Consider the following 56,200-nt stretch of genomic DNA (forward strand, 5'->3'; position numbering starts at 1 on the left):
GCGCGGATGTCGTCGTAGTCGACCTCGAACGTCTCGGGGTCGACGCCGTACGCCACGGCGTTGTAGATGCGGCCGGAGAAGTTGAGCTTCATGCCGTGGGTCAGGTGACCACCGTGCGCGAGCTCGAGGCCGAGGATGGTGTCGCCGGCCGAGGCGATGGCGTGCAGAACGGCCGCGTTCGCGGTCGCGCCGGAGTGCGGCTGGACGTTGGCGTACTCGGCACCGAAGAGCGCCTTGGCACGGTCGATGGCGAGCTGCTCGGCGACGTCGACGTACTCGCAGCCGCCGTAGTAGCGCTTGCCCGGGTAGCCCTCGGCGTACTTGTTGGTGAGCACGGAGCCCTGCGACTCGAGCACGGCACGCGGCACGAAGTTCTCGGACGCGATCATCTCGAGGGTGTCGCGCTGGCGGCCGAGCTCCTGCCGCAGGACGGCGGCGATCTCGGGGTCGACCTCGGTGAGCGGGGCGTTGAAGGCGGCGCGTGCGGCGGCCTGCTCGGCCACCTCGGCCGAGTCGGAGACGAACGGGGGCAGATCGGCAATGGACACGGGACTCCTACGGTGTGCGGACGACCAGCTGGTCGCACTCGGACGGTCGGTCGGTGCAGCCCAGGCGTACGGCCGCGCACCGTGTCTTTGTCACTCCCCGATGGTGACCCATCCAACGCCAGTCGCGACCTGACGATCGTACCGAGCCACCGCACCCTGTGTCACCCTGGATGCATGACGCTGCTCTCGCCCGACGTGGACGAACGGACCACCACGGACGAACGGACCAGTGCGCGGGCGGACACCCCGTGGGTGACGGTGGTGTGGGACGACCCGGTGAACCTGATGTCGTACGTCACCTACGTCTTCCAGCGGCACTTCGGGTTCTCACGCGAGCAGGCCGAGCGGCTCATGCACCAGGTCAACGACGACGGCCGGGCGATCGTGGCGACGGGCCCGCGTGAGTCGATGGAGGCCCACGTGCAGTCCATGCACGGCTACGGGCTGCAGGCGACCGTCGACAAGGCTCCCGAAGCGTGATCCCGTTCGTCCGCCGCGCCGACGGCGTCCACCTCGGCCTGTCCTCCGGCGAGCGCGACCTGCTCGCCTCGCTCACCGAGCAGCTGCAGCAGGTGCTCGGCGGTGACCTGTCCACCGACCCGATCAGCGAACGGATGTTCCCGGACGCCTACCCCGGCGACGACGCGGCGAGCGCGGAGTTCCGGAAGTACACGCAGTCCGACCTGCTCACGCAGAAGACGACGAACGCCTCGATCGTGCACGACTGGCTGACGGGCACCCGCGACGGTTCGCTCGACGCCGAGGACGAGCAGGCGTGGCTCCGCACCCTCACCGACCTGCGGCTGACGATCGCCGACCGGCTGGGCATCGAGGACGCCGACGACGAGGAGCGGTCCGTCGAGGCCGACGCGGGCGTCGGCCTGCGCGACGTCTACGACTGGCTCGGCTACGTGCAGGAACACCTGGTCGTCACGCTCACGTCGCGCTGACGGCCCACGGCCTGGAGGCTCGGATCACCTCCGGTGCGGCGGGTCACCCCAGCAGGTCGTCGCGGTGGGCTCGCGCCCAGTCGGTCAGGCTCCGGGGCGCGGTGCCGGTGATGCGCAGGACGTCGTCGCTCATCACGTCGACGCCGTCGAGGCCGCGGCGGACGACCCGGCCGAACTGCTGCCGGAGCCCCTCGGCCTGCCACGCGGGCACGCCGCTCAGGCGCAGCACACCGGCGTAGACCCGGCTCGGCAGGTGCAGGGCGCGCACGGGTCGGCCGAGCCCGGTGGCGAGCGCGGCGGCGACACCCCGCGCGTCGAGCAGATCCGGCCCGGTGAGCACCGGTTCGGTGCCGTCGTGGCCGTCCTCCGTCAGCACCCGGGCGGCGGTCCGGGCGATGTCCTCGGTGTCGATCCAGCCGATCACCCCGCGGCCGGTGGTGTGCGGGAACCACCCCCGTCGGATCGCCGGCGCCGAGGGCTGCACGTTCGTCATGAACGACGAGGGGTGCAGGATCGTCCACGCCAGCCCGCTCTCGCGCACCAGACGGTCGATGTGCCAGGCGGCGCTCGCCCACGACATCGGGGAGTGCTCGGCGGCGTCCCCGCCCGACAGCTGCACGATCCGGCCGATCCCTGCACGCTGCGCCGCACGGACCCCGGTGGTGCCCTGCTCGCGCTGCCGCTGGCTGACCGGCGTCACGAGGAAGAACCGGTCGACCCCCTCGAGCGCCGCGGTGAGCGCGTCCTCGTCGTCCAGGTCGGCCAGACGTCCGTCGATGCCCCGCGCCCGGAGCGCGTCGACCTGTTCGGGCCGTCGGACCACGGCACGCACCGTCACCCCGGCCGCCCGCAGCAGCTCCGCAGTCTTGCCCCCGACGTCCCCGGTCACGCCGGTGACCGCCACGATCTCGCCCATGTCTGCTCCTCGTCCCGCTGACCCGTTCTGGTATCAGTTTCCTGATACCAGAACGTACGCCGGTACGATCGCCCCGTGCCCCAGGAACTCCCAGCCCCGCGCGACGACGTCGACGGCATCGTGGCGTGGACGGTGATCCGGGCCGCGCGGACGCTCTCCCGCCGGCTCGCGGCCGAGCTGGCGCCGCTCGGGTTGACACCCGTGGAGTTCGGGGCGCTCATCCAACTCGCAGCGGCCGGCGAGCTCAGCCAGGCCGACCTGGCGCGGGCGGTCGGCGTCCGACCGCAGAGCATGACGACGCTCGTCGGGGGGCTCTCGACGCGGGGACTCGTGGAGCGGGGTGCCGCACCGGGCCGGGGACGGGCCTCCCGGATGCGACTGACCGACCAGGGCGAGGCGCTGCTGGCAGGCGCCCACCCGATCGTCCGGGCGAGCAACGCGTGGTTCGGCGACGGTGCGGAAGCGATCTCGGCGACCCTGCTCCCGCTGCTCGAGCCGGACGCGGGCGACGACGGGTCCGCCGTTCCCTGAGCGATATCAGAAGGCAAACTTGCAAGGTTGGCTGGTGACGGACTAGCCTCCGGGGCGTGACCGACGCACCGGAGACCGACCCGACCGACCTGGCCGACGCCGTGCTGACGATGCACGGACGACTGCGGCGGTCGTTGCTGGCCTCGAAGTCGGACGACGTCACGGCGTCGCAGACCGCCGCCCTCGGACGCCTGCTGCGGCACGGGCCGGCCACCATCGCCGACCTGGCGCGAGCCGAGGGTGTCCGACCGCAGTCGATGGGCGCGACCGTCCAGGCCCTGGTCGACCTCGGCCTGGCCGAGCGGCAGGCCGACCCGACGGACGGCCGGCGGGCGATCGTCAGCGCGACGGCGGCCGGTCGGGACGCGCGCCAGACCGCCTGGGCCGCGCGGAACCACGAGCTCGCCGAGCGGCTCGCGACCCTGCCCGAGGCGGACCGCCGCGTCGTCGCGCGGGCGATGGACCTGCTCGGCCCGATCGTCGATCCCTGACCCGCACCCCTCGCCCAGTCCTGCAACCGGAAGAAGCGCTCTCACGTCCACCACCACGACCCCCGACACGACCACGGGCAGCGGCTTCGGCCCGAAGCTCCTCATCCCGGTGCTCGTCGGGCCCCTGCTCAACCCGATCAACACCACGATGGTGTCGGTCGCCCTCACCCCGATCTCCCGCGACCTGGGCATCGGTGCGGCGCAGGCGATCTGGCTCGTCGCGGCCCTGTACCTGGCGAGTGCGATCGCGCAGCCCACCATGGGCAAGCTCGCCGACCGGTTCGGCCCGAAGAAGGTGTTCCTGACCGGGCTCGTCATCGTCGGGATCGCCGGGGTGGTGCCCGAGGTGCTGACCGGGTTCGGCGGGGCCGTGTTCGCCCGGGTGCTCATCGGCATCGGGACGTCGTCGGCGTACCCGGCGGCACTCACCATCCTCCGGCAGCACTCCGTCCGGATCGGGAAGCCCACGCCGCCGCTCGTGCTCGGGGCGCTGTCGATCACGTCGCTCGTGTCCGCCGCCGCCGGCCCACCGCTCGGCGGGGCGCTCATCGCCGCGTTCGGCTGGCACGCGATCTTCCTGGTGAACGTGCCGCTCGCGGTGTTCGGCATCGTCGTGGCGACGCTCTGGCTGCCGTCCGACCGGCTGCGTCCACGAGACGACGCCGAGCTGCCGGTGCTGCAGGCGCTCGACCCGCTCGGCATGGTGCTGATGACCGGGACCGTCTCGGCGCTGCTCGTCTTCCTGCTCGACCTGTCCGCCGGGTTGTGGTGGCTGCTCGCGGTGGCCGTCGTGCTGCTCGTTGCCCTGGTGGTGTGGGAGCTGCGGGCCGTGCGACCGTTCGTCGACGTGCGGCTGCTCGCCCGGAACGGCGCGTTGTCGCGCACGTACGGCCGCCTGTTCCTGACGTACCTGCTCGCCTACACGATGACCTACGGGTTCTCGCAGTGGGTGCAGGACGTCGCGGGCTACCCGAGCGACGTCGCCGGGTACATCCAGCTGCCGGCCGCGATCGTCGCCGGGGTGGCCTCGTTCGTGGTCGCACGCAAGACCGCGATCCGCGGGCCGCTCGTCGTCGCCGCACTGGTACCGATCGTCGGCGGTGTGCTCCTGCTCTTCCTGCACACCGGGTCGCCCGTCGTCCTGCTCGCCCTGACCCCGGCGCTGTTCGGGGTGCCGCAGGCCCTGGCGTCGGTGTCGAACCAGGCGGCGCTGTACCGGCTCGTCCCCGCGGAGTACATCGGCACCGCGGCCGGGCTGTCGCGCACCGCGGTGTACATCGGGGCGATCGCGGCATCCTCGCTCATCGGTGGCGTGTTCGGCCAGGCCCCGACGACGCCGGACCTGCACGTGCTGGGGTGGGTGATCCTCGGCGTCGCGGTGCTCCTGACCGTGCTGACCCTGGCCGACCGGCGCCTGCGGGACGCCGACGCCCGCGCCGACGCCTGACGCTTCGTGAGCACAAATGGTCGAGTCGCCGCGGTGCACTCGACCATCCCTGCTCACGAAGCACCTCCCCCGCGGCCGGTACCCTGATCCGGTGACCGACCCGACCCCCACGCACTGGACCCTGACGCTCGTCTGCGACGACCAGCCCGGGATCGTGCACGCCGTCTCCGGAGCGATCGTCGCCGCCCAGGGCAACATCACCGAGTCGCAGCAGTTCTCCAGCGCCGACACGAACACCTTCTTCATGCGCCTGCAGGTGATGGCGCCGGTGGACCGCGCCGCCTTCGAGGCCGCGCTCGCCCCCGTCGCCGCCCGCTACGACGCCCGCGTCCAGCTCGACGTGGTCGGTCGTCCACTGCGCACCCTCGTGCTCGTGTCGAAGGCGGGCCACTGCCTGAACGACCTGCTCTACCGGCAGCGTGGCGGACAGCTGCCGATCGAGGTCCCCCTCGTGCTGTCCAACCACGCAGACCTCTCCGAGCTCGCCGCGTTCTACTCCGTGCCGTTCGAGCACCGCCCGGTCACCGACGCCGAGTCGAAGGAGCAGATGGAGCGGCGTGTGCTGCAGGCGGTGGAGGAGCACGACATCGAGCTCGTCGTCCTCGCCCGCTACATGCAGATCCTGTCGCCCGAACTCTGCGCGGCACTCGAGGGCCGTGCCGTGAACATCCACCACTCGTTCCTGCCCGGCTTCAAGGGCGCGAACCCGTACCGGCAGGCGCATGCCCGCGGGGTGAAGCTCATCGGTGCGACCGCGCACTTCGTGACGAGCGACCTCGACGAGGGCCCGATCATCGAGCAGAACGTCGTCCGCGTCGACCACACCAAGGAACCGGCAGAGCTGGTGTCCATCGGGCAGGACGAGGAGTCCCGCACGCTCACCCAGGCGGTGCGCTGGATCGCGGAGGACCGCGTCCTGCTCGACGGCGCCCGCACCATCATCTTCAAGTAGGCAGCACCATGACCAACGCCCCGCAGTCCCCCGTCGACTGGGAATCGGTCCCCGACCCGGCAGCCGTCCGGCAGCCGCGTCGGCGGTTCGAGGCCTGGATGATCCTGCGGATCGCCGTGATGGTGTTCGGCCTGCTGTCCCTGGCCTTCTGGGGCTACTGGTCGTGGCAGCTCCCGCTCCCCGGCTACCTGTTCATGGTCGGGGCTCCCCTGTTCGCCGCGGTCGTCTGGTACTTCTTCCGATCGCCGCGCTCCCCGATCGAGACGGACATCGTCGGCAAGACCATCGTCGAGGTCGCCCTGGTCGTCGCCGCAGGCGCGACCTGGATCTCAATCGGCCACCCGGTCGTCGGGATCGTCTTCATCGTGATCGCCGCCCTGAGCGGCGTGATCGCATTCCGCAAGGAGACCGCATGAGCACCACGGGCCTCCGGACCGGCCAGGAGGCCCAGCGCACGCTGGTCCGCGCAGCCCGCGTCGTCGACGCGGCCGGCACCACGGCCGACGGCTGGGTCCTGGTCGTCGGCGACACGATCCACGCGACCGGCTCCGGCCCCGAGGCCCCCGTGGCCGACCGGGTCGTCGACCTGGGCGACGCGGTCCTGACGCCCGGCTTCGTGGACCTGCACGGGCACGGTGGGGCGACCGAGGCGTACGAGGACGACACGTTCGACCGTTCGCTCGCGATGCACCGTTCACACGGCACGACCCGCTCCGTCCTGTCGCTCGTCGCAAACCCGGTCCCCGCGCTCGCGGCGTCGCTGGCCCACGTCCGCGCCGTGATGGCGACCGACCCGCTCGTGCTCGGTGTGCACCTGGAGGGGCCGTTCCTGTCCCCGCACAACAAGGGCGCCCACAACGAGTCGTTCCTGATCGAGCCGACCCCCGCCGCGGTCGACGCCCTGCTCGAAGCGGGCGAGGGTGTCATCCGCCAGGTCACGATCGCGCCCGAGCTGCCCGGAGCGCTCGACGCCGTCCGCCGCTTCGTCGACGCCGGCGTCACGGTCGCCGTCGGCCACACGGTCGGCACGTACGACCAGGCGCGGGCCGCGTTCGACGCCGGCGCGACGATCCTGACCCACGCCTGCAACGCGATGCCCGGGCTGCACCACCGCGCTCCGGGGCCGATCGGCGCCGCCGTGTCGGACGACCGCGTGACGCTCGAGCTCATCCTGGACGCCGTGCACGTGCACCCGGTCGTGGCGGACACGCTCTTCCGGGCGACGCCGGGTCGGGTGGCGCTGATCACCGATGCGATGGGTGCCGCCGGCGCTGCGGACGGGTCGTACCGGCTCGGGTCGCTCGACGTCACGGTGACCGACGGCGTCGCACACGTGGCGGGGACGGAGACCATCGCGGGGTCGACGCTGACGCAGGACGTGGCGCTCCGCAACGCGGTCTCGCTCGCCGGGCGGACCCTGCCCGAGGCCGTGGCGGCGCTGACGAGCGTGCCGGCCGGCGCGCTGGGGCTCGGCGACCGTCTGGGTCGGCTGGCGCCGGGGTTCGCCGCCGATCTGGTGGCACTGTCGCCGTCGCTCGAGGTCGAGCGCGTCTGGGGCGGCGGGCGCGAGCTGCGCTGAAGCGCGCACGGCGCAGACGGCTCGCTCGGACACGTCACGGCAGGTCGGTCGGGCGGGGGTTGAGCGGCTCACCGAACCGTGGGGCCCGGCCGGGGACGCAGTGGCCGTCGATGGACACGTCCGCGTACGAATCGAACGCCTGGAAGAAGATGGCGAACCCGTCTGCCGCTGTCCCACCGAGGTACCCCTTCGGGTAGCTGATGACCGTCCGCTCCGGCGTGAGTTCCGTGTCGTGCTGAACACGCGCACCCTCGTACCCGATCGCCGCGAGGGCCCGTGTGACCCCCTCGGCAACCTGATCCGCTGGACCAGGAAGCGGGAGCCGCCGAGTGCTCGCGTAGGTGTACTGCGCAGCGTCCTCGCCATCACTTCCGCAGAGGTTCCACCCGGGGTCCTCGTCACCCCAACCGTCCTGCCCGACGACCGAGCGCACGGCGGCGAAGATGTCCAGGACGTCCTGGTGCGACTGTTCGACGTTCATCGACGTGTCCTTCTGGATCGGGGAGTCCGGGGAGGCGCCGGTGCACCCGGTCAGGAGTGCGGTGACCACCAGGGCTCCGGCGAGTGAGGCGCCCCACGGTTCAGAGCGTCGGGTCACCGGTGCCCCCGGTCTGCCAGCCGTACATGAGCCAGTCGTCCCTGGTCTGCTGCCGCATCCGGTCGAAGGGTCCGCCCCGCTCGGGGATCTCGTCCCCGTGTCCCATCGCCGCTCGTGCAGCGTTGTGCTGGGCGGTGGTCCCGTCGTCGAAGTACGAGTACCGGCCGTCGTCGTCATCGCCGTCGTACGGCCCGTGGCGGGTGACGCCGTGCAGGGTGTCCGACCCACGGCCCTCGGTCTCGGAGCTGAACGCGTGCGCGTCCCACGTGGACTCGGTCGGGTCACGCCGACCGGACAGGTTCTGCCCGGTGACGGCCCAGCCGTCCTTCGCGCCCTGGCTGGCGAAGACCTGCCCCTCGGGCACGTGCAGCGCGGACGCGTTCGGTACGGCGTCCGTCACGCCGGCCGAGCCCAGCAGCACCACGTGGTCGGCGTGGGTCTTCGTCAGGGCGATGGTCGCCACGGTCGTGCCGTAGGAGTGCCCCATGACGGTCAGGTCGGCGTCCCGCCCGGCAGCCGCTCGTGCCGCGTGGAACCCGTCGAGGTCGGCGACGAGTCGCTCGGCGCCCGCTCGCGCGCGGTCGTCCGCCAGGACGGTCCGGAAGGACGGGTCGTCGGCCATCGGCGGGTGGTAGCCGATCCAGGACACAACGGCGATGTCACTGCGGCGGATACCAGCCACACGAGCTTCCTCACGACGCATCCCGCGGGCGATCGCGCTGTAGTCCTGCACCGTGCCGTCCTGGTACGTCGCGGTGTTCATGCCCGGCACGATGACGCTGACGTGCGTGGCACGGTCGAGGTCACCCGCGACGATCTGTGCGAGCGGGGGACGGTCGTCGACGAGTGCCACCAGCGAGACCGGTGTCGTGGCGAGGGTGTCCTGGATGTTCCGGTAGGCGTCGCGCTGCCGTTCCCAGACGAGCAGCTGCTCCCGTGCCGTCGCCGCTTCGGCCGGGTTCCGGGCGGCGTCGTGCCGCCCACGCCAGTGGCGGACCTGCTTCCGCGCGTGTGCGAGCCGGTCAGCCAACACCGTCGTGTTCGCCCGTGCCCGCGCCCAGGAGGCGACACCGTTCAGGTTGCCGATGACCGCCGGCATCGCCGCGACGAACGCCCGCTGGACCGCGGACGGCACACCGTCGACGCCCGACATCGCCTGCCACCACCCGGCCACCTGCGCAGGGTCGAGTCCGGCGAGCCGCTCGGCGACCCGTGCGTCGTCACCGAGCGCGACGACGGTCTCCGGGTCGAGGGTGCCGAGCCAGGTGAGGAACTGCCCGTCGCTCATCGCGGACACGACCGTGGCGAAGACCAGCTTGCCGAGCACCGACCGGTCCTCGAGCGCGGAGGCCGCCGCTCGGTCGGCTGCGGCTCGGCGGGCGACGAGCTCGTCCCACTGCGCCGTCAGCCGAGCGTCCAGCGCTGCCAACCACTCGCCGCTGCGCTCCAGCTGCTGCAGGAGCGCACGGTCCGACTCGACCGCATCCGGTCCGGACGCCACCACGGTGGCATCGCGGATCGCCCGCTGGTTGGCCGCGATGTCGTCCGCGGTGTTCCGCCGGGTCGTCTGCAGGCTCGCGGCGTCGTCCTGGATCTCCCGCACCTGGCGTGCGTAGGTGGCGAGTGCGGCCGACGCCGCGTCCAGCCGCGCCGCGACGCGCTGGGCACTCGCCGGCATCGCCGCCGCCGTCACGAGGAACCGCTGTTGCGCCCGCCCCGCCCAGCCGGACGCCGCGTGCTCCGCGGCGACGAGCACGTGCCGGGCGCCGTCACGGACCGCGTCCGAGTGGTCGTCGTGCCGACGGGCGATCCGCTGGATGCCGTCCGGGTCGCCCGCGACCGGGTCCGCGCTCACCGGACCCGCCGGGCGAGGTCGGCATCCGCACGCAGGACCGCTCCGGCGGCGGCGGTCACGTACTCGCGCAGCGTGTCCGCGTCGTCACCGAGGGAGCGGATCATCGCGTCGTGCGCCCTGGCCGACGCGACGAACGCGGACTCGACAGCCCCCGAGCCGAACGCGCCGCCGTCCGAACCGGACAACGGGCGCTCAGAGCGGAGGTCGGTGACCGCCTGCCCCGCCGCTCGTGCGACCGCCTGCATGGTCGGCAGGTCGACCGTCAGATCCCCCATGGTGCCCCCTCGTGTTCCCCGAGGAGGTCAACATATCACCGCTGAAGTACGGTGTGTCAATCAGTGTTCAGCGGTCGATCGGGCGCCCCCGCTCCCCGCTCGCCCAGCCCGTGTCCGCCGTGTCCCCGACCCGCAGGGACAACGTGCCGCCCCGCGTCACGAAGGACGCCGGCACCCAGGACCGCTCGTGCGTCCACCCGTTCAACCGGGCGCCGTGCACGTACGGCTCGGTCCCCGAGGACCGGATGACGATCCGCTCGCCGCTCGACCGCCGGATGTCGACCGTGCTGAACGTCGGGCTGCCGATGAGCATCTCCGCTCGCCCGGGCGTCTGCGGGAACAAGCCGATCGAGGCGAAGACGTACCAGGCGCTCATGGTGCCGAGGTCATCGTTGCCCGGCAGGCCGCCTGGGCCGGTCGAGTAGGCGTCGTCCACGACCTGCCGCACGGTCTCCTGCGTCTTCCAGGGCTTGCCGAGCGCGTTGTACATCCACGGCGTGTGGATGTCGGGCTCGTTCGTCGGGTCGAACTTCGTGGCGTCGCCACCGGTCACCGCGAACGCACCAGTGCTGTCGTGGAAGAACTCGTCGAGCCGAGCGGTTGCGGCGTCGTCACCGCCGAGCGCGCTCGACAGCCCCTGCACGTCCTGCGGCACGAGCCAGGTGTACTGCGCGCTGGTGCCCTGTGCGAACCCGGTGCCGGTCGAGGGCGACCAGTCGGGCGTCCACGATCCGTCGGCCTGACGAGCAGCCTGGTAGCCGACGGCGGCGTTGAAGGTGTTCTTCCAGTAGGTCCCACGCTCCGCGAACATCCGGGCGTCCGACCGCAGCCCGAGGGAACCCGCCCAGTACCCGAGCGCGCTGTCGGAGATCGAGTCCTCGAGAGTCTCGGCCGCACCGCCCCAGCAGGAGCAGTCGTCGTTCGCCGCGTACTGCCGCTCCAGGTACTCGTCGAGTGCGGGCCGCTGCGCCAGGCACTGCCCCGGGCACCCGATGTCGCTCTCGGCGTCCGCGTTCTCGACCGTCGCCTGGTGCTTGAGCGAGGCGTAGGCGGCCCGGACGTCGAAGTTCCGGACGCCCATGGCGTACCAGGTGGCGAGCGTCGCGGCCGAGGGGTCTCCGGTCATCACGTGCGTCGGCGCTCCGAGGTGCAGCCACCGGTCCCACACGCCGCCGTTCTGCTCGGCGAACCGCAGCATCGACTGCGCCATGTCCCCGGCGACGTCCGGCCGCAGCAGCGCGAGCAGCTGGATCTGCGCCCGGTACTGGTCCCACCCGGAGTACGTGCCGTACACGGCCCGGTGTCCGCGGTCCATCCGGTGCACCCGCAGGTCGGGCCCGAGGTAGCGACCGTCGCGGTCGTTCAGCGTGTTCGGCTGCATGAGTGCGTGGTAGACCGACGTGTACAGCTGGGTGGTCCGGTCCGCCGTGCCGCCACCGACGCGCAGGCGCGACAGTTCACGGTTCCAGGAGGCCCGTGTGTCGGCCGCCACGCTGGCGACGGTCGAGCGCTTGGTCACCTCGCCGTCACGGTTGGCGACCGCCCCTGCCGCGCTCACGTACGAGATGCCGATCTTCGCCTGCACCGTCGCTCCGCGACGCGCATCGAACCCGACCCACGCGCCGGAGCCGCGTCCGGCGCGGTCGGCGCCGGTCAGGTAGCCCTCCCCACCGGAGGAGGACGTGCCTCCAGGCTGGACCGTGCCGTCCTTCCAGGTGCCGGTGCTCGCGAACGCCGTGTCGAAGGTCGCGGTGAAGTAGAGGCGGTAGTAGCTGCGGCGGTCCGGGTTGGTGGCGCCGCCGCCGTTCGCGCGGCGGCTGCAGAAGCCGCCCGTCAGGACGCTGCCGCTGACCGTGCGGGTGCGGGGGTCGACGCGGGTGATCGCAGCCTCGCTGCCGTTGATCGAGTTCGACGTGCGGAAGAGCAGGTTCGCGTCCTTGCCGGCCGGGAACGTGAACGCGCCGACGCCGGCACGGGTGGTCACGGCCAGGTCGGTGCGGACGCCGTTGTCGAGCGTGACGCCGTAGCGGCCGGGGCTGGCGGACTCCTGGTCGTGGGAGTACCCGGCGGCGTAGACGGCGTCCTTCGAGTCGGCCGACGGCGAGGTCGTGACCGGGGTCGTGACCGGCATGATCGGCACGTCACCGGCAGCCCCGGGAGCACACCCGGCACCGTTCAGGTGCGTCAGGCTGAAGCCGCGCAGCCGGTTCACGTCGTACGAGTAGCCGTTCGCGACCGGGGTCGACGTCTGGTCACCCGCGGTGCCCGTGGGACTCCACTGCATCATCCCGAACGGCGCCGTGGCACCCGGCCAGGTGTTGCCGTTGTTGCTCGTGCCGATGAAGGGGTCGACGTACCGCGCGGGATCGCTGACGGTGCGCCCGGCCTGCGTCGACGGCGAGGCCACGGCCGGCGCGGCGACGATCGCCGTGCCCAGCAGTGCGGCGATCGTGGCCACCGCGGCGAGCGGGAGCGGACGGACGAGCGGGCGACGGTGCACGCGAGATCGGTTCACATCGGCGACGCTAGCCCCCTCGGACGGGGGACGCCGCCTGCGTCACCGAGCGCTCTCCCGCTGTTCACGTCGGGTTCGGCGTCGGGCCCGGCCTCGGTCAGACGACGGTGCGGGCGGCGACCTCGTCGACGAAGGTGCGGACCCGCTGCCGGAACACCGGATCCGCGGCGGCCCCGCGGACGGGCACGACGTGCAGTCGCCGGTCACCCCGACGCAGCGCCGGCCCGACGAACACCCCCTCGGCGACGTCCGGCGCGGTGGCCGACCAGAGCGTCGAGCGAGCGCCGTCCTCCGCGGTCCGGGCCATGCTGCGGGCGATCATGCCGCCGAGGCGCTGCGCGAGGGTCTCGGCCTGGTCGTTCATCCCCGTCGCCGCGATGCCGGGGTGTGCGATGACCGAGCGGACGTCCGAGCCGGCCGCGCGGAGCCGCTCACCGAGGTCGACCGCGAGCGCCGTCGCCGCCGTCTTCGAGTCGGTGTACACGGCGAGCTGCGAGTAGTCGCTCGGATCGTCGGCCCCGCCCGGTGCGGGCACGCGGCGGGTGCGCTGCGACAGGTTCGACCCGACGAGGACGACCCGGGGCGACGGTCCGCCGAGCACCGGGAGCATCGCGTCGGCGAGCACGGCCGGCCCGACGACGTTGGTGGCCCAGGTGCGTTCGATGCCCTCGTCGGTCAACCCGAACGCGCCCAGCGTCGCGCCGGCGTTGTTGACGAGGGCGTCCACGACGATGCCGTCCGCCACGAGCTGCCGGGCGAACGCCGTGACCGACGCGACCGACGCGGTGTCGACGACCCGCGCCTCCAGGCCGACGGGCAGGACGCGAGCCGCCTTGTCGGGGTTGCGGACCGCCGCGATGACGCGTGCTCCGGCGGCTGCGAGTCGGGTCGCGACCACCAGCCCGAGTCCGCCGGTCGCGCCGGTGACCACCACGGTCCGGCCGCGCTGGTCGGGCATCGCGGACGGTTCCCACTCGAAGGTGTCCATGGTCGTCTCCTGCTCACTCGTCGTCTGGAATCGGATGATCCATCCGGAACGGTAGCACAAGCGGATAGAGTGTCCGTATGACGATCGCGATGGCCCGACCCGAAGCGCTGCGCTCCGATGCGCAACGCAACCGGACCGCGCTGCTGGACGTCGCCCGGTCGTTCCTCGAGCGGGGCGAGCAGCCGCTCCTCAACGCCGTCGCGCACGAGGCCGGCATGGGTGTCGGGACCGCCTACCGGCACTTCCCGTCGCAGCAGCACCTGCTCGAGGCGCTCGCGATCGACGCGCTCGAGGACATGCTCGACCTCGTCCGTGTCGCCGTCGCGCTGCCCGACGCGGTGGACGCGCTCCGGGGGGTCGTGACGGCTGCGTTCCGGAGCATGGTCGACGACGCGGCCCTCGGCGACCTCCTGACGAACGGCGGGTTCTCGTGCGCCGACACCGCGGCGCTCGCGGGCGACCTGGTCGAGTCCGTCGACGCGCTGCTCGCACGGGCACGGGCCGAGGGGCTCGTGCGTGCCGATGTCGACGCGGACGACCTGCGACGGCTGCTGTGCGGGATGCGGGTGGCCGCCGTGGCGGGTGGCTCCCGGGTGCACGACCCCGAGCGCTACGTCGAGGTGCTGCTGGCGGGCCTCCGCCCGGCCTGACCAACCACCCTCGCGCCCCGCGTGCCTCGCTGTCAGGATGGGCGCATGAGCGTCATGGTGTCCGTCTTCGATGCGTACCGGTCCCGCACGAGCGAGAAGTACACGGCCTACCCGCCGGACGTGCTCCCCATGTTCGTCGCCGAGATGGACAGCATGCTCGCCGAACCGATCCGCGACGCCCTGGTCACGGCGGTGACGAACGGCGACACCGGGTACGTCGGGCACGGACGGGCCCTGCCCGAGGCGTTCGCCGACTTCGCCGAGAGCCGGTGGGCATGGCGGGTCGACCCCGACCTGGTCCGCACCACCACGGACGTGTCGGTCGCGGCGGTCGAGGTGCTGCGCCGGGTCATCGAGCCGGGCGACCAGGTGGTCATCATGCCGCCCGTGTACCCGCCGTTCTGGGAGTACGTGTCCGAGGCCGGCGGCACCGTCACCGAGGTCCCGCTGCTCGCCCCCACGAGCCCGGCTGAACCCTTCGACACCACGGCCGGCTGGCGGATGGACCTGGACGGCATCGCACAGGCGTTCGCCGACGGAGCCCGCACGGTGCTGCTCTGCAACCCGCACAACCCCCTCGGCCTGGTGCACGACCGCGCGTCGCTCGTCGCACTCGCGAAGCTGGCCGCCGAGTGGGACGCCGTCGTGGTGTCCGACGAGATCCACGCGCCGCTCGTGCACGCCGACGCGGTGTTCACGCCGTTCCTGGAGTCGTGCCCCGAGGCCGCATCGCTCGGCGTCGCCCTGACGAGTGCGAGCAAGGCCTGGAACCTCGCCGGCACGAAGTGCGCGATGATGCTCGGCGCCTCGGAGCGGGCACGCGCCTGGTTCGACGGCCTGCCCACCGAGGTCGTCGAGCGCACCGGCATCCTCGGCTACACCGCGAGCGTCGCGGCCTTCAGCGAGGGCGAGCCGTGGCTGGCATCACTGCTCACCGAGCTCGCGGCGAACCGGCGCACCCTGGCCGAGCGGATCGGCGACGTGCTGCCCGGCGCCGAGTACCGGCAGCCGCAGGCGTCGTACCTGGCGTGGCTCGACCTGCGCGCGCTGCCGTGGGGCGACGACCCCGCGGCGGAGCTCGTCGACCGGGCGAAGGTGGCACTCGGCTCCGGCCCGGCGTTCGGACGGCAGGGCCGGGGCTTCGCGCGGCTGAACTTCGGCTGCTCGGCGGAGACCCTCGACGAGGGACTCAGCCGCCTCGCCGCAGCCGCCAGGGCCTGACCCCGAGCCAGACGCCTACTCGAACCGCTGCCAGCCCGGCTTGTTCGCGTACGTGTAGCGGTAGTAGTCGGCGAGCTGCAGCCCGGCGGCGGCTTCCTCGTCGACGACGACGGTCGCGTGCTCGTGCAGCTGCAGGGCCGAACCGGGCACGAAGGAGCTGAGCGGCCCCTCGATCGCCGCGGCGACGGCGGCCGCCTTCGACGAACCCTGGGCGACGAGGACGAGCTCGCGGGCCTCGAGGATGGTGCCGAGCCCCTGCGTCATGCAGTGCGTCGGGACCTGCTCGGGCGAGTCGAAGAAGCGCGCGTTGGCGTCACGGGTGGACGGCGCGAGGGTCTTGATGCGGGTGCGCGAGGCGAACGACGACGTCGGCTCGTTGAACCCGATGTGGCCGTTGGCCCCGATGCCGAGGATCTGCACGTCGATCCCGCCCGCGGCACGGATCGCGGCGTCGTACTCCTTGGCCGCGAACTCCAGGTCGGCGGCACGGCCGTCCGGCACTCGCACGCGCGAGGCGTCGAAGCCGAGCGGTGCCACGACGTCGCGGGCGATCACGGCCGCGTACGACTCGGGGTGCTCGAGCGGGATGCCGACGTACTCGTCGAGGGCGAACCCACGGGCCTCGGCGAACGAGATCTCGCCCGCCTGCACCCGGCGCTGCAGGTCGGTGTAGATGCCCTGCGGGCTGGATCCGGTGGCGAGACCGATGACGGCGGACGGCTTCTTGGCGACGACGGACGCGATCTTGGCCGCGGCGACGCGACCGACCTCGTCCGGCGTGGGCAGGATGATGATCTCCACACGGCAAGCCTACTGGTCATGACCAGTCTGCGACAGGGGTCGTGTGGGTAGCGTGGAGGCATGCCGACCCCCGACTTCGTCCTGTCCCTGCGCGAGAAGATCGGCACGGCGCCGCTCTGGCTGTCGGGCGTGAGCGCCATCGTGACCCGCGGCTCCGGCGCCGATCGCGAACTGCTCGTGGTGCGGCGTGCCGACACGGGCGCGTACACGCCGGTCACCGGGATCGTCGACCCGGGCGAGGAACCCGCCGTCGCCGCCGAACGCGAGGTCCTGGAGGAAGCCGACGTCGTCGCCGTTGCCGAACGCCTGGCCTGGGTGCAGGTGCTGCCCGAGATGACCTACCCGAACGGCGACCGGTCGCAGTACCTCGACCTGGTCTTCGCCTGCCGGTACGTCTCCGGGACGCCGAACCCCGCCGACGGCGAGAACACCGAGGCGTTCTGGGCTCGGCTCGACGCCCTGCCCGACATGTCGGAGAACATGCGGGCACGCGTCGAGGCCGGGCTGGCCGACGAGCGCGAGGCGCGCTTCCAGCGCTGACCCCACCGGTCTGGAGGCGCGGTGCCAGGCCGCCACGGGCCTCCCGTCCGCCGTCGGTCGCGCCCACCCCGCCAAAGCGACAGAAGTCCGCGAAGCATCCGCGCCCATCTGTCGCTTTCGCGACGGTGAGCGCGATCGCGAGCGCGATCTGTCGCTTTCGCGGGGGGGGGAGCTACGCGAGCGGCGCGACCGCCACGGGTGCGCCGAGCAGGCGCACGGCGACGGGGTCGCCGGTGGCCCGGCGGTCGCCGACCTCGTGCTGGACGGTCACGACGGTGTCGTCGTCCAGGCGGACGGTGGTGCGGCGGATCGATCCGAGGAAGCTCGAGGTGACGACGGTGCCGGTGATGCCCTCGGGGGCGAAGGCGATGTCCTCCGGCCGGACGTAGGCGAGCACCGGCCCGTCCGGAGCCGAGGAGTCGAGGGCCGGCACCCGGAAGCCGTACACGAAGACGTCGCCCCCGCGCAGGTCGCCCTGCAGCCGGTTCGACTGGCCGACGAAGTCCGCCGTGAACGCCGACGACGGGGTGCGGTAGAGCTCCTCGGGCGTGCCGACCTGCTCGACGTCGCCCGCCTGCATCACGGCGATCCGGTCGGAGACGGCGAGCGCCTCCTCCTGGTCGTGGGTGACGAACACGGTGGTGATGCCGAGGTCGCTCTGGATGCGGCGGATCTCGTCGCGCAGCGACACCCGGACCTTCGCGTCCAGGGCCGACAGCGGCTCGTCGAGCAGGAGCACCCGGGGGCGGGTGACCAGGGCACGGGCCAGGGCGACGCGCTGCTGCTGCCCGCCGGAGAGCTGGTGCGGGTACCGCTCGGCGAACTCGCCGAGGCGGACCATGTCGAGGGCCTCGACCACGCGGCTCTTGCGCTCGGCGGCGGGGACCCGGCGCATCTCGAGGCCGAAGGCGACGTTCTGCCGCACCGTCATGTGCGGGAACAGCGAGTACTGCTGGAACACCATGCCGATGTCGCGCTTGTTGACCGAGGTGTCGGCGACGTCCCGGCCGTCGATGCGGATGGAGCCGGCGTCGATGACCTCGAGGCCCGCCAGCGCGCGGAGCGCCGTCGTCTTGCCGCAACCGGACGGGCCGAGGAGCGAGACGAACTCCCCCGGCTCGACGCGGAGGGACAGTCCGGCGAGTGCACGGTGTGCGCCGTAGTGCTTCTCGACGGCGTGGAGTTCGACGACGGCACCGGTGGTGGCGAGGGACGCCGGGGCTGCCGGAGCGGTGACGGTCATGCGGACTCCTCGAGGCGGGGACGACGGGTGGTGCGGGTGCGGCGGACTCGGCTCGTGCGACGGGTCCCGATGCGGCCGATGAGGACGAGCAGCACGAAGCCGAACGCGAGCGCGGCGACCGAGAAGATCGCGGCCACGTACGGGTCGGTCCCCTGCACGAGCACGAGCCCGGTCTGGAACGTGCTGCGGGAGAGGAACGCGGCGAGGGTGTACTCGCCGAGGACCACGGTGATCGTGAGGAAGCACGCGGCGGTGATGCCCCGGCGCAGGTTCGGCAGGAGCACGCGCCAGGTGACGGTCCACCACGAGGCACCGAGTGAGCGGGCCGCCTCGGACAGGACGATCAGGTCCGTCGCGGTGATGGCAGCGGCGATCGGGCGGAACGCGAACGGCAGCGTGATGATGCCGATCGCGAACGCCAGCGTCCAGGAGCCGGACCCGAAGACCTGCGAGACGACCTGGTACACGGGGATGAACCCGACGACGAGCACCACGACCGGCACGGTGATCGGCACGATGCAGACGAACTCCAGGACGCTCCGGAGCCTGGGGTAGCGGAGCGCGGTGATGATCTGGGCGGGCAGCAGCACGAGCAGCACGATCCCGACGGTGATCACGGCGATGAGCAGCGACGCCCCGAGCCCGTCGAACACCGGCTGGTAGGTGAACGCGTTGGCCGGGTCACCGATCGCCGCCCAGTGCGCGAAGGTGAGCCCGCCGTCGGTGCCCTGCCGGAAGGTGAACTGCAGCAGGGCGACCAGCGGCACGGCGAACAGGAGCCCGATCACGGTGAGCACGATCGCTGCCGCACCACGGGACGGGGCCGTGCCGAAGCGGCGGACGCGGGACGGGCCTCCGAGCCGAACCGGCTGCGCCGGGCGGGCCGGACGGACCGGGGCCGCCGCGCTCATCGCTGCCACCTCGCGGCACGGCGCTGCAGCAGCGAGTACGCGCCCATCACGACCGCCATCACGACGACCATGCCGAAGGCGAGCACCCCGGCGACGTTCTGCAAGCCTGCGAGCGTCTCGCTGGTGAGCTGCGTGCGGATCGTCAGCGGCACGATGCCGCCCTGCGAGATCAGGGCCGCGGCGGTGGCGAACGACGAGAAGCCGTTGGCGAAGAGCAGCAGGAGCGACCCCCAGAACGCCGGCGCCAGGACCGGCAACGCAATCCGGCGCCAGTACGTCAGGCGCGAGGCGCCGAGGGTCGCGGCGGCCTCGCCCCACTGGGCCTTGACGCCCTCGAGTGCGGGCATGAACGTGAGGACCATGAGCGGCACCTGGAAGTAGACGTAGGGGATCACGAGCCCGGGCACCGTGTACAGGAAGGCGCCGTCCGCGTTGAGGTCGACGTGGAAGACCGTGACCAACCACGTCGTGACGAGGCCTTGCACGCCGATCGTCGCGATGAACGCGAACGCGAGCATGACGCCACCGAACTGGGCGAGGACGCTCGCCGCCGAGTCGATCATCGACCGGACCAGCCCGTCCGGCCGCAGTGCCGAGAGCGCCCAGCAGACGACCGCGCCGAGCACGGCACCGATGACCGCGGAGGCGGCGGACAGGCCGAACGACCCGCCGAACGCCCGCAGCACGGACGGGTCGGCGAAGGCCGCGAGGTTCGCGAACGTGAACGCTCCGGAGCCGTCGAAGAAACCGCTGCCGATCGCGATCACGGCGGGGACCGCGAGGAACAGCAGGACGTAGGCGGCGAAGGGCGTCAGCCCCAGCCAGGCGAGGCCGACGCGGCGCCGGACACGGGGTCCGGCACCGCGTCGGACGGCATCGGCGGACGCTCGTGCGGACGTCGGGCGCACGGGGCTCGTCGCGCTCGTCGCCGGTGCGGCGTCGGTCGCGGCCGTGCCGTTCGCCGCTGGCGCGTCTGCCGATGCGGTGGTCATGCTGTTCAGGACCCCATCGTCGAGGACCACTTGGCCTTGAGCACCTTGGCGGCGTCGGCGACCTGCGCGTCGGTCAGCTCGACGTAGTCCTTCGGTGCGCCACCGGCGGCGTCGAGGGCGTCCTGGTCGACCTTGCCCGACTTCGTCAGCGCGGCGAGGGTGGACGGGAAGGCGCCGGCCTGCAGGTACAGGTTCTGGACCTCGGGGCTGGCGATGTACTCCTCCCACAGGCGGGCGGCCGCGGGGTGCGGGGCGTCCTTGTTGATGGCCTGCGAGTAGTACGAGCCGAGCGCCTGCCCCTTCGGGACGACGGTCTTCCAGTCCTTGTTGCCACTCGCGCCCGCTGTCGGGCCCCAGGCCAGGTTGTTGTACGACCACTGGACGACGACCGGGGTCTCACCCGAGGCGACGGTGGCCTGCGTCGGCAGCACGTTCTGGAAGTTGCCGGCCTGCTTGAGCTTGCCGAAGAAGTCGACGCCCTTGGTGATGTCGTCGGCCGAGCCGCCGTTCTCCAGCGCCGCCAGGTACACCGCGGACGCGGCCTGGTTCGCCTGCGTCGGGTCGCCGCCGATCGAGACCTTGCCCTTGTACTCGGAGCCGAGCAGGTCCGTCATGTCCTTCGGGGCGTCGGAGATCTTCGACGAGTCGTACCCGATCGACATCAGGCCGGTGTAGTCGCGCGTCCAGGCGCCGTCCTCGTCCTTCAGGTTCGTGGGGATGTCGTCCCAGTTCGCGACCTTGTAGTCGGCGAACAGGTCGAGGTTCTCCTGCAGGACGGCGTTGCCGAGGTCGAGCACGTCGGGGGCGGTGCTCTGGCCCTTCTGCGACTTGACCGCGGCGACCTCGTCGGCGCTCGAGCCGTTCGGGTTCGCGGAGTTGATCTTGATGCCGTACTTCTTGGTGAAGCCGTCGATGATCTTGCCGTAGTTGGCCCACGTCGGCGGGAGCGTGATGACGTTGAGCTGGCCCTCGGCCTTGGCGGCCTTGACCAGGGCGTCCATGCCGCCGGCGGACTCGGCGCTGGTGGTGGTCTTCCAGTCGGCGTCGCCCTTGCTCGTGCTGGCGGAGCTCGTCGAGGAGCATCCGGCGAGGGTGACGACTGCGGCGGCGGCCAGGGCGATGCCGGCCAGGGTGCGCTTGTGCTGCACGGGTGGGCCTTTCGGGTGGGGGGAGGTGCTGCGCCAGACCGGGTGTCCGGGTTCTGGTCGATCGTGGACGCGGCCGGTTTCCGGCCCGTGCTCCGGTGGTGAACGACGGCGGAACAGCGGGTGCGGCTGTACGCTTTGCTCGTTCTGGGCGCAGGGTCGCGCCCACACCAGGCCTGGAGGCACGGATGCGGTTCACGACGACGGTCCTGCAAGCACGGAAGACGGCGACCGGACTCCCCGTCCCGGAGTCCGTCATCGAGGCGCTCGGATCCGGCAAGCGCCCCGCGGTGGTCGTCACGATCGACCGGGGCTACACCTACCGCTCCACCGTCGGGGTCATGGACGAGCAGTTCCTGGTGCCGCTGTCGGCCGCACACCGTGAGGCCGCCGGGATCGCCGCCGGGGACACCGTCGAGGTCTCGCTCGAGGTCGACACCCTGCCCCGGACCGTCGACCTGCCGGAGGACCTGGCCGCCGCGCTGCAGGAGGCCGGCGTGCGTGCGGCGTTCGACACCCTGTCGAACTCACGGCAGCGCGCACTCGCCGACCCGGTCGCGCAGGCGAAGGCCCCGGAGACCCGGGCCCGGCGGATCGAGAAGGCCGTGGAGTCGCTGCGGGGGTAGGGGTGCGGCGGGCGGGGTCGGGCGGGGTCGGGCGGGGTCGGGCGGTCTGGTCGTTCCGGGCGTACCTGGTCGATTCGGGCGTACCTGGTCGGAAGTTCTCGGCAGGTATGCCCGAAAGCGCCAGGTATCGCGGGCGTTCTGGGAAAGAACGGGCGCGCTCAGGCCCCGAGCTCGACCAGGACCCGCGGGATCTCTGTCACGAGCTCGCTCGCCAGGTAGCCGAGCGGACCGACCTGCACCGCGAGCCGGTCACCTGCGGCAGCGTGCACGTAGGACGCCCACGCCACGGCCTGTGCCGGATCGGCGCCGCGGGCGAGCAGGCCGGTGACCGCGCCGGACAGCACGTCGCCACTGCCGCTCGTGCCGAGACCGCCGGAGCCGGTGCCCTTGAGCCACGCCCGACCCTGCGGTGTGGCGATGGCATCGCCGAGGGCCACGACCGCTCCGAAGCGGTTCGCGATCGCCACGGCGTCGGCCACGTCGTCGTCGCTGCACTCCCGCCCGAGCAGGCGTTCGGCCTCGCCGGAGTTCGGCGTCATCACGAGCCGTCCACGCAGCGGTTCCAGGCGGTCCCGCACGTCGGCGGCCACCCCGAGGGCGAAGGCGTCGAGCACGACGGTGGTCTGCGGACCGACGACGTCGGCGAGTCCGGCCACCAGGTCACGGGAACCGTCCGGCTCGTCGAGGCCCGGCCCGACCAACACGGCGTCGGCGCTCGAGGCGCTGTCGGCGATGCCCTCGATCGCACCGACGGCGATGTGTCCGTCCTGGTCCTCGTCGAGGGGTTCGACCCCGGACTCGGGCACCGCGACCGCGACCTCGTTCGCGACGCTCCGGCCGACCGCCAGGGTGAGGCGACCTGCGCCGACGCGGAGTGCGGCGAGCGCGGAGAGCATCGCCGCACCGGGGGTCCGAGCGGCGCCGCCGACGATGAGCACCTGCCCGCGGCCGTACTTGCCGGCACCGGGTTCGGGCAGTGGCCAGTCCCGCAGGAAGTTCGGGGTGACGGGTTCAGTGGACATGTTCGTCGTCCTTCCGGCCGGTGTGCTGGGTGACCTCGTCGTCGTCCAGGTGTCCGACGGAGGAGAACTCCTCGAGCACCCACGGCGATCCGGCATCGCCGCGCCGGAGTCGGGTGAGGGAGGCGTTCGCGACCGCGTGGGTCCGGGCGAACTCCATGAGTGCCGGCTCGTCGAGGTCGAGGCAGACCGCGACGGCGAGCATCACCACGGCGTCGTGCGCGGCGATCACCAGGCGCTCGACACCGTCGACCCGCTCGAGGTCGCCCAGGAGCGACCGGAGTCGGAGCATCACGTCCGCCCACGACTCCCCGCCCGCCGGCCGGTGGTAGTACTTGCCGAGCCACTGCCGGCGGCGTTCCTCGTCCGGGTACCGGTTGCGGACGCCCTGCAGGGTCAGCAGGTCGAGGACGCCGAGCTCGCGGTCGCGGAGGCGCTCGTCCACCCGCTTCTCGGGTTCGGCGATACCGGCTGCCTCGAGCGCGATCGCGATGGTCTGCTGCGCACGGAGGTACGGCGACACCCACAGCGCGACGGGGACGTCGTCGATCCCGCGGTCGGCGAGCTCCTGCCCGAGGGCCCGGGACTGATCGGTGCCGAGCCGGCTGAGCGGGACGTCGGCGTCCCGGAACTCGACGTCGATCACGTCATCGCCAGCGGCTTCGGCCCGAGCCGCTGCGACGTTCGCGACCGATTCGCCGTGACGGACGAGCCAGATCTCCTGCACTGCCATGCCGCCACGCTAGCCAGCGCGTGCTGTGCCGGTTCACCGGTGCCGAACGGTCACCCCCTGCGGCGCCGGACGGTCACTCCGCTCGGCGCCGGACGGTCGCCCCGCGCGGCGCCGGACGGTCAGCCCGTCCGGAGTCGGACGGTCACCCCGTACGGAGCCGAGCGCTCCGGACCGGTCGGACGACACACGGGAGCCCCGCCGCCCGGAGTCGCAGTGCCAGCGCATCGAGGTCGAACAGGTCTCGCCACTCGAGCCGGATGATCGTCCGCACACCCGGCACGGTGAGCAACCGACCGTGCCGCCGCTTCTCGTCGAGGAACACCTCGGTCGGACTCCGGCCGCCCAGGTAGCGCTCCTGCGAGTACTTGGCCCGTCCGTCGATCTCGACGATGACCCCGTGGTCCGGGAACCAGAAGTCGACTGCGGGCCGACGTCCGTCGACGACGAACTCCTGCTGCAGCACCGGGTCCGGAAGTCCGAGCTCCCGGAACACGACCCGAGCGAGCGACTCGGCCGGTGACCCGGACCGAGCATCGGCCAGGTCGAGCACCTGCTGCGCCAGGGCTCGGGCGCGGGCCTTCGGAGGAACCGCTCGTCGGAGGTCGGCGTCGTCGAACCCACGTCGCAGCGCGGCGTCCGCGATGACGACGCCCGCCCGCAGGTCGCCGGTCATCGCCACGTCGACGACGGTCCGGGGGACGGAGGTGACCGCGATCGCACCGACCGTGACCCGTTCGCCCCGGCCGACGGGTCTCGTGTGCAGGACCAGCTCGGCGCTCCGGCCCCGGTACATCGACTCGGGCACGGTCGCGTGCACCGGGACGTCCCACCCGCCGAGCGCCGGGAGGCCGTGCAGGGCCGCCGCGGACAGGTGCGAGGCCGTCGCCCGTGTGCCGAGACGGCCGAGCCGCGCGAAGACCCGGGTGACGTACCGCTGACGAGGCCCGGCGGCGTCCCACGCGGCACCGTCGACGAAGGCGTTCGGCCCGACCCGGACCAGGCGGCCGACCCCCTGCGTACGGGTTCGGCGGCGCAGGGTGGTGGCGTCGAGGCCGGCCTCGTGCATGGCGGAGGCTCGGAGGATGGGCAGCGACTCGTTCATGCACGTGACGATGCCCGCTCAGCCACGCGGGAACGGGCCGGACGCGGGAACTGTGGACGGGCCTCCAGGCCTGGACGGTTGTGGAGGGGAGACGTTCCTTCCCAGAACGCGCGCGATGCCAAGCGGAATCGGGCCTACCTGGCCAGAAGTTCCGACCAGGTACGCCCGATTCGACCAGCTACGCCCGATTCCACCCGGTCACCCCCGGCCCGCCCACGCCCCCGGCCCACGCCCCCACCCGCATCCACCCACACGCAACACGGCGCCGGACGGAACGCACCCGTGTCCCGTCCGGCGCCGCGGTCTCTCCCCGACCGAACGCCGGGCCCGCTGCCTCAGGCCCGACGCACGCGCAGCGTCACGATCTCGAACGGCCGCAGGGTCAGCACGACGGGCTCCCCGGCCGACCACGAGCGCTCCAGCGGCCGTTCGAGCAGGTCGACCTGCGCCACCGACGCAGCGTCGAACCCGAAGGTGACCCCGACGTCAGCAGCCCGGCCCCCGAGTCCTTCGTACAGTCGCACGACGACGTCTCCGGAGCGGTCCTCGGCGAGCTTGACGGCCTCGACGAACACCTGCGGTGACGACACCGTGACGAGCGGCGCGACCTCGGCCGACCCGGGCACGCTCCGCACCGGCAGGTTCAGCCGGTACCCGGAGTCGGCGGCGTCGAGCACCGAGGCCCCGATCCGCAGCACCGTCCGGAACACGTGGTGCCCCTGGTCGGCGTTCGGGTCCGGGAACGTCGGTCCGCGCAGCAGCGACTCCCGCACGAGCGTGGTGATCCCGCCGTCCGGCCGGGTCTCGCGCGTGATGTCGTGGCCGTAGGTCGAGTCGTTCGCCACGGCGACGCCGAACCCGGGCTCCGCGACGTGCACCCAGCGGTGTGCCGAGGTCTCGAAGCGTGCGTGGTCCCACGAGGTGTTCTGGTGCGTCGGCCGGTCGATGTGCCCGAACTGGATCTCGCTCGAGGCCGACGACGCGAGCACGTCGATCGGGAACGCGAGCTTCAGCAGCTTCTGGTGCTCGTGCCAGTCGACCTCGGTCTGCACGGTCAGCTCCGGTTCGCCCTGCACGGCGGAGTAGCGCGTGGTGAGCGACGACGATCCGAAGGACCGTTCCACGACGAGTGCGTCACCGTCGACCGAGACGGACGAGGCCGACAGCACCGTGCCGTTGCGCTGGTACGCGCGGTCGATGTCCCACGCCTCCCACTGGTTGGGGGTGTCCCGGAACACCGTGTACTCGGCCGCAGCAGCGCCGGGAGCGATCGCGTCGCGCCCGGTCGCGTGGTCGACGAACGAGACGACGTGCCCGGCGGCGTCGATGGTCGCCGTGACGACGCCGGTGTCGAAGACGAAGCGGTCGCCGCTCCGGACGGGAGGCACGGGTCGCGGTGCGTGGACGACCGAACCTGCCAGGGCGGTCACGTCACCTGCCGCGACCGGCGAGGCGTTGAAGCGCACGACCGACGCGGCGTCGTCGGCAGCGCCGGCGAGCGCCGTCGTCGCGCTCCCGATCAGCCCCTCGAGCACCTCGGCGACCCGGGCGTACTGCTCCTCGGCGTTCTCGTACACCCACGCGATCGAGGACCCGGGCAGGATGTCGTGGAACTGCTGCAGCAGGACGGTGTGCCAGGCGTCCTCGAGTTCGGCGTACGGGTACTCGCTGCCGAGCCGGACGGCCGCCGTCGCCGCCCAGAGCTCGGCTTCGCGGAGCAGGTGCTCGGAGCGGCGGTTGCCCTGCTTCGTGCGGATCTGCGACGTGTAGGTGCCGCGGTGGAACTCGAGGTACATCTCCCCCGACCAGACCCCGGGCGTCGGCAGCTCGGCTTCGAGCTGCTCGAACACCTGCGCCGGGGTGCCGAGCGTGACGTGGGGCGACCCGTCGAGGTCGTGCTGGCGGTGTGCGGCGCCGACCATCTCGCGGGTGGGGCCGCCGCCGCCGTCGCCGAAGCCGTACAGGAGCATCGAGGTGTTCGCGGTGCCGCGTTCCTTGTTGTTCCGTTCACCGCGGCGCAGGTCGGCGGGCGAGACGTCGGAGTTGTAGGTGTCGGCCGGGGGCAGGTGCGTCAGGACGCGCGAGCCGTCGATGCCCTCCCAGTGGAACGAGGTGTGCGGGATGACGTTCGTCTCGTTCCACGACGGCTTCTGGGTGACGAACCACTTCGACCCGGCGGCGCGGACGATCTGCGGCAGGGCGCCCGAGTAGCCGAACGAGTCGGGGAGCCAGGCCTCGGGGGTGTCGATGCCGAACTCCTCGAGGAAGAAGCGCTTGCCGGCGACGAACTGGCGGGCCAGGGCCTCACCGCCGGGCAGGTTGGTGTCCGACTCGACCCACATGCCGCCGACGGGGATCCACCGGCCCTCGGCGACGCGCTGCTTGATGCGGGTCCAGATGGACGGGTACTCGTCGCGGATCCACGCGTACTGCTGCGCGGACGAGCAGGCGAAGGTGAAGTCGGGGTCGCGGTCCATCAGGTCGAGCACGTTCGAGAACGTCCGGGCGCACTTGCGCTTCGTCTCGCGCACGGGCCACAGCCAGGCGGAGTCGATGTGGGCGTGCCCGACGGCGATCGCGCGGTGGGCGGCGGGGCTGGCGGGGACGGCGAGCACGGGCACCAGGACCTGCCGGGCGTCCGCAGCCGTGCCGGCGACGTCGTCCGGGTCGAGGGCGTCGGCGGCCCGTTCGAGTGCCCGCAGGATGTCGGCGCCCCGGGTGCCGTCGGTGGGGAGCTCGGCCATCAGCCCGCGCAGCACCCAGAGGTCCTGCTGCAGCTCCCACACCGTGTCGTCGCGCTCGACGACCTCGAGAGCCTTCAGGCGGTAGATCGGGTCGTCGCCGGCGGTGGAGCGCGAACCGAGCGGCGTCGCACCCTGGAACGAGTCGCCGCCGATGTCCGGGTTCGCCCCGGCCTCGATCCAGAGCTCGAAGGACTCCCCCGGGCCGACCTCGAGCGGCACGGTGTCGTTCCGCGGCTCGATCGCCTTGATGGTGGAGCCGTCGGCACGGAACGCGAGTCCCTCGGCCTGGAACCCGGGCTGCCGCTTGGTGAACCCCAGGTCGACGTGGAGCTCGGCGGTGGTCCCCGGCGCCGTGCCGAAGTCAACCGGCACGGTCCCGGTCACCCGGAACCACGTCGTGCCCCACGGGCGTCCGCCCCAGTGCGACCCCACCGTGAACGGTGTGTACGTCTCGCCCACGGCGGCGTCGAACGGCACCGGTTCGCCCGGCACCTCCCACGCCTCGATCGTCACCGGCGCCGAGCGACGGAGGACGGCGGGGTCGACACGGTCGCGCACGAGGCGGGCGATCCGGGCCTCGACGAGCGGTTCGTCCTGGTGCATGTGCTTCCTTTCGAGAGTGTGCCGGGGTGGACCGGCGGATCAGCCCTTGATGCCGCCGGCGAGGGCGTTGCCGCCGCCGAGGCCTCGGGACACGATCACGTAGAGGGCGATGACGGGCACGGAGTAGACGATCGAGAACGCGGCGAGCTGGCCGTACGCCACCGCCCCGTTCTGCCCGAAGAAGTTGAAGATGCTCACCGCGGCGGGCACCTTCTCGGGCGAGAGCAGCAGGACGAAGGGGACGAAGAAGTTCCCCCACGCCTGGATGAACACGAAGATGAACACGACCGCGATGCCCGGACGCATGAGCGGGATCACGATGCGGGTCAGGGTGGTGAGCATCGAGGCGCCGTCGGTCCACGCCGCCTCTTCCAGCGAGATCGGCACCGAGTCCATGAAGTTCTTCGCCATCCAGATCGCCATCGGCAGCGACGTGGCGGCGAGGAAGAAGATGCAGCCCCACACGTTGTCGATCAGGTTGAGCGACACGAACAGCGCGTAGACGGGCACCATCATCGCGGTGATCGGCAGGCCGGTGCCGAACAGGATGCTGTACAGGAACGGCTTGTTGACCCGCATCTTGTACCGGGACAGCGGGTACGCGGCGAGCAGGGCGAACACCACGGTGACGACCGCGGTGCCGCCGGAGAGCAGCAGGCTGTTCGCGAGCGGGATGAACGACAGCTCGGGGGTGAGCACCTTCGCGAAGTTGTCGAGCGTGAACTGCGAGGGCAGCTTCACCGACAGCGAGGCCTGGGTGTCGAACGAGGCGAGCACGAGCCAGAGCAGCGGCACCGCGAAGCACACCGCGATGACGAGCAGCACGACGTTCGACACCCACCGCATGGTGCGGCCGCGCGGGGACGTCATGTGCATCGACCCCGGTGCGGTCACCGAGCGGGTCGTGGTCTGGTCGAGGGACGGGGCTGTCATGGCCATCAGTCCACCTCCGGCTTGAGGGCTCGGATGTAGATGATCGAGAAGACCGCCCCCACCACGAGCAGGATGGTCGCGATAGCCGTCCCGAAGCCGAGCTGCGAGAACTTGAACGCCTCCTGGTACGCCAGGATCGGCAGGGTCGACGAGTTCGTGCCCGGACCGCCGCCGGTCATCACGAAGATCAGCGTGAAGACCGACAGGGTCTGCAGCGTCGTGAGCATGAGGTTCGTCGAGATGCTCCGGCGGATCACCGGGAGCGTGATGTAGACGAGCCGCTGCCAGCCGGTGGCTCCGTCGACCTCGGCGGACTCGGTGATCTCCTCGGGGACCTCCTGCACGGCGGCCGAGTAGACGAGCATCGAGAACGCGGTGCCGCGCCAGATGTTCGCCAGGATCACGGCGAGCATCGGGTACGTGTAGAGCCAGTTCGCGCCGGTGATCCCGATCGACGCGAGGAACGTGTTGAGCGTCCCGTCGTCGTTGAAGAACGCGTACGCCGCGAACGACGCCACGATCTCGGGCAGGACCCACGCGGCCACCACGAAGGTGCCGACGATCGCCCGGACGGCCTTGTTCGCCGAGCGCATCAGCAGGGCCAGGCCGAGGCCGAGCACGTTCTGTCCCACCACGGCCGAGGCCAGCAGGAAGACGACGGTCAGGATGACGGACTTCGGGAAGTCCGGGTCCTGGAACAGCTCGACGTAGTTCTGGAACCCGACGAACTGCTGGTCGGCCGCGCTGGCGCCGGTCAGGGCCGAGTTGGTGAAGGACCCGTAGAACGACGAGATGACGGGGCCGAGCAGGAAGATGACGAGGAGGACCAGGGCGGGGATGAGCGGAACCGCTCGTCCGACGTTCCGCAGTGGTCGCCGCTTGCGCGGCACGGGTGGATCGGTGCGCTTCGGCGCACCGGGCGCCGACAGCGTCGGCGCGAGGGGGGTGCTGGACACGATGGGTGCCTTCCGGGTGCGGAGGGGTTCCGAAGGTGGGGAAGAGCGGACGGGAGGCGCGGTGCGGGACCGCCCCGCGCCTCCAGTCCGTCAGTGGGTGACGTCCGTCAACCAGCGGAGACGGTGTTCTCCTTGCCGACCACCTGCGTGACGGCCTTGTCGTAGGCGGCAGCCGCGTCCTTCGGCGACTGCTGACCGGTCATGACCGCTTCCATCGCGACCTGGATCGCGTTGGACACCTGCGAGTAGTCACTCGTCGCCGGGCGGAAGTTGGTGTTCTCCACCAGCCCCGAGAAGAACTTGAACGTCGGGTTCGCCGCCGTGTAGGCCGGGTCGTCCGCGACGTCCTTCCGGACGGCGATCTGGCTGTTCTCGGTGTCGTACTTCAGCGAACCGTCCTTGTCGAGGAAGCTCGTGATGAAGTCGAACGCCGCCTGCGGGTTCTTCGACTTCGCGCCGACCGCCAGGGTCCAGCCGCCGGACATCGAGTTGTAGCCGGGAGCCTGCCCGTTCTGGGTCGGCATGGGTGCCTGGCCCATCACGTCGTTCCACTCGGGCCACGGCGCGGTGCCGGACTTCAGCCACGTGCCGGACTGCCACGAACCGTCCAGGTCGATCGCGAGCTTGCCCTTCGGCAGCCACGTCTGGGCGATGGTCGTGCCGACGTTCGTGTCGAGCGCCTGCTGCGGTGTCGGGCCGAGGCCGCCCTGGTAGACGTCCTTCACGAACTTGAGCGAGTCCTCGAACTGCTTCGAGCCGGTGACCCACTTCTTGTCCTTGTACAGGGTGTTGCCGGAGCCGTCGGCGCCGTACAGGAGCATCTCGAAGCCCTGCATGGTCGAGGCCTCGCCCTGCGCCTTGCCCGAGTAGATGTTGAACGGGATGACGTCGGGCTGCTTGTCCTTGATGGTCTTCGCCGCCGCGAGCACGTCGTCCCACGTCTTCGGCTTCCACGGGACGTCGAGCCCGGCCTTCTTGAAGATGTCCTTGTTGTACCAGAGGGCTCGGGTGTCGGTGCCCATCGGGACACCGTAGATCTTGCCGTCGTCACCCTGCCCGGCCTGCTTGGCGTTGTCGAAGAACTGGTCCCACTCGTCCCACTTGTCCGTGTACTTGTCGAGTGGCAGCAGGTAGCCCGCCTCGGCATCGGCCTTGACGAGGAACGTGTCCTCGTACATCACGTCCGGGGCGGTGGCCGGCGCCTTGTTCATGAGCGCGAGCTTCGTGTAGTAGTCGTTGCCCTGCGCCTGGATGGGCACGAGGGTGACCTTCTTGCCGGGGTTGTCCTTCTCGTACTGCTTCTTGACGACCTTCATCTGGGCGTCGAGCTGCTGGAAGGCGCCGAACTTCTGGTACGCGATCTTGATCGTGTCACTCGAGGCGGACCCCGAGCTCGAGCAGCCAGCCAGACCGACTGCGGCCACGGCCACAGCTGCGAGTCCGGCGATGATGCGGGTGCGTTTCATCGGTGCTCCTTTGCACGGGTGATGTCCGCGGGCACCATCGCCCGCGCGCAGGATTAGTCCACCGTATTGACTTAACCGTGTCAAGGAGTTTCTCGGGCCGATTCGGGCCTACCGGGTCGAATCGGGCGTACCGGGCGGAATCGGGCGTACCGGGTCGAATCGGGCGTACCGGGTCGGAAGTTTCGACCAGGTACGCCCGATTCCGCTTCCCATCGCGTGCGTTCTGGGAAGGAACGTCCGTCAGGAGATCGGGGTCGCGCTCCCCGTCACCGTGATCCCGCCGGCCTCGGGCACGCCCACGAGCAGCAGACTCGGACGCCCGACGTGTCGCCCCTGCCGGATCGTGATGCGGTCGCCCGGCTGCACTGCACCGATCTGCCGCAGGTACGCCCCGGTCGACGCCGCTGCCGATCCCGTCGCCGGGTCCTCGGTGATGCGCCCGGCGGGGAACAGGTTGCGCGCCTCGTACTCCCGGTCGCCGGTGCGGTGCAGTACCGTGACCGTCCCCGCCCAGCCGGCCTCGCGCTTGAGCTCGGCGAGGGGCCCCGGCGCGAACCGGAACTGGTGGAACAGCTCGCCGTCGTGCAGCACGAGCACCGGGTGCCAGTTGCCGGCGAAGGACTCCAGCACCGGGAACCCCGGAGCGATGTCCGCGGCCGAGAGCCCGAGCAGGTCGAACAGCCGCACCAGCAGAGCGGGGTCGATGTCCCGTGTCCACGGCTCGACGCTCGTCATCGCGACCTGCACCGCGCCGTCAGCGCCGACGGTGGCATCGAGGGCGACCTCGCCGGCCAGGGTCGTGAACACCCGGCGGCCCGGTCCCTCGCGCTCGGCCAGCGCGACGGCCAGTGCGACGGTGGCGTGCCCGCAGAACGGCACCTCGGCGCTCGGCGAGAAGTAGCGGACCCGCGGCCCGGTCGACGTCGCACCCACGACGAAGGCGGTCTCGGGGTACCCGACCTGCCGGGCGATCGCGAGCATCTGGGCGTCGGACAGCCCGGCCGCGTCGAGCACGAGCCCGGCGGAGTTGCCACCGCCCGGCTCGGCGGCGAAGGCGGTGTACCGGAGGATCTCCTGCTGCATGCCCCGACGCTACTGCGGCGTCACGACCGGGTGCGCGGGCCGATCACCGACGGGTGGCCCGGACTGCTGCGGTGCCGCGGGTGGCTCCGAGGGCAGTGCGAGGAACACGGCGAGCGCGATGTTGCCGGCGGGCACGAGGTACAGCAGGACCCACCACCCGGAGCGGTTCGTGTCGTGGAGCCGCCGCACCGCGATGGCGATCCAGGGCAGCAGCGCCGCGAGTCCGACGACCACGAAGACCCCCAGTGCGATCTGGGCGAAGACCGGCATCGACGTGAGCAGGAACCACCAGACCGGGAACGGGTTGAAGGACTGCATCGCCTGGTCGAGGACGCGCGTCTCGTCCGGGCTCGGCATCGGTGGCGGCGTCATGAAGAGTCCGATGCCGTACACGATGTTGATCGCCGCGGAGATGATCGCCCACCACAGCGCCCACCACCAGAACTCGGCACGAGCGGCACGACCGCGGAACACGACGTACCCCCGCCAGAACCGCGAGAACGAGGCGGGGAAGGTGGCCTGGTGCCAGGGGACTCCGACCGGTGGCTGCTGCGTCTGGTGCACCGAACCTGCTTACCGGGGCGACCTGGGCACTCCTGAGTACTCCTCGGCAGGCCCGGCGCGGCGGGTGGGGGTAACCCCCGACCACTTCCGGGTGCGCACGTGATGTTTCAGCGCCGCGTCCGTCGTGAGACTGGTTCCATGAGCACCGACACGCGCCCCACCACCGCCCGCCGCACCCTCCGGATCGCCCTCGCCTCCACCGCCGCGGTGTCCGCCCTGCTGCTGACCGCCGGCTGCAGCGCGATCCAGGACATCGTGCCGAACAAGACCCCGCAGAAGCACTTCGACGCGTACTCCGACGCCCCGCGCTCCGGGGAGTCCGAGGACCTGGCCTTCTTCATGCCGAAGTGGGTGCCGAAGGACGCGAAGGACATCGACGTGCGCCTCCACGTCTCCCAGCCCGGGTACGTCATCGGGTTCGCCTCGAAGGACGGCGTCGACGTGGACGACTGCACCCCGCTCGACGAGTCGTACGGCGGCACGGCGATGACCGCCGACTTCCTGCCCGAGGAGCTCCCGACGAAGGGCCTGGTCACCTGCGGCGACGGCCGCGCGGTCACCGAGATCGACGGCCGCTGGTACGGCTGGACCACGAAGGACGCCATCCCGGGTCAGGACGACACCCAGACCATGCACGGGTCGGCGGACTGACCGCAGCCACCCGGCCTGGAGGCGCGGGGCGGCCCCGCACCGCGCCTCCCGTCCGCCGCGGGGTCGCGCCCACCGCGCATCGTGAGCAGCAATGGTCGGGTCCGCTGTGCGAACCCGACCATTCCTGCTCACCAAGTGCACCCGGGGGCGGGGGACTACTCCGCAGCCACAGTCCGACGTCGGCGGCGCACGATCAGCACACCCGCACCCGCCGCGAGCAGCAGGAACGCCACCAACGCACCGGCACCGAGCCCCACAGCACCCGTGAACGCGAGCTGCCCGTCCACGGTGATCGTGATCGGGGTCCACCCGATCAGGCTCCCGTCAGCAGCCGTCACCGCCAGACGATGCGCACCAGCCACCGTGTCCGCCGGGATCGCCACCCGAACCGTCCCGTCAGCAGCGACCACAGCCGTGCCGACCAGCTTCGGCTCCGAGAACAACCACACGTTCACGACGTCACCAGCCGACGCAGTACCGACCGTCACCGTGATCGTCTCCCCCGCACGAGCGGTCGCCGGAGCCGACACCCCACCACGGTTCGCCTCCGTCAACAACGACTCCGACGGCGCCACCGGAACGACCGGGGCAGCCGAGGGACCCGGGGTCGGACCCGCGGTGGGCGTCGCACCCGGGATCGGAACCGGCGTCGGCGTCGGCGTCGTGCCACCGTCACCCGGGGTCGGGGTCGGGGTCGGCGTCGGCTCCGTGCCCGGGTCGGTGTCGCCGCCCTCGCACGGGTACGTCCCCGTGCGGAGCGAGAACCCGTCCGTGTCGTTGTCGTCGGCGTAGAAGGTCGCGCGCTCCCCGTCGGTGCAGACGCCCGAGATCGCGAACCCCTCGTTGGCGAGCGTGCGGTCGGCTCCCGACGGCGCCTCGTACAGCGTCGATGCGGCGAAGGCCCCGTCGGTCACCTCGTACAGCGCGGTCCGACCCGAGCACACCTCGTCGCAGACCACCCAGAGCGCGTCGAGCGTCGGGTCGAACTGCACGTCGGCGACGACGGTGAGCGAGGTCGCGATCGTGGCGACCCGCGCCGAGGACCCGTCGTCCATCAGGGCGTAGGCGTACACGCTCGCGGTGCCCTCGACCCCGACGAAGAACAGGCCCTCGCCGTGTCCGGCGTAGCGCGACGGTGCGTAGGCGGCGCCCGTGCGCTCGTCGGTGAAGCCGTGCGTGGTGAGCCAGGTGTCCGGGATCCAGGTGACGCCCTCGAGTCCGGCGTTCGCGCCGAGCCCGGGGAAGTCCGCGGCGAGGTTCCACTCGTCGGTGGCCCGCAGGGTGCCCTCGGAGCCGTCGGTCGTGGCGTAGCGCAGGACCGACGGGCGGCTCGTGCTCGACACGTCGTTGTTCCGCTCGGTCGACACGTAGACGGCGCCGGGGTCGTCGCTCGTGACGGTCACGCCCTCGGCGTCCGGGGTGCCCGTGCCGTCGGCGTAGCGCAGGTCGGTGCCCGCGGCGTTCGACGGCGCCCAGCCGCCCGCGCTGTCCGAGGTCAGGTGGTAGAGCAGGCCGTCGCCGTTCTGCACGGCCCAGAGCTGCCCGTCCCGCGAGCTCCCCGAGGTCGTCCAGTCGAGGCCGCTCAGGTCACCGGTGAAGGTGTCCTCGTCGTCGAGCACGGTCTCGTCCGGGCCGCCGGGCCAGGCCTCGGCGGTGACGACGCCGGCGAACCGGTTCGCCGCGCCCTTCGTGGGTGCTGCCGTCTCGGCGAAGTCGCCGGTGCCGTCGGGGTTGCGGCCGTACGTCGTGGCGGCGTGCGCCGTCCACGAGGTCGAGTCGACGACCGCACCGCGGGCGTCGAAGAGCCGCGCGGAGTCCGCCTTGCCGAGTCCGAAGCCGAACGCCGCCTCGTCGAGGACGGTGAAGCCCCCGGCCGCGACGGTCGTGCCCGCGGGGATCGTGTACGTGTGGTCGTCCTCGCTGTCGCGCAGCACGTACCCGCCCAGGTCGACGGTGGTGCTGCCGGTGTTGGTCAGCTCCACCCAGTCGCCGGGGGTGCCGTCCTGCGACTCGACCTCGTTGATGCGCACGGGCGAGGAGCAGTCGTTCGCCGTGCCCTTCGTCGAGGCCGTGGTGTCCACGAGCGGCCCGGCACCGTCGGCGCAGCGGCCGTAGGTCACACCCGCGTGGGTCGTCCAGGCGTACCGGAGCACCAGGTCGCCGGCGGGGTCGTAGAGGCGCGCGATGTCGGCACCGCCGAGTCCGAAGTCGAAGCCGGGGGCGGTCGCGGACAGCTGGTCGACGACGAAGTACCCGCCGGCGGCGATCGTCGAGCCGCCGGGCAGCACGTACGCGTCGTGCGAGTTGTCGGAGTCGAGGAACGCGTACCCGGTCAGGTCGATCGCGGTGCCCGAGGTGTTCTTGAGCTCGACCCAGTCGGTGTCGTCGGCGTTCGACTCGACCTCGTTGACGACGAGGCCGTTCGCCGCGACGGCGCCGACGGCCGGGTCGTCGTCACCGACGACGGCGAGGGCGGGGCTAGCGGTGACGACACCGGCGGCGACGACCAGGGCGGTCGCGACGGCGGCGCCGATGCGGAGTGTTGGCGGGCGCAGGGTGGGCGGGCGCAGAGCGGGAGCGCGCATGCAGGGTCCTTCTCGGGGGAGCGAGCGGGCGGAGACCTGCACGACTGTTCAGCATCCACGCGACCGGCCGGTGGCCGCGGGGTGAACGGGCGGTGTCCCGGGTCGCGACCGGTGCCCTGGACACGCGGCGTGCGGACGGGAGGCGCGGTGCGGGCCCGCACCGCGCCTCCAGTCCGCCCTGCGGTCGCGCTCACCGCATCCGGTGAACAGAAGACGTCGGGTCCGCACTGCGGACCCGACGTCTTCTGCACACTCGTTGCTCGAGGTGTCAGCGCTCGGTGACCTCCGAGAAGTCCGGCGTCCCGTCGGGCAGCGCGGGCAGGGGCGTGCCGTCGACGTAGCGGGGCCAGGCCAGGGCGCGGGAGGCCGACGGACGGGACGCGTAGCGACGCCCGTCGGACGCGACGACCGTCTCGGGCGCGGGGCCGGGGGTGGAGGCGCGAGCGGGAGCGGGCGCAGGAGCGGGCGGCAGCGGCACATCGGGTGCCGGTGCGGGAGCGGCGGGCGTCGGCGTCGCGCTCCACGCCGGCTGCTGCTCGGGCACCGGCCACGTCGCAGACGGCAGCGTGGCTCGCGGACGGAACAGGGCGTTGCTCAGGGGCACCACGACGGTCCCGAGCAGGTCGAGGATCACCACCACCCAGACGAGCCGCCAGTAGCCGCGGGCGTAGTCGACGTCCGGCGCGAGCAGCGGGATCGAGAGCAGCAGTGCGAGCAGGGCGATGACGCCGACGGTGGCCTTCGCGACGACCTGCAGGACGGGCGTCGGGTACCGCCGGTGGATCACGAGGAGCAGGTGGACGTGCAGGAGCGCCACCCGGGCGACGCCGACGAGCCAGATCCAGTGCCAGAAGTGCTCCAGGACGAACCAGATGCCGTCACCGGAGACGCCCGTCGGCACGATCCACACCTTGTACAGACCGGCGACGAGCAGGTACATCGACGTGGCGATGCTCGCGAACGCGAAGATCCCCGACCGCCTGGACGAGACATCGGCGTCGTACCAGGACAGCAGCGCGAACACGACGACCACGACGATCGTCAGGAGCAGCTGGACCGCGACCATGCCGAAGTCGCCGAGGAGCACCGCGGCGATGCCGACCAGGCCCGCGGCGACGACCGCGCCGATGATCGTCCGGAACACGAGTGGGCGCACCCTCGCCCACCGCGGGTCCATCGTGCCGTCCGTGTCGTTCGCGCTGTCCGTGGTGTCCGTGCTGTCCGTCATGTGTCCCCCGTCGATCCCGCACACCTGGCGGCTGCGTCGGATCGCAGCGTAGCGGGCCGGGGCGGAGTGCTCCGGCCGAGCAGGGCGCCGGGCGACGGCGCCGTGCCGTCAGCGCCGGATGAGCAGGGTGCTGGCCCGCGGCGAGAGCGCGGCGTCGAGCACCAGGCAGGCGGCACCCACGGCGGCGACGTCGGCACCGCGGTCGCTCTCCACCACCTGCACCGCGTGCTTCGGCACGAGCAGCGGCGACCCGACGATGGCGGTCCGCGCGGCCGGCAGGGCAGCGCTCGCGATGCGTGACCAGAACGGGCCGCCGAACACCACGCGGTCGATGTCGAGCAGGTTCACGATGAGGACGACGGCGTTGCCCATGACGGTGCCGGCATCGGCCGCGAGCGTGACGGCGGTGTCGTCCCCGTCCGCGATGGCCGCGGCGAGCTCGTCCCATGCGGCGTTCACGGCGTCGACATCGGCGGCATCGGCGGTGCCCCCGGCATCCGCACCAGCACCCGCCCCGGCCCCGGCACCGGCACCACAGCCGGACAACGCCAGCCCCCGCGACCGCGCGACCCGCACCAACCGGTCCGGCGCGACGGCTGCACCGACCTCGCCGCGCGTGCCCGAGCCGTCCGGGGTGCCCGCGAGCGACCCCTGGTCGACCATGATGTGCCCGGCGTCACCCGCGTTCGACCCCACCCCGCGCACGGGTTCGTGGTCGACGACGAGCCCGACGCCGAACCCGGTGCCGAAGTACACGAACGCGAAGTTCCGGGCCGAGGACTCCCCCGCCAGGAACATCTCGCCGACCGCGGCGGCCGTGACGTCCTTCTCGAGCAGGACCGGGTAGCCGGTGGCCTCGGCGAGCGCATCGCGCAGCGGCACGTCCCGCCACCGGGGCAGGAACGGCGGGTCGACCACGATGCCGGCCTCGACGTCGATGGGTCCGGGGCTCGCGATCCCGACGCCGAGCACGCTGTCGACGGCCACCCCGGCGTCGGCGACGAGCCCGTCGACGGCCGAGGCGATGGTGCGCACCACCTCGGACGGGTCGTCGGCGGTGGGGGTCGAGGTCGTGGACGCGGCGACGACGGTGCCGGCGAGGTCGAGCAGCACGTAGGTGACGACGGCCGGGTCGACGTGCACGCCGACCGCGTACCGGCTGCCCGGTTCGAGCCGCAGAATGGTGCGGGGCTTGCCGCGGCCGGACACGACGGTGCCGGACTCGACGATCATGCCGGCCTCGATCAGGAACCGGGTGACGTTCGACACGGTCTGCGCGCTCAGGCCGGTGCGGGCGGCGAGTTCGACGCGGCTCAGGCCGTCGGGCGAGCGGCGGACGGCGTCCAGGACCACGGTGCGGTTGAACCCGCCGATCGACGGGAGGTTCGCTCCGCGTCGATGCTCTGCCATGCCGCGACCATACCGCGGCAACGGTGCGGTCTCGGTCTGCCGTCGTCACTGGCTTCCGCAGGGTCTGCACCGTTAGCCTGGCCGCATGTCCGACCTGCGCCTGGAAGAACTCTCCGCGAAGACCGCTGCCGCGGCCAACTCCCTGACGCTCAAGCCGGGCCAGGAACAGTTCGTGCAGCCGACCACCTACGGGGTCGCCGAGTCCGACGTCAAGCCGAGCTCCGCGTGGACCCGTGTCGTCCTCGACGACGACGAGGTCCTCGGCCTGATCATCGGTTCGTTCGACGCCGACAACGCGCAGGAAGAGCTGCGCAGCTGCATCTGGCGCGTCAACGTGGCGGCGAGCGCACAGGGCCGGGGCGTCGGTCGCTTCGCCGTGCACGGCCTGGCGGACGAGGCGCGCAGCCGTGGGTTCGAGCGGCTGACGGTCGTCTACGAGCCGGGCGGCGACGACAGCCCCGAGGCGTTCTTCCGCGCCGTGGGCTTCGAGGTCGTGCGCGAGACCCAGTACGGCGACCACTTCGCGGTCCTGACGCTCTAGCACGCCCGACGACGTGCCCTCCGACGACGTGGCATCCGACGACGTCCCCGTCGACTTCGGCGCCGCCGTCGCCGAGGTGGTGCGGATGATCCCGCCGGGTCACGTCATGACGTACGGCGACGTCGCCGCAGCCCTCGGGTCGCGGGCATCGCGTGCCGTCGGCAAGGTGATGGCACACGAGGGCGCCGACCTGCCGTGGTGGCGCGTGGTGCGCGCGGGTGGGCACCCGCCGCTGCACCACGAGGCCCGGGCGCTCGAGCACTACCGCGTCGAGGGGACGCCGCTCGTGCAGGGGACGACGGCCTGGAGGCTCGACATGCGTCGTGCCCGCTGGTCACCCACCACGGACGCGGACGACCCGTTCTGATCCCCGGCCGCGCAGGTCGGCCCGCCAGGGTGCACCGCCAGGGTCCACCGTCAGCGGTCGAAACGCGCACCCTTCGGGTTCGCGGGCAGCAGGCACAGCACGTACACGATCAGTGAGCCGAGGCCCGGCAGCACGTGCAGGAACTGCCAGAAGCCGGACAGGTTGGCGTCGTGCAGCCGTCGGGCGCCGAGGGCGAGCGACCCGATGAGCGTCGCGAGCACCCACAGCATGAACAGGTACGAGCCGACGGGGTTCTCGAGCACCGGGGTGTCCGGCGTGAACACCTGCGGCACGAGCTGCAGCACGAGCCCGATCGCGAACGACGTCAGCCACCACCACCAGAACTCGGCGCGCGATGCCCGTCCGGTGAACACGGTGTACTTCCGCCAGAACCGTCGGACGGCCTCGGTGAAGGGGGCACCGTAGAAGGGGTCGTGCAGGGCGACGCCGCCGGGCTGCACCACGCTGTCGTTGCTCATGGAGCAAGCCAACCACGTGGTGCAGCCCGATCGGGGCCTAGACGAGCGAGTCGCGCCAGGCCGCGTGCAGCTGGGCGAACCGCCCGGTGCCGGCGATGAGGTCGGCGGGGGTGCCGTCCTCGACGATCCGGCCGTGTTCCATCACGAGCACCCGGTGGGCGATCGCGACGGTGGACAGCCGGTGCGCGATGATCACCGCGGTGCGGTCGGCGAGCAGGGTCTCCAGGCCCTCTTGCACGAGTCGCTCCGAGGGGATGTCGAGCGACGCCGTGGCCTCGTCGAGGATGAGCACCTTCGGGTCCGCGATGAACGCCCGCGCGAACGAGAGCAGCTGCCGCTGGCCCGCCGAGACACGACCGCCGCGCTTGTTCACGTCGGTGTCGTACCCGTCGGGCAGCGCCATGATGAACTCGTGCGCGCCGACGGCCTTGGCCGACGCCTCGATCTCCTCACGGGACGCACCGGGCTTGCCGAGCGCGATGTTGTCCGCGACGGTGCCGGAGAACAGGTAGGCCTCCTGCGTGACCATGACGATCGCGCGGCGCATGTCCTTCGTGTCGAGGTCGCGCAGGTCCACACCGTCGAGCTTGACCGATCCCTGGGTCGGGTCGTAGAAGCGCGCCATGAGCTTGGCGAGCGTCGACTTGCCGGCACCGGTCGACCCGACGAGGGCGATGGTCTGCCCCGACGGGATGTGCAGGTCGAACTGCGGCAGCACGACCTTGCCCTTGTTGTAGGCGAAGACGACGTCGTCGAAGTCCATCTTCCCGGTGGCGTCCGCCAGGCGGGTGGGCTTCACGGGGTCCGGCACGCTCGGCCGTTCCTCGAGGACACCGGAGATCTTCTCCATCGCCGCCGAGGCCGACTGGTACCCGTTGTAGAACATCGCCAGTTCCTGCGCCGGGTCGAAGAAGCGCTTGGCGTACAGCGCGACCGCGAGCAGCGCACCGACCTCGAGCGTCCCGCCGACGATCCGGAAGCCACCGACGATGACGACCGCGGCGAGCGTGGCGTTGCCGATGAGCACGAGCACCGGGTCGAAGGTCCCGAACAGGTTGAACACCTTCGTGTTCGCCACCCGGTAGTCCTCGACGTAGCCGCCGTACTCGTCACGGTTGCGGGACTCCTTGCGGAACGCCTGCACCGCCCGGATGCCCGTCATCGTCTCGACGAAGTGCACGATGACGCGCGCCGAGGTGACACGGGTGGAGCGGAACAGCGTCTGCGAGTTCGTCTGGAACCAGCGGATCAGGAACCAGAGCGGCACGAGCGACACCGCGAGCACGAGCCCGGACGTCGGGTCGAGCAGCACCAGGGCCACGGCGGTGAACGCCATGTACAGCACGCCCTGGATGAGCTGGTTCAGCCCGGAGTCGAGCAGCTCGCGGATCGAGTCGAGGTCACTCGTCTGGCGCGAGATGATCCGGCCCGACGTGTAGGTCTCGTGGAACTCGAGCGAGAGCCGCTGCGTGTGCAGGAACACCCGCTTGCGCAGGTCGAACAGGATCGCCTGGCTGATCCGTGCCGCGAGCACCGTGTACCAGGCGGTGAGCACCGCGCCGAGGACGGCCACGACGATGTACGTCGCGACGACCCCGAACGCCGGTACCCAGTCGTTCTGGTCCATCACCGCGGGCAGGGCGTTGTCGATGCCCCACGCGATGAGCGCCGGACCCGCGACGGTGCCGGCGGTCGAGACCACGACCACGATCCCGAGCAGCACCAGCCGGAGCTTCAGCGGTGCGGCGAGGGACCCGAGCAGGGCGAGGGACCGGCGCCGCAGGCGCTTGCTCTCGGCCTTCGTGAAGTCCTCACGCTCCTCGCCGCGCACGCCCATGGTGGTGATCGAGGCGGTGACGGGGGCGGCAGCCTGCTCGTCCGGAGCTTCCTGCGGGACGGACGCCGTTCCTCCCGGCAGGTTCTGGTCGGTCTGCTGGCTCATGCCATCGCCTCCTGTCGTGCGGTCGCGTCGTCGTCGTCGAGCGACGAGATGACGTAGCGGTAGTGCTCGTTGGTGGCCATCAGGTCGTGGTGGGTCCCGACGGCCGTGACGACGCCGTTCTCCATCAGGGCGACCCGGTCGGCCAGCGTCACCGTCGACGGACGGTGCGCCACGATGAGCGACGTGGTGTCGGCGAGCACGCGTCGCAGGCCCGCCTCGACCCGTGCCTCGGTGTCGACGTCGAGCGCCGACAGCGGGTCGTCGAGCACGAGCACCGACGGCCGTGCGGCGATCGCGCGGGCGAGCGCCAGGCGCTGGCGCTGCCCACCGGACAGCGACAGCCCCTCTTCACCGACCCGGGTGTCGACGCCGTCGGGCAGGTCGTCCACGAAGGACGCCTGCGCGATGTCGAGCGCCTCGCGCATGAGCGCCTCGGCCTCGGCACCCTGCACGTCCGGTCGACCGAGCAGCACGTTCTCACGCACGGTCGACGAGAACAGGGTGGCGTCCTCGAAGGCGACGCCGACGTGCCGGCGCAGCTCTTCGCGGGTGAGGTCGCGGATGTCGACCCCGTCGATCGTCACCGAACCGCCGGTCACGTCGTACAGACGCGGCACGAGCGAGAGCAGCGTCGTCTTGCCGCAGCCGGTGAGCCCGACGAGCGCCATGGTCTCGCCCGGCTGCAGCTGCAGTTCGACGCCGTTGATCAGGTCCGGGTACTGCGGTGCGGAGTCCTGGTACCGGAAGTGCACGCCGTTGAACGACAGGGCACCGTGCGGCTCGGCGATCGTCTTCGGGTGCTCCGGGTCCGTGATGGTGTTCTCGGAGTCCATGACCTCGAAGAAGCGGTCGACCGCCGTGCGGGTGTCGAACGTCATCGAGAGCAGGAAGCCGATCGACTCGATCGGGAACCGCAGCACCGTCGCCGTCGCGAAGAACGCGAACAGCTGCCCGACGCTGAGCTGCCCCTGCGACGCGAGCCAGATGCCGGCGAGCAGGCACAGCGCGAACGCGACGTCCGGCACGAGCAGCAGCCACAGCCAGATGCCCGCGATGGCCTTCGCCTTCTTGATCTCGGTGCCGCGCAGGGCCTCGGCCTGCTCGCTGAACTCCTCGAGCTTGGCGCCGCCGCGACCGAACGCCTTGAGCACGCGGATGCCGTGCACCGACTGCTCGACGCTCGTGGCGAGGTCACCGACCTGGTCCTGGCTGCGTCGTGCGACGGCGGAGTACCGGCGCTCGAACAGCAGGCCGTTGATCCACAGCGGGATCGACGCGATCAGGAAGATCAGCCCGAGGATCCACCCGAAGGTGAACAGCACGACGAAGCCGACGACGATCGTCACGATGTTCACGACGAGCAGGACGACGCCGAAGGCCAGCCAGCGCCGGATCAGCGACAGGTCCGACACGGAGCGGGACAGCAGCTGCCCGGACTCCCAGCGGTCGTGGAACGCGACCGGCAGGTCCTGCAGCTTCGCGTAGAGCGAGTTGCGCATGCTGGTCTCGATGCGGGTCGAGGGGCGCATCACCAGCCGGCGGCGCGAGGCGATGAAGAACGCCTCGAGCACGCCGAGGGCGAGCACCCCGAGCCCGGCGGGCCAGATCTGTGCCGAGTCGCGCGACGACAGCGGACCGTCGACGAGCCACTGCAGCACGTAGGGGATTGCGAGCGCCACCAGGGAGGCTCCCATCGCTGCGGCCATGCCGCCGATGAGGCGCCCCTGGTAGGGCTTCACGTAGGGGTAGATCCGCGCGATCGCGCGGAAGGTGGACGGGCGCGCCGTGGTGGGCGACTTGGACATGCGTTGCGTCCTCATGCGTCTGCCGGGTCCCCGGGTCGCGCTGCGCGGTGCGTGCTCGCTGCTTGCTTGCTGCTTGCTTGCTTGCTTGCTTGCTTGCTTGCTGCTTGCTTGCTGCTTGCTCGCGTCGCGCGGCTTCGGCCTGGAGGCTCGGTGTGGCGTTGCGTGGTGATCATCGGCCGGGCGCGTGGTCGCGTCTCCGCCGTCACTCGCGTGACGTCGGTCGGGCCGGAGGCACCGAGGGACAGTCGTCCCCCGGGTTCAGGCGGGTGGTTCGCGGACGCCGGTGGTGCTGCGTCGCGGGGCCGTGGGAACGGCCCGACTAGACGGCGGCCGCGGCGCGGGGCCGCGGTGCGACCAGGGATCGCCGTGCGGGAGTGGTCCCCACGACGGACACGAGACCTGCACGGGCGGCCGTCGCCACGGTTCCGGTCATGTTGTCCATCGTCACTCCAGTCGTCGTCTTCGTCACCGTTGTGTCCGCGGTGCCGCCGGTCCCGAGGGATCGTCGGCTGCCTGCCGCGGAGCCTTACAGACTATTCACAGTGACTCACGGCGCGCAATGGTTCGCCACCGATTGTTCACATCAGTGGAAGAAGTGGCGCTCGCTCGTGAAGTACATCGTGACGCCGGCGGCCTTCGCCGCGGCGATGACCTCGTCGTCGCGGACGCTGCCACCGGGCTGCGCCACCGCACGGACACCGGCGTCGAGCAGCACCTGCAGGCCGTCGGCGAACGGGAAGAACGCGTCCGACGCCGCGACGCTGCCGGTCGCACGGTCACCCGCGCGGTTCACCGCGAGGTGGCAGGAGTCGACCCGGTTGACCTGGCCCATGCCGACACCGACGCTCGCGCCCTGGTTCGCCAGCAGGATGGCGTTCGACTTCACCGAACGGCTCGCACGCCACGCGAAGGCCAGGTCGGCGAGGGTCTGCTCGTCGGCGGGCTCGCCGGCGACGAGGGTCCAGGTGGCCTGGTCGAAGCCCGTGAAGCGGTCGGCGTCCTGCACCAGGAAGCCGCCGGAGATCTGCTTGACCTCGCGGTCGGCGAGCGCGAAGTCGGCCGGCAGCGTGAGCAGGCGGATGTTCTTCTTGCGCGACAGGATCTCGAGCGCCTCGGGGTCGAACCCGGGGGCGACGACGACCTCGGTGAAGATGTCCTTGACGGTCTCGGCCATGGCGACGGTGACCGGGCGGTTCGCGGCGATGACCCCACCGAACGCCGAGAGCGGGTCGCAGGCGTGCGCGGCGGCGTGGGCCGAGGCGATCGGGTCGGCGGCGTCGGCCGGGGCGATCGCGATGCCGCACGGGTTGGCGTGCTTGATGATCGCGACGGCGGGCTCGTCGAAGTCGAACGCCGCACGGACCGCTGCGTCGGCGTCGACGTAGTTGTTGTACGACATCTCCTTGCCGTGCAACTGCGTCGCCTGTGCGATGCCGGTGCCGTCCGACGTCGTGTAGAGCGCCGCGGCCTGGTGCGCGTTCTCGCCGTAGCGCAGGGTCGCCGACAGCTCGGCCTCGACCGCCAGGTGCTCGTCGAACGCACCGGGGGTCCGGATGTCGCCCGCGGTCGTCGGGGCCGCGGCGGCGGTGACGACGTCGCTCGCGAAGTAGGACGCCACTGCGGTGTCGTAGGCGGCGGTGTGCGCGAAGGCCTGGGCGGCGAGGCGCTTCCGGAGCTCGAGCGTGGTGCCGCCGGCACGGACGGCCTCGACGACCTCGGGGTAGGACGCCGGGGAGACGACGATCGCCACGTTCGGGTGGTTCTTCGCCGAGGCACGGACCATCGCGGGGCCGCCGATGTCGACGTTCTCGACCACGGTCGCGGTGTCGGCACCCGACGCCACGGTCTCGACGAACGGGTAGAGGTTCACGACGACGAGCTCGAACGGCGCGATGTCGAGGTCGGCGAGCTGCTGCTCGTGCGACTCGAGCCGGAGGTCGGCGAGCAGGCCGGCGTGCACCGACGGGTGCAGCGTCTTCACGCGACCGTCGAGGGACTCGGGGAACCCGGTGACGCTCGCGACGTCGGTGACGGCGTAGCCCGCGTCACGGATGGTCTGCGCGGTGGAGCCGGTCGACACGATCTCGACCCCGGAGTCGGCCAGTGCGCCGGCGAGTTCGAGCAGGCCGGACTTGTCGCTCACCGAGACGAGTGCACGGCGGACCGGGACCACGTCACGGTCGCGGTAGAGGCTGGGGTCGGCTGCGTGCACGCTCATGCGCTCGGGGTGCCCTTCAGGTCGGTGGTGCCGTTGGCGATGTCGAGGATGGTCTGGATGAGCAGGCGGCGCTCGACCGGCTTGATGCGGTCGTGCAGCGTCGACTCGGTGTCGCCCGGCAGCACCGGGATGCGCTCCTGCGCGAGGATCGGCCCCGTGTCGACGCCGTCGTCGACCGCGATGACGCTCGCACCGGTCTCGGTGACCCCGGCGGCCAGGGCGTCCCGCACGCCGTGGGCGCCGGGGAACTCGGGCAGGTACGCCGGGTGGGTGTTGATGATCCCCGGGGCGAACTCGGACACCACGGCCGGGGGCAGCAGGCGCATCAGGCCGGAGAGCACCAGCAGGTCGGGCGACCACGGGCGGATCTGCTCCGCCAGGGCCTGGCCCCACTCGGCGCGGGAGTCGTAGCGGGTGAACGGCACCGTGAAGGTCGGGATCGAGAACTCCTCGCCCAGGCCGAGACCCTCGGCGTCACGGTCGGCACCGATGGCGACGACACGGGCGGGGTACTCGGCGTCGAAGGTCGCTTCGAGCAGGGCTCGGAGGTTCGACCCGGTACCGGAGATCAGGACGACCAGTTCGAGCACGGCACCAACCCTACCGGCAGGCACGCACGCGACGGGCGCTGTTACCGGTCGTCCTTCGGCTGCCGCCACCAGGGCAGCTCGTCCTCGGGGATCTGGTCGGTGACGTCCCACTTCGCCGGGCGGGACGGCTCCGCCGGCTTCGAGGCGGGCGCTCGGGTGTCGGGCGCGACGTCCACGCGGTCCGCCTCGGCCGTCTCGTCGACGTCGTCGCGGCCGGCCACGAACTCCTCGGTGCTCCACGGGAACGCCGGCTGGGCGTCGGTCGGCACCGGGGTGGGTGCGGGTGTGGACGCGGCTGCGGGGGCTGCGGGCCGCTCGGGGCTGGGCTGCTCCGGCTCGGCGTCGGAGCCGGTCACGCGGTCGCGGAGTGCACCGGCTCGTCCCCGGACCCCTTCGGCCGCACCGGCCAGGCGGTCGCGGAGGCCACCCAGGGCTGCTCGTCCGGCACCGCGGCGCTCCGGTTCGGGCTCAGCGGCCAGGCGGTCGGCGGCCACCGCATCGGTCTTCGCCCAGTCGGGGAGCTCGACGTCGTGGTCGGTGTCGCCGGCACGCGGTGCGACGAACGCGGGTGCGGAGGCGGGTCGTGCGGGCGCGGAGGCGGGCCGTGCGGGTGCGGAGGCGGGCTCGCTGCTGACCGGCTCGGTCACGTGTTCGGTCGTCGCACGGGGCCGTGCAGCGGTCGACCCGTCGTGGGACTCCTCGACCACGAAGCGGTGTACATCGGTGGTGCGCCCGGCACCGGCCTGGTCGAGCGCGGCGAGCAGGGAACCCGCACCGACGTCGACCCCGGCGCGCGCCGTGTCGTGGGCATCGTCGGGTTCGTCGGCCTCGGTCCAGCGCTCCCGCGTCCATCCGCGGTCCGGCAGCCGGACCAGGTCACTGCCCGCGGCGAGCGCGATGATCGCCGGCAGGCCGATCTCGAGTGCGGCGAACCCGCCGACCGCGAGGGCGTGCGGACCGACGTCGGCCAGGCGGCCGGGGCCGAACGAACCGGACGACACCCAGGCGATGAGCCCCGTGAGCACCCCGGCCACGAGTCCCGCGACGACACCGCCGAGCGCACGGTGCAGCGCGGAGTCGGCGGCGCCCAGGGCCCGCACCAACCGCGGCCGCATCGAGCCGCCGATCGCGAACCCGGCGATGACCGGCACGAGGATCCAGACGAGCCCGAAGGTGTGACCAGAGGTCGGCAGCGCGCCGAAGACCGGCAGGCCGGGGATCGGGCCCAGGGTCGTGGCGATCGGGGACACGCTCGACCCGGTGCCGATCGCGAACCCGGGGCCGATCAGCCACGAGGTGGCCCACCCGACGAAGTCCGGCAGGAACGCGAGCTGCCCGACGGTGAGTGCGACGCCGCCGATGACCCCGGCGTGCGACTGCTCGTACAGGGTGATGACCTCGGCGAACGAGGTGAAGAGGAGCAGGCCGACCAGCACCGCGGCAACCCCGACGACCACGGCGGTCGCGGCGGTCCCGGCGCGCAGGCCGAACCCGGTCACGGTCCGCCAGACGGCGGGGATGCGGTCGACCAGGTCGATGACCCGCTGGGTGCCGGCATCGGCGGGCAGGTCACGCCGACGACGACAGACCTCGGAGGCGGCGAGTGCGGGGATCCCGAACCAGAGCGCCGGCAGCACCACGGCCTGCCAGAGCGTGGGGCGGGTGGCAGCCGAGGTCGACGACAGTGCGACGGCCAGACCGAGGAGCGCGACGACTGCGGTCCCGACCAGCAGCCCGGTGGTGCGGTGTTCGGTCTCCGCGAACCGACGCCCGGCGCGTGCGCCGAGCCAGGCCGTCACGACCGCGAACCCGAGGGCTGCCAGGGTCACGTGGATGGGGTCGACTGCGCCGCTGACCCCGGTGCTCTTGGCGAGTGCGGACCCGAGCAGGAACGAGACGTCGACGCCGTGCCCGACGAGCCAGACGCTGCCGGTGGCCTTCCAGAACACGTCCCAGTCGACCTGCAGACCGTACTCGAACCCCCAGAGCAGCGTCAGGGGCACGAGGGCGATCCCGATGCCGACGCCGACCGTCACGACCGCCTCGATCGCGGCGAGCAGAGCGGTTCCCAGGCGGTTCATCGCAGCGAGGATACGTGCCCCTCGCGCGGCCGCCCCGGAGCCGCGCGGCTGCCGACGCAAAACACCGGTGTTCGCAGGACGAACGCGCGCAGGACGCGGTTCAACCGACGAACACCGGTGTTTTGCGGAACGGGCTGGCCGCTAGCGAGCGGCGACGACCTCGCGCAGCAGCGCGGCGGTCTCGGACGGTGTCTTGCCGACCTTGACGCCGGCGGCCTCGAGCGCCTGCTTCTTCGCCTCGGCGGTCCCGGCCGAACCGGACACGATCGCGCCGGCGTGGCCCATCGTCTTGCCCTCGGGAGCGGTGAAGCCCGCGACGTAGCCGACGACCGGCTTCGTGACGTGCGCCTTGATGAACTCGGCCGCACGCTCTTCGGCGTCGCCACCGATCTCACCGATCATCACGATGGCCTCGGTCTCGGGGTCGGCCTCGAACGCGGCGAGCGCGTCGATGTGCGTGGTGCCGATGACCGGGTCGCCGCCGATGCCGATGGCGGTCGAGAAGCCCAGGTCGCGGAGCTCGTACATCATCTGGTAGGTCAGGGTGCCGGACTTCGAGACGAGCCCGATCGGGCCCTTGCCGGTGATCGTCGCCGGGGTGATGCCGACGAGGGACTCCCCCGGGGTGATGATGCCGGGGCAGTTCGGCCCGATGATCCGGGTCGTGCCGCCCTTCGCCTTGGCGTGCGCCCAGAACTCGGCCGAGTCCTGGACGGGGATGCCCTCGGTGATGACGACGACGAGCGGGATCTCGGCGTCGATGGCTTCCATGACCGCGTCCTTCGCGAACGCCGGCGGGACGAAGACGATCGAGACGTCGGCACCGGTGGTGTCGATGGCCTCGCGCACCGAGCCGAAGACCGGCAGCGACACGTCGCCGTGGGTGACGGTGGTGCCGGCCTTGCGGGCGTTCACGCCGCCGACGACGTTCGTGCCGGCCTTGAGCATCAGGGCGGTGTGCTTCGTGCCCTCGCCACCGGTGATGCCCTGGACGATGACCTTGGAGTCCTTGTTGAGGAAGATCGACATGGTCAGTCCCTTCAGGCCGCTGCGGCGGCGAGTTCGGCGGCCTTCTCGGCCGCATCGTCCATGGTCGCGGCGACGGTGACGAGCGGGTGCGCTGCCTCCGCCAGGATCCGGCGACCCTCTTCCACGTTGTTGCCGTCGAGGCGCACGACGAGCGGCTTGGTGGCCGCGTCGCCGAGGATGCCGAGCGCGGCGACGATGCCGTTCGCGACGGCGTCACAGGCGGTGATGCCGCCGAAGACGTTCACGAAGACGCTCTTCACCTGCGGGTCGCCGAGGATGACGTCGAGGCCGTTGGCCATGACCTCGGCCGAGGCGCCGCCGCCGATGTCGAGGAAGTTGGCGGGCTTCACGCCGCCGTGGCGCTCACCGGCGTAGGCGACGACGTCGAGTGTCGACATGACGAGCCCCGCGCCGTTGCCGATGACGCCGACCTGGCCGTCGAGCTTGACGTAGTTCAGGCCGTGGGCCTTCGCCTTGGCCTCGAGCGGGTCCTCGCTGGCGGTGTCCTCGAGGTCCTTGTGGCCCTCGTGGCGGAAGTCGGCGTTCTCGTCGAGCGAGACCTTGCCGTCGAGTGCCAGGATCTGGCCGTCGCCGGTGCGGACGAGGGGGTTCACCTCAACGAGGGTCGCGTCCTCGCCCTTGTAGACGTCGTAGAGCTTGACGAAGACGTCGGCGACGGCGTCCTGCAGCTCCGATGGGAAGTTCGCCTGCGCGGCGATCTCGAGCGCCGCGGCCTTGTCGATGCCCGTCAGCGGGTCGACCTCGACCCGGGCGAGTGCCTCGGGCTTCTCGACGGCGAGCTGCTCGATCTCCATGCCGCCCTCGACGCTGGTGAGCGAGAGGTAGGAGCGGTTGGCCCGGTCGAGCAGCACGGAGAAGTAGAACTCCTCGGCGATGTCGGCACCCTGGGCGACCATGACGCGCTGGACGGTGTGGCCCTTGATGTCGAGGCCGAGGATGGCCTGCGCGTGCTCGAACGCCTCGTCCGGGGTCTTCGCGACCTTCACGCCGCCGGCCTTGCCGCGACCGCCGACCTTCACCTGCGCCTTGACGACCACGACGCCGCCGATCTTCTCGGCCGCCGCCTTCGCCTGCTCGGGGGTGTCGGCGATGATCCCCTGCAACACGGGGACGCCGTAGGACTCGAAGAGGTCCCTGGCCTGATACTCGAAAAGATCCACGCTGTTCTTCTTCCCGCACGGTTCGTGCGATCGGCATCGGTTTCCCGGTCGCGCACTCCACATCGAGGGTCGCTCGATGTCGAGACAACGGCCGCCACGCAGCCTAGCGCTGCTCGGTGGACGGCCGGTGCACGGATGCCAGGCCCGGGTCCGCTCCGACGCGCATGAGCCGCTGCGCGCACCGCTGGGACCGGCCCCAAGCTGGCGCTCGGCACTGTGGATCGGTGCAACCCGAACTCCGTACCCGCGCCACCGAGGTCTTCGGCTGGAAGCTCCGCCCCGACCAGGAGTCCGTCATCGACGCGGTGCTCGAACACCGCGACGCCCTGGCCGTCATGCCCACCGGTTCGGGGAAGTCCGCGATCTACCAGGTCGCCGGCCTCGGGCTGGAGGGCGTCGTCGTGGTCGTCTCCCCGCTGGTGGCGCTGCAGGAGGACCAGGTGGTCGGGCTCGAGCACCATCCCGACGCACCCCGAGCCGTCGCCCTGAACGCCACGAAGAAGGCACGGGACGTCGCCGATGCGTGGGACGCCGTCGCCGCGGGCGAGGTCGGCTACGTGTTCCTGGCCCCCGAGCAGCTGGTGAAGGACGACGTGCTCGAGCGCCTCCGCGACGCCGGGGTCGCACTGGTCGCCGTCGACGAGGCGCACTGCATCTCGTCGTGGGGTCATGACTTCCGACCCGACTACCTGGCGCTCGGCGAGGTCGCGGAGCGCCTGGGCCGCCCACCGGTGCTCGCCCTGACCGCGACGGGCTCCGCTCCGGTGCGGGACGACATCGTCGACCGGCTCGGCATGCGCGACCCGTTCGTGCTCGCCTCGGGGTTCGACCGTCCCGGTATCCGGCTCGAGGTGGTCCGGCACGCCGAGGACGCCGAGAAGCGCCAGGCCGTGGTCGACCAGGTCGCCGAGCTCGACGGACCCACGGTCGTCTACGTCGCCACCCGCGCCGCGACCACGGAGTACGCCGACGCGCTCGCCGCCCGCGGTCGCCGCGCGCAGCCGTACCACGCCGGCATGCGGGTGGCGGAGCGCGAGGCCGTGCACACCGGGTTCCTGGACGGCGACGTCGACGTGGTGGTCGCGACGAGTGCCTTCGGCATGGGCATCGACAAGCCCGACGTCCGGTTCGTCGTGCACGCCGACGTCCCCGAGTCGATCGACGCCTACTACCAGGAGATCGGGCGGGCCGGGCGGGATGCCGAACCGGCCGGCGCCACCCTGCACTACCGCGCCGAGGACTTCGGCCTGCGCACGTTCTTCGCGTCCGGCTCGCCGCGGCCCGCCTCGGTCCGGGCCGTGTTCGACGCCGTCCCGACGACCGGCTCGATCGCCCGCTCCGCGCTGGTGGAAGCCGCCGGCCTGTCGGCCCGCACCGCCGGTCGAGCACTCAACGCCCTGCTCGACGCCGGCGCCCTGCGCGACGACGTGGACGGTGTCTCCCGGGTGCCGGACGGCCCGCAGGACGCCGACCGTGCGGCACGTGCGACAGCCGACCGTGCCGCCGAACGGGAACGGGTCGAGGAGTCCCGCATCGCGATGATGCGCCAGCTCGCCGAGACGACCGGGTGCCGCCGGCAGTTCCTGCTCGGCTACTTCGGCGACGAGCTGCCGGAGCCGTGCGGGAACTGCGACACCTGCTCGTCCAGCACGGCACGCGAGGCCTCCGCCCACGTCGCCGACGGTGCGAACGACGAAGCGTGGCCGCCGGATGCGCGCGTCGAGCACGCCGAGTGGGGCACGGGCGTGGTGATGAGCACGGAAGAGGACCGCATCACGGTGTTCTTCGAGTCCGCCGGCTACCGCACCCTCGCACTCGCCGACGTCGAGCAACGCGACCTGCTCGAACGCGTCTGACAGCGGCACGGACGAAGCGCACCGGCGGCCGGCGCACGGGCCCGCCCGGCCCGGCCGGCCCGGGCGGGGAAGGCGCGGTCGCTCGACCACCCGTCGGCGACCGCGCTCCACTCCCCCGAGCATCGGCGATGCTGCCGTGGCGGTGTGACCGGAAGGTGACGCCCGGGTGAACACGACACGAAACCGGACGGCCGCCAAGCGCCGGCGGGTAGGCAGGAAGCCCGCAACGGAAAGGAACCACACCATGAGCGACCCCGGCATCAGCCCCGTCGACGACTTCGAGTCCCAGCAGCGTCGCGACGACGACATCGACCGCGAGCACGTCGGCCCGTACGAGGTGGACGAGGCCGAGGAGTCCCTCGAGACGGTGACGAACGACGCGGTCGCCGGCGAGACGGTGGAGCCGCAGCCCGGTGACGGCTCCGACGACGGTCCGACCGGCGGGTCCCCGCGCGAGGGCTCGCCCGACCTGTGGGAGCACGAGAACGAGCAGGACGAGGACCGCGCCGACCTCGGCAACGACCTCGGCACGAAGCCGCTCTGAGCGCTGACCTGATCAGGCTCCCCCGGAACACGGCTCGGTAGCATCGGGCCGTGTTCCGACGAGTCCGCTCCAGCATCCGCAGCATGCCCTCGGCAGCGCGGCTCCTGGCGGTCGCGGCGATGCTGCTGGTCGCCGCCTCGGCACACCTCGCCGCCCGCTCGGAGCCCGGTGGCCGCTGGGTCCCGCTCCTCGTCGTCGGCGTCGTCGGTGCGGTCGTCACCGGATCACCGACCCGCCTCTGGCCACTCCCCGCGATCTGGCTCGTCGCGACGCTCCTCGCCCTGACCGGTGATGCGCCCGTCGAGTCCTCGTACGCACTGGTCGCCCTGGTCGTCGGCGCCGTCGCGCTCCTGGCGGCGATCGCCGTGGACCTGCGGCCCGTCCTGCGGGCGCGACGCCGACGCGGTACAGCGTGACCACCCCACGGCCTGGAGGCGCGACGCACGACCCGCACCGTGCCTCCCGTCCGCCTGCTGGTCGCGCGCACGACCGTCACCTGCGTCGGTTCCTCGCCGACAGCACCCCCGTGGCCGCGGGCGGCCGCGCCATCCTGCTGCAGATCGCCGACCCGGTCGTCGCGGCCGGTGTCCGGCGGCACTCGGACTTCGCCCGGCGACCCCAGCAGCGGCTCGCCCACACCCTGATGTTCGTCTACGCCGTCGTCATCGGCACCGACACCGACTCGGCGACCGCAGCGGGCTTCGTCAACCGTGCGCACCGGCCCGTCGCCGGCGCCGACGACGTCGACCGGCAGCTCTGGGTGGCCGCGACCCTGTTCGACTCCGCCCGCCGGGCGCACGACCTGTTCGGCACACGCGTCTCCCCGGGCCGAGCCGAGCAGGTCCTCGCCGCCTACGCCCCGATCGCGACCGCGCTGCGGGTGCCGCCGGAGCGTTGGCCGACCTCGGTGGCGGCGTTCGACCGGTACTGGCAGCGGATGCTGGAGGGGCTCGAGGTCACCGACGACGCCCGTGGGGTCGTCCGTGACCTGCTGCACCCGCGGTTCGCGCCGCTGTGGGTGCGGGCGGCGATGCCCCTCGTCCGCATCGTGACCGTGGGGATGCTGCCGGAACGGGTGCGCACGGCGTACGGCTTCGCGTGGGGGCCGCGGGAGGAACGGCGCTTCCGGCGCACGGTGCGGGTGGTGGCCGGGGTGCGGGCGCTCGTGCCGGGGGCCCTGCTGCGGCTGCCGGGGCCGCTGCTGCTGCGGGCGATGCGGCGGACCGCGGCGCGGTACGCGACGGCCGGTGCTGGTGCTGGTGCTGGTGCTGGTGCTGGTCAGCCTGCGAGTACCCGCACGGCGTAGTCCCCCACCATCACGACGTCACCGGGCCGGGCGATGACCTGTGCGCCGCCCACGCTGGGTTCCTGCGCACCGGACGCGCGGACGACCACCGTGCCGTTCGACGATCCGAGGTCCTCGACCACCAGGCCGCCGTCCCCGGTCGGCCGCATCGCGGCGTGCTCGCGTGACACCGACTTCCCCGGGTCGTCGAGCAGGACGGCTCGTCGCCCCGGCGCGGTCGGGACGCGCCGTCCCACGACGACCGGCTGATCGAGCGGCACGACGTTGCCCGGAGCCACCTCGAGTACGAGTCGCGGCACGACGCCGATCGTGGGCAGTGGCTGCTCGGTCCGGACGACGGCGTCTGGCTCGTCGTCCGACACCGGAGCCGCTGGGAGCACCCAGGCGCGGGACAGGTACCCGGCCTGCCGGTCGCGCTCGACGTCGGCACGCGTGACCGCCGGGCGCTTCGGAGTGTCGTCGTCCTTCCGGCGTCGAGCCACCGTGTACCCCTCGTTCTGGTGATTGTTCAGAAGTGGTGCGAGATGCAACGAGATCAAGTATGGTCGAAACGCGCCGGGGGGCTCCCGGTACTTCACATACGCATCGGGAGGGCATGCGCCATGGCCAATGTCAACGTCACCTACGACGATCTTCGCAACCAGGCTTCGCAGCTTCGCAACGGCCAGAAGGCCATCGAAGACCAGCTGAGCCAGCTCAAGAGCCAGATCGACAACCTCGTCTCGTCGGGCTACGTCACCGACAAGTCCTCGAAGGCCTTCGACTCGACGTACTCGGAGTTCAACTCCGGCGCGACGCAGACGATCCAGGCCATCGACGGGATGGCCGGGTTCCTCGAGAGCGCGGCGAACACGCTCGAGTCGACCGACGAGCAGCTCGCGTCCAGCATCGGCTGAGACCGGCTCGCAACGGTGGTGGCCGGCGTCCTCGGGCGTCGGCCACCGCTCTCGCTGCTCCGGCAGCACACACTTCGAACGACGACTTGACCAACGGGGGGACCGTGGGCGGCACACTCAAACTCGATCTCGACATGATCGGCGGCCTGGCAGCTGATCTCTCGAGGCTGCACGGCGACTTCGAACACGTCGCCTCGACTGCTGCTGACTACAAGTCCGGGGTCGGCTCGTCGACCATCGTCAGTGCGATCGACGAGTTCGCCAGCAACTGGGACATCCGCCGGGGGCGACTCCAGGAGTCGATCAAGGCGGTCGCCGAGATGGCTGAGAGCGCACACGACGGTTTCACGCAGACCGAGGTCGAACTCGCCAACAAGATCCTCGGGAAGGACAGCTGATGGCGCGTCCCACCGACTGGAGCGCCGTCGACCTGCCGATCGACCCGGTGCCCGGCGATCCCATGGAGATCCGCCAGTCCGCATCGGGCGCTCGTTCGATCGAACGGGCGATCACC

55 protein-coding genes and 1 riboswitch (2 of these 56 cut by a window edge) are annotated in these 56,200 nt (G+C 71.7%); of the genes, 22 read left to right on the forward strand and 33 right to left on the reverse strand.

Going from position 1 to position 56,200, the window contains the following annotated elements; all coding sequences use genetic code 11:
- Window positions 1–503, reverse strand: the 5' end (the start) of a protein-coding gene (gene glyA / locus DEJ19_RS16290; RefSeq protein WP_111233732.1) for a serine hydroxymethyltransferase. Its footprint begins 775 nt before the window's first position; only the first 503 of its 1,278 coding nucleotides appear in the window; the start codon lies at window positions 501–503; its stop codon lies beyond the left edge, outside the window.
- 96 nt (window positions 504–599) lie between these two features.
- A riboswitch (ZMP/ZTP riboswitch) is annotated at window positions 600–684 on the reverse strand.
- Window positions 685–722: 38 nt separating this feature from the next.
- Between glyA and clpS the strand changes: the two genes are divergently transcribed.
- Window positions 723–1,028 (forward strand): ATP-dependent Clp protease adapter ClpS, encoded by a 306-nt coding sequence (gene clpS / locus DEJ19_RS16295; protein ID WP_071404706.1) that lies wholly within the window; start codon window positions 723–725, stop codon window positions 1,026–1,028.
- Window positions 1,025–1,498, forward strand: a complete 474-nt coding sequence (locus DEJ19_RS16300) for a DUF2017 family protein (RefSeq protein WP_071404705.1) — start codon at window positions 1,025–1,027, stop codon at window positions 1,496–1,498. Before clpS ends, DEJ19_RS16300 begins: the two co-directional genes overlap by 4 nt.
- A gap of 43 nt (window positions 1,499–1,541) precedes the next feature.
- Here the strand turns inward: DEJ19_RS16300 and DEJ19_RS16305 are convergent, their stop codons facing one another.
- Complete coding sequence (locus tag DEJ19_RS16305) at window positions 1,542–2,414, reverse strand: NAD(P)H-binding protein (RefSeq protein ID WP_111233706.1); 873 nt, start codon at window positions 2,412–2,414, stop codon at window positions 1,542–1,544.
- A gap of 75 nt (window positions 2,415–2,489) precedes the next feature.
- On the opposite strand from DEJ19_RS16305, the gene DEJ19_RS16310 reads away from it, so the two are divergent.
- From DEJ19_RS16310 to nagA, 6 genes are all read left to right on the forward strand, one after another.
- A complete protein-coding gene (locus tag DEJ19_RS16310) occupies window positions 2,490–2,945 on the forward strand; it encodes a MarR family winged helix-turn-helix transcriptional regulator (protein ID WP_111233705.1) in 456 nt (151 codons plus the stop codon).
- 56 nt (window positions 2,946–3,001) lie between these two features.
- On the forward strand, window positions 3,002–3,436 hold the full coding sequence (locus tag DEJ19_RS16315; protein WP_071404703.1) for a MarR family winged helix-turn-helix transcriptional regulator: 435 nt from the start codon (window positions 3,002–3,004) through the stop codon (window positions 3,434–3,436).
- A gap of 109 nt (window positions 3,437–3,545) precedes the next feature.
- Window positions 3,546–4,883, forward strand: coding sequence for an MFS transporter (locus tag DEJ19_RS16320; RefSeq protein WP_111233704.1), 1,338 nt, complete (start codon window positions 3,546–3,548; stop codon window positions 4,881–4,883).
- A 91-nt stretch (window positions 4,884–4,974) separates the two neighbouring features.
- The gene (gene purU, locus DEJ19_RS16325) at window positions 4,975–5,835 is read left to right on the forward strand and encodes a formyltetrahydrofolate deformylase (RefSeq protein WP_110861849.1); all 861 of its coding nucleotides are present in this window, start codon (window positions 4,975–4,977) and stop codon (window positions 5,833–5,835) included.
- Window positions 5,836–5,843: 8 nt separating this feature from the next.
- Entirely contained in the window at window positions 5,844–6,251 is a 408-nt protein-coding gene (locus DEJ19_RS16330) for a YrdB family protein (protein ID WP_084740750.1), read from the forward strand.
- Entirely contained in the window at window positions 6,248–7,414 is a 1,167-nt protein-coding gene (nagA, locus tag DEJ19_RS16335; protein ID WP_111233703.1) for an N-acetylglucosamine-6-phosphate deacetylase, read from the forward strand. Before DEJ19_RS16330 ends, nagA begins: the two co-directional genes overlap by 4 nt.
- A 34-nt stretch (window positions 7,415–7,448) precedes the next feature.
- Here the strand turns inward: nagA and DEJ19_RS16340 are convergent, their stop codons facing one another.
- From DEJ19_RS16340 to DEJ19_RS16360, 5 genes are all read right to left on the reverse strand, one after another.
- Complete coding sequence (locus tag DEJ19_RS16340) at window positions 7,449–8,012, reverse strand: hypothetical protein (protein ID WP_258377445.1); 564 nt, start codon at window positions 8,010–8,012, stop codon at window positions 7,449–7,451.
- Window positions 7,996–9,867, reverse strand: a complete 1,872-nt coding sequence (locus DEJ19_RS16345; RefSeq protein WP_111233701.1) for an alpha/beta hydrolase — start codon at window positions 9,865–9,867, stop codon at window positions 7,996–7,998. Before DEJ19_RS16345 ends, DEJ19_RS16340 begins: the two co-directional genes overlap by 17 nt.
- Window positions 9,864–10,142 (reverse strand): hypothetical protein, encoded by a 279-nt coding sequence (locus DEJ19_RS16350; protein ID WP_111233700.1) that lies wholly within the window; start codon window positions 10,140–10,142, stop codon window positions 9,864–9,866. Before DEJ19_RS16350 ends, DEJ19_RS16345 begins: the two co-directional genes overlap by 4 nt.
- A 67-nt stretch (window positions 10,143–10,209) precedes the next feature.
- Complete coding sequence (locus DEJ19_RS16355) at window positions 10,210–12,657, reverse strand: GH92 family glycosyl hydrolase (protein ID WP_258377444.1); 2,448 nt, start codon at window positions 12,655–12,657, stop codon at window positions 10,210–10,212.
- Between the two features lie 97 nt (window positions 12,658–12,754).
- A complete protein-coding gene (locus tag DEJ19_RS16360; RefSeq protein ID WP_111100217.1) occupies window positions 12,755–13,645 on the reverse strand; it encodes an SDR family NAD(P)-dependent oxidoreductase in 891 nt (296 codons plus the stop codon).
- A gap of 77 nt (window positions 13,646–13,722) precedes the next feature.
- Here DEJ19_RS16360 and DEJ19_RS16365 point away from each other — a divergent pair, with 77 nt between their 5' ends.
- Window positions 13,723–14,295: a TetR/AcrR family transcriptional regulator gene (locus DEJ19_RS16365; RefSeq protein WP_111100216.1), complete on the forward strand. Its 573-nt coding sequence runs from the start codon at window positions 13,723–13,725 to the stop codon at window positions 14,293–14,295.
- 45 nt (window positions 14,296–14,340) lie between these two features.
- Window positions 14,341–15,516 carry a MalY/PatB family protein gene (locus DEJ19_RS16370; protein ID WP_111233697.1) on the forward strand — a complete coding sequence of 392 codons (1,176 nt, stop codon included), beginning with the start codon at window positions 14,341–14,343 and terminating at the stop codon, window positions 15,514–15,516.
- A gap of 15 nt (window positions 15,517–15,531) precedes the next feature.
- Here the strand turns inward: DEJ19_RS16370 and nagB are convergent, their stop codons facing one another.
- Window positions 15,532–16,317, reverse strand: coding sequence for a glucosamine-6-phosphate deaminase (gene nagB, locus DEJ19_RS16375; RefSeq protein WP_111233696.1), 786 nt, complete (start codon window positions 16,315–16,317; stop codon window positions 15,532–15,534).
- Window positions 16,318–16,377: 60 nt separating this feature from the next.
- On the opposite strand from nagB, the gene DEJ19_RS16380 reads away from it, so the two are divergent.
- Window positions 16,378–16,857 carry an NUDIX hydrolase gene (locus DEJ19_RS16380; protein WP_017888122.1) on the forward strand — a complete coding sequence of 160 codons (480 nt, stop codon included), beginning with the start codon at window positions 16,378–16,380 and terminating at the stop codon, window positions 16,855–16,857.
- 172 nt (window positions 16,858–17,029) lie between these two features.
- Here DEJ19_RS16380 and DEJ19_RS16385 read toward each other — a convergent pair whose 3' ends face one another.
- From DEJ19_RS16385 to DEJ19_RS16400, 4 genes are read right to left on the reverse strand one after another with little or no spacing between them, the layout of a single operon-like run.
- On the reverse strand, window positions 17,030–18,100 hold the full coding sequence (locus tag DEJ19_RS16385) for an ABC transporter ATP-binding protein (protein WP_111233695.1): 1,071 nt from the start codon (window positions 18,098–18,100) through the stop codon (window positions 17,030–17,032).
- Window positions 18,097–19,011, reverse strand: coding sequence for an ABC transporter permease (locus DEJ19_RS16390; RefSeq protein ID WP_111233694.1), 915 nt, complete (start codon window positions 19,009–19,011; stop codon window positions 18,097–18,099). The genes DEJ19_RS16385 and DEJ19_RS16390 overlap by 4 nt, the downstream gene beginning before the upstream one ends.
- The gene (locus DEJ19_RS16395) at window positions 19,008–20,003 is read right to left on the reverse strand and encodes an ABC transporter permease (RefSeq protein WP_258377443.1); all 996 of its coding nucleotides are present in this window, start codon (window positions 20,001–20,003) and stop codon (window positions 19,008–19,010) included. Before DEJ19_RS16395 ends, DEJ19_RS16390 begins: the two co-directional genes overlap by 4 nt.
- 5 nt (window positions 20,004–20,008) lie before the next feature.
- The gene (locus DEJ19_RS16400; protein ID WP_111233692.1) at window positions 20,009–21,151 is read right to left on the reverse strand and encodes an ABC transporter substrate-binding protein; all 1,143 of its coding nucleotides are present in this window, start codon (window positions 21,149–21,151) and stop codon (window positions 20,009–20,011) included.
- A gap of 185 nt (window positions 21,152–21,336) precedes the next feature.
- Between DEJ19_RS16400 and DEJ19_RS16405 the strand changes: the two genes are divergently transcribed.
- A complete protein-coding gene (locus DEJ19_RS16405) occupies window positions 21,337–21,774 on the forward strand; it encodes a YdeI/OmpD-associated family protein (RefSeq protein ID WP_111233691.1) in 438 nt (145 codons plus the stop codon).
- 158 nt (window positions 21,775–21,932) lie between these two features.
- Here the strand turns inward: DEJ19_RS16405 and DEJ19_RS16410 are convergent, their stop codons facing one another.
- The 9 genes from DEJ19_RS16410 to DEJ19_RS16450 form a co-directional block, all read right to left on the reverse strand.
- Window positions 21,933–22,796, reverse strand: coding sequence for an NAD(P)H-hydrate dehydratase (locus DEJ19_RS16410; protein WP_111029028.1), 864 nt, complete (start codon window positions 22,794–22,796; stop codon window positions 21,933–21,935).
- Window positions 22,786–23,526 (reverse strand): histidine phosphatase family protein, encoded by a 741-nt coding sequence (locus DEJ19_RS16415; protein ID WP_111234358.1) that lies wholly within the window; start codon window positions 23,524–23,526, stop codon window positions 22,786–22,788. Before DEJ19_RS16415 ends, DEJ19_RS16410 begins: the two co-directional genes overlap by 11 nt.
- A 142-nt stretch (window positions 23,527–23,668) precedes the next feature.
- Entirely contained in the window at window positions 23,669–24,628 is a 960-nt protein-coding gene (locus tag DEJ19_RS16420) for a hypothetical protein (protein WP_111234359.1), read from the reverse strand.
- 335 nt (window positions 24,629–24,963) lie between these two features.
- Window positions 24,964–27,975, reverse strand: a complete 3,012-nt coding sequence (locus tag DEJ19_RS16425; protein WP_111232681.1) for an alpha-mannosidase — start codon at window positions 27,973–27,975, stop codon at window positions 24,964–24,966.
- A gap of 39 nt (window positions 27,976–28,014) precedes the next feature.
- Window positions 28,015–28,908, reverse strand: a complete 894-nt coding sequence (locus DEJ19_RS16430) for a carbohydrate ABC transporter permease (RefSeq protein ID WP_371830315.1) — start codon at window positions 28,906–28,908, stop codon at window positions 28,015–28,017.
- 5 nt (window positions 28,909–28,913) lie between these two features.
- Window positions 28,914–29,864, reverse strand: a complete 951-nt coding sequence (locus tag DEJ19_RS16435; protein ID WP_111232680.1) for a carbohydrate ABC transporter permease — start codon at window positions 29,862–29,864, stop codon at window positions 28,914–28,916.
- A 107-nt stretch (window positions 29,865–29,971) separates the two neighbouring features.
- Window positions 29,972–31,330, reverse strand: a complete 1,359-nt coding sequence (locus DEJ19_RS16440) for an extracellular solute-binding protein (protein WP_110863155.1) — start codon at window positions 31,328–31,330, stop codon at window positions 29,972–29,974.
- Window positions 31,331–31,570: 240 nt separating this feature from the next.
- Window positions 31,571–32,413, reverse strand: coding sequence for a PhzF family phenazine biosynthesis protein (locus DEJ19_RS16445; protein WP_111232679.1), 843 nt, complete (start codon window positions 32,411–32,413; stop codon window positions 31,571–31,573).
- 9 nt (window positions 32,414–32,422) lie between these two features.
- Window positions 32,423–32,977 (reverse strand): DUF805 domain-containing protein, encoded by a 555-nt coding sequence (locus DEJ19_RS16450; protein WP_110863157.1) that lies wholly within the window; start codon window positions 32,975–32,977, stop codon window positions 32,423–32,425.
- 138 nt (window positions 32,978–33,115) lie between these two features.
- Between DEJ19_RS16450 and DEJ19_RS16455 the strand changes: the two genes are divergently transcribed.
- Window positions 33,116–33,628, forward strand: coding sequence for a hypothetical protein (locus DEJ19_RS16455; RefSeq protein WP_181437884.1), 513 nt, complete (start codon window positions 33,116–33,118; stop codon window positions 33,626–33,628).
- Between the two features lie 155 nt (window positions 33,629–33,783).
- Here DEJ19_RS16455 and DEJ19_RS16460 read toward each other — a convergent pair whose 3' ends face one another.
- The 3 genes from DEJ19_RS16460 to DEJ19_RS16470 all read right to left on the reverse strand — a co-directional run bounded on the left by DEJ19_RS16460 (window position 33,784) and on the right by DEJ19_RS16470 (window position 38,851).
- Window positions 33,784–36,213: a lamin tail domain-containing protein gene (locus DEJ19_RS16460; protein WP_111232678.1), complete on the reverse strand. Its 2,430-nt coding sequence runs from the start codon at window positions 36,211–36,213 to the stop codon at window positions 33,784–33,786.
- Window positions 36,214–36,481: 268 nt separating this feature from the next.
- Window positions 36,482–37,441: a hypothetical protein gene (locus DEJ19_RS16465; protein ID WP_111099524.1), complete on the reverse strand. Its 960-nt coding sequence runs from the start codon at window positions 37,439–37,441 to the stop codon at window positions 36,482–36,484.
- Between the two features lie 108 nt (window positions 37,442–37,549).
- Entirely contained in the window at window positions 37,550–38,851 is a 1,302-nt protein-coding gene (locus tag DEJ19_RS16470; protein WP_111232677.1) for an ROK family transcriptional regulator, read from the reverse strand.
- 85 nt (window positions 38,852–38,936) lie between these two features.
- Here DEJ19_RS16470 and DEJ19_RS16475 point away from each other — a divergent pair, with 85 nt between their 5' ends.
- Both DEJ19_RS16475 and DEJ19_RS16480 read left to right on the forward strand, forming a co-directional pair.
- On the forward strand, window positions 38,937–39,392 hold the full coding sequence (locus DEJ19_RS16475; protein ID WP_027466669.1) for a GNAT family N-acetyltransferase: 456 nt from the start codon (window positions 38,937–38,939) through the stop codon (window positions 39,390–39,392).
- Window positions 39,393–39,405: 13 nt separating this feature from the next.
- Window positions 39,406–39,759 carry an MGMT family protein gene (locus DEJ19_RS16480; RefSeq protein ID WP_258377346.1) on the forward strand — a complete coding sequence of 118 codons (354 nt, stop codon included), beginning with the start codon at window positions 39,406–39,408 and terminating at the stop codon, window positions 39,757–39,759.
- Window positions 39,760–39,809: 50 nt separating this feature from the next.
- Here DEJ19_RS16480 and DEJ19_RS16485 read toward each other — a convergent pair whose 3' ends face one another.
- The 8 genes from DEJ19_RS16485 to sucC all read right to left on the reverse strand — a co-directional run bounded on the left by DEJ19_RS16485 (window position 39,810) and on the right by sucC (window position 51,084).
- A complete protein-coding gene (locus tag DEJ19_RS16485) occupies window positions 39,810–40,238 on the reverse strand; it encodes a DUF805 domain-containing protein (protein WP_110863162.1) in 429 nt (142 codons plus the stop codon).
- A 37-nt stretch (window positions 40,239–40,275) separates the two neighbouring features.
- Complete coding sequence (locus tag DEJ19_RS16490; protein WP_111046521.1) at window positions 40,276–42,075, reverse strand: ABC transporter ATP-binding protein; 1,800 nt, start codon at window positions 42,073–42,075, stop codon at window positions 40,276–40,278.
- Between the two features lie 101 nt (window positions 42,076–42,176).
- Entirely contained in the window at window positions 42,177–43,985 is a 1,809-nt protein-coding gene (locus tag DEJ19_RS16495; RefSeq protein ID WP_027466673.1) for an ABC transporter ATP-binding protein, read from the reverse strand.
- 583 nt (window positions 43,986–44,568) lie between these two features.
- Window positions 44,569–46,203 carry a bifunctional phosphoribosylaminoimidazolecarboxamide formyltransferase/IMP cyclohydrolase gene (gene purH / locus DEJ19_RS16500; protein WP_110863164.1) on the reverse strand — a complete coding sequence of 545 codons (1,635 nt, stop codon included), beginning with the start codon at window positions 46,201–46,203 and terminating at the stop codon, window positions 44,569–44,571.
- Entirely contained in the window at window positions 46,200–46,793 is a 594-nt protein-coding gene (gene purN / locus DEJ19_RS16505; RefSeq protein ID WP_071404669.1) for a phosphoribosylglycinamide formyltransferase, read from the reverse strand. Before purN ends, purH begins: the two co-directional genes overlap by 4 nt.
- Window positions 46,794–46,834: 41 nt before the next feature.
- A complete protein-coding gene (locus DEJ19_RS16510) occupies window positions 46,835–48,874 on the reverse strand; it encodes a cell division protein PerM (RefSeq protein WP_111232676.1) in 2,040 nt (679 codons plus the stop codon).
- A 141-nt stretch (window positions 48,875–49,015) separates the two neighbouring features.
- Window positions 49,016–49,903, reverse strand: coding sequence for a succinate--CoA ligase subunit alpha (gene sucD, locus DEJ19_RS16515; protein ID WP_071404667.1), 888 nt, complete (start codon window positions 49,901–49,903; stop codon window positions 49,016–49,018).
- Between the two features lie 11 nt (window positions 49,904–49,914).
- Window positions 49,915–51,084, reverse strand: coding sequence for an ADP-forming succinate--CoA ligase subunit beta (sucC, locus tag DEJ19_RS16520; RefSeq protein WP_110863167.1), 1,170 nt, complete (start codon window positions 51,082–51,084; stop codon window positions 49,915–49,917).
- Window positions 51,085–51,308: 224 nt separating this feature from the next.
- On the opposite strand from sucC, the gene DEJ19_RS16525 reads away from it, so the two are divergent.
- The 4 genes from DEJ19_RS16525 to DEJ19_RS16540 all read left to right on the forward strand — a co-directional run bounded on the left by DEJ19_RS16525 (window position 51,309) and on the right by DEJ19_RS16540 (window position 54,790).
- Entirely contained in the window at window positions 51,309–52,940 is a 1,632-nt protein-coding gene (locus DEJ19_RS16525; RefSeq protein ID WP_111232675.1) for a RecQ family ATP-dependent DNA helicase, read from the forward strand.
- 244 nt (window positions 52,941–53,184) lie between these two features.
- Window positions 53,185–53,484: a hypothetical protein gene (locus DEJ19_RS16530; RefSeq protein ID WP_035809242.1), complete on the forward strand. Its 300-nt coding sequence runs from the start codon at window positions 53,185–53,187 to the stop codon at window positions 53,482–53,484.
- A 50-nt stretch (window positions 53,485–53,534) separates the two neighbouring features.
- Complete coding sequence (locus DEJ19_RS16535; RefSeq protein WP_146250619.1) at window positions 53,535–53,900, forward strand: hypothetical protein; 366 nt, start codon at window positions 53,535–53,537, stop codon at window positions 53,898–53,900.
- Window positions 53,897–54,790 carry an oxygenase MpaB family protein gene (locus DEJ19_RS16540; protein WP_111232673.1) on the forward strand — a complete coding sequence of 298 codons (894 nt, stop codon included), beginning with the start codon at window positions 53,897–53,899 and terminating at the stop codon, window positions 54,788–54,790. Before DEJ19_RS16535 ends, DEJ19_RS16540 begins: the two co-directional genes overlap by 4 nt.
- On the opposite strand, the gene DEJ19_RS16545 is transcribed toward DEJ19_RS16540, so the two are convergent.
- On the reverse strand, window positions 54,763–55,272 hold the full coding sequence (locus tag DEJ19_RS16545; RefSeq protein WP_181437885.1) for an FHA domain-containing protein: 510 nt from the start codon (window positions 55,270–55,272) through the stop codon (window positions 54,763–54,765). The two genes, DEJ19_RS16540 and DEJ19_RS16545, sit on opposite strands and share 28 nt — an antisense overlap.
- Window positions 55,273–55,392: 120 nt before the next feature.
- Here DEJ19_RS16545 and DEJ19_RS16550 point away from each other — a divergent pair, with 120 nt between their 5' ends.
- The 3 genes from DEJ19_RS16550 to DEJ19_RS16560 all read left to right on the forward strand — a co-directional run.
- Complete coding sequence (locus tag DEJ19_RS16550) at window positions 55,393–55,686, forward strand: WXG100 family type VII secretion target (RefSeq protein ID WP_111089241.1); 294 nt, start codon at window positions 55,393–55,395, stop codon at window positions 55,684–55,686.
- Between the two features lie 104 nt (window positions 55,687–55,790).
- Window positions 55,791–56,084, forward strand: a complete 294-nt coding sequence (locus tag DEJ19_RS16555; protein ID WP_111089240.1) for a DUF6317 family protein — start codon at window positions 55,791–55,793, stop codon at window positions 56,082–56,084.
- On the forward strand, window positions 56,084–56,200 hold the beginning of the coding sequence (locus DEJ19_RS16560) for a hypothetical protein (RefSeq protein WP_111099533.1). It continues 1,158 nt past the right edge of the window; 117 of the gene's 1,275 nt are visible here — the first part of the coding sequence; it begins with the start codon at window positions 56,084–56,086; its stop codon lies beyond the right edge, outside the window. Before DEJ19_RS16555 ends, DEJ19_RS16560 begins: the two co-directional genes overlap by 1 nt.

It is taken from the genome of Curtobacterium sp. MCSS17_016 (genome assembly GCF_003234255.2).
GTDB lineage: Bacteria > Actinomycetota > Actinomycetes > Actinomycetales > Microbacteriaceae > Curtobacterium > Curtobacterium flaccumfaciens.

What these genes read in the sequence shown, in the direction of transcription:
- DEJ19_RS16465 (WP_111099524.1), bottom strand. Translation starts at nt 37,441, where the DNA reads ATGACGGACAGCACGGACACCACGGACAGCGCGAACGACACGGACGGC.
- DEJ19_RS16430 (WP_371830315.1), bottom strand. Translation starts at nt 28,908, where the DNA reads ATGACAGCCCCGTCCCTCGACCAGACCACGACCCGCTCGGTGACCGCA.
- DEJ19_RS16415 (WP_111234358.1), bottom strand. Translation starts at nt 23,526, where the DNA reads ATGGCAGTGCAGGAGATCTGGCTCGTCCGTCACGGCGAATCGGTCGCG.
- DEJ19_RS16425 (WP_111232681.1), bottom strand. Translation starts at nt 27,975, where the DNA reads ATGCACCAGGACGAACCGCTCGTCGAGGCCCGGATCGCCCGCCTCGTG.
- DEJ19_RS16360 (WP_111100217.1), bottom strand. Translation starts at nt 13,645, where the DNA reads ATGGACACCTTCGAGTGGGAACCGTCCGCGATGCCCGACCAGCGCGGC.
- purH (WP_110863164.1), bottom strand. Translation starts at nt 46,203, where the DNA reads ATGAGCGTGCACGCAGCCGACCCCAGCCTCTACCGCGACCGTGACGTG.
- DEJ19_RS16350 (WP_111233700.1), bottom strand. Translation starts at nt 10,142, where the DNA reads ATGGGGGATCTGACGGTCGACCTGCCGACCATGCAGGCGGTCGCACGA.
- DEJ19_RS16550 (WP_111089241.1), top strand. Translation starts at nt 55,393, where the DNA reads ATGGCCAATGTCAACGTCACCTACGACGATCTTCGCAACCAGGCTTCG.
- DEJ19_RS16390 (WP_111233694.1), bottom strand. Translation starts at nt 19,011, where the DNA reads ATGAGCGCGGCGGCCCCGGTCCGTCCGGCCCGCCCGGCGCAGCCGGTT.
- nagA (WP_111233703.1), top strand. Translation starts at nt 6,248, where the DNA reads ATGAGCACCACGGGCCTCCGGACCGGCCAGGAGGCCCAGCGCACGCTG.
- DEJ19_RS16495 (WP_027466673.1), bottom strand. Translation starts at nt 43,985, where the DNA reads ATGTCCAAGTCGCCCACCACGGCGCGCCCGTCCACCTTCCGCGCGATC.
- DEJ19_RS16365 (WP_111100216.1), top strand. Translation starts at nt 13,723, where the DNA reads ATGACGATCGCGATGGCCCGACCCGAAGCGCTGCGCTCCGATGCGCAA.
- DEJ19_RS16460 (WP_111232678.1), bottom strand. Translation starts at nt 36,213, where the DNA reads ATGCGCGCTCCCGCTCTGCGCCCGCCCACCCTGCGCCCGCCAACACTC.
- DEJ19_RS16305 (WP_111233706.1), bottom strand. Translation starts at nt 2,414, where the DNA reads ATGGGCGAGATCGTGGCGGTCACCGGCGTGACCGGGGACGTCGGGGGC.
- DEJ19_RS16420 (WP_111234359.1), bottom strand. Translation starts at nt 24,628, where the DNA reads ATGAACGAGTCGCTGCCCATCCTCCGAGCCTCCGCCATGCACGAGGCC.
- DEJ19_RS16410 (WP_111029028.1), bottom strand. Translation starts at nt 22,796, where the DNA reads ATGTCCACTGAACCCGTCACCCCGAACTTCCTGCGGGACTGGCCACTG.
- DEJ19_RS16395 (WP_258377443.1), bottom strand. Translation starts at nt 20,003, where the DNA reads ATGACCACCGCATCGGCAGACGCGCCAGCGGCGAACGGCACGGCCGCG.
- DEJ19_RS16470 (WP_111232677.1), bottom strand. Translation starts at nt 38,851, where the DNA reads ATGGCAGAGCATCGACGCGGAGCGAACCTCCCGTCGATCGGCGGGTTC.
- clpS (WP_071404706.1), top strand. Translation starts at nt 723, where the DNA reads ATGACGCTGCTCTCGCCCGACGTGGACGAACGGACCACCACGGACGAA.
- DEJ19_RS16380 (WP_017888122.1), top strand. Translation starts at nt 16,378, where the DNA reads ATGCCGACCCCCGACTTCGTCCTGTCCCTGCGCGAGAAGATCGGCACG.
- DEJ19_RS16490 (WP_111046521.1), bottom strand. Translation starts at nt 42,075, where the DNA reads ATGGGCGTGCGCGGCGAGGAGCGTGAGGACTTCACGAAGGCCGAGAGC.
- DEJ19_RS16485 (WP_110863162.1), bottom strand. Translation starts at nt 40,238, where the DNA reads ATGAGCAACGACAGCGTGGTGCAGCCCGGCGGCGTCGCCCTGCACGAC.
- DEJ19_RS16530 (WP_035809242.1), top strand. Translation starts at nt 53,185, where the DNA reads ATGAGCGACCCCGGCATCAGCCCCGTCGACGACTTCGAGTCCCAGCAG.
- DEJ19_RS16510 (WP_111232676.1), bottom strand. Translation starts at nt 48,874, where the DNA reads ATGAACCGCCTGGGAACCGCTCTGCTCGCCGCGATCGAGGCGGTCGTG.
- DEJ19_RS16385 (WP_111233695.1), bottom strand. Translation starts at nt 18,100, where the DNA reads ATGACCGTCACCGCTCCGGCAGCCCCGGCGTCCCTCGCCACCACCGGT.
- DEJ19_RS16330 (WP_084740750.1), top strand. Translation starts at nt 5,844, where the DNA reads ATGACCAACGCCCCGCAGTCCCCCGTCGACTGGGAATCGGTCCCCGAC.
- DEJ19_RS16475 (WP_027466669.1), top strand. Translation starts at nt 38,937, where the DNA reads ATGTCCGACCTGCGCCTGGAAGAACTCTCCGCGAAGACCGCTGCCGCG.
- DEJ19_RS16445 (WP_111232679.1), bottom strand. Translation starts at nt 32,413, where the DNA reads ATGCAGCAGGAGATCCTCCGGTACACCGCCTTCGCCGCCGAGCCGGGC.
- DEJ19_RS16370 (WP_111233697.1), top strand. Translation starts at nt 14,341, where the DNA reads ATGAGCGTCATGGTGTCCGTCTTCGATGCGTACCGGTCCCGCACGAGC.
- DEJ19_RS16405 (WP_111233691.1), top strand. Translation starts at nt 21,337, where the DNA reads ATGCGGTTCACGACGACGGTCCTGCAAGCACGGAAGACGGCGACCGGA.
- DEJ19_RS16455 (WP_181437884.1), top strand. Translation starts at nt 33,116, where the DNA reads ATGAGCACCGACACGCGCCCCACCACCGCCCGCCGCACCCTCCGGATC.
- sucD (WP_071404667.1), bottom strand. Translation starts at nt 49,903, where the DNA reads ATGTCGATCTTCCTCAACAAGGACTCCAAGGTCATCGTCCAGGGCATC.
- DEJ19_RS16440 (WP_110863155.1), bottom strand. Translation starts at nt 31,330, where the DNA reads ATGAAACGCACCCGCATCATCGCCGGACTCGCAGCTGTGGCCGTGGCC.